The 57671-nt window shown below is 57.3% G+C and carries 59 protein-coding genes and 1 tRNA gene (2 of these 60 only partly in view); 13 read left to right on the top strand and 47 right to left on the bottom strand.

The genetic code is table 11. From position 1 onward, the window contains the following. On the bottom strand, nt 1-172 hold the 5' portion of the coding sequence (locus CBB62_07390; protein ID OUT42115.1) for a translation initiation factor IF-1. 47 nt of this gene lie to the left of the window's left edge; only the first 172 of its 219 coding nucleotides appear in the window; its start codon is at nt 170-172; its stop codon lies beyond the left edge, outside the window. 251 nt (nt 173-423) lie between these two features. On the opposite strand from CBB62_07390, the gene CBB62_07385 reads away from it, so the two are divergent. Both CBB62_07385 and CBB62_07380 read left to right on the top strand, forming a co-directional pair. After that, nucleotides 424-870, top strand: a complete 447-nt coding sequence (locus CBB62_07385; protein ID OUT42114.1) for a hypothetical protein — start codon at nt 424-426, stop codon at nt 868-870. Between the two features lie 94 nt (nt 871-964). Then, nucleotides 965-1825 carry a hypothetical protein gene (locus CBB62_07380; GenBank protein ID OUT42113.1) on the top strand — a complete coding sequence of 287 codons (861 nt, stop codon included), beginning with the start codon at nt 965-967 and terminating at the stop codon, nt 1823-1825. Between the two features lie 37 nt (nt 1826-1862). On the opposite strand, the gene CBB62_07375 is transcribed toward CBB62_07380, so the two are convergent. Next, nucleotides 1863-2498 (bottom strand): hypothetical protein, encoded by a 636-nt coding sequence (locus tag CBB62_07375; GenBank protein OUT42112.1) that lies wholly within the window; start codon nt 2496-2498, stop codon nt 1863-1865. A gap of 286 nt (nt 2499-2784) precedes the next feature. On the opposite strand from CBB62_07375, the gene CBB62_07370 reads away from it, so the two are divergent. Continuing rightward, nucleotides 2785-3126, top strand: coding sequence for a hypothetical protein (locus CBB62_07370; protein ID OUT42111.1), 342 nt, complete (start codon nt 2785-2787; stop codon nt 3124-3126). 88 nt (nt 3127-3214) lie between these two features. On the opposite strand, the gene CBB62_07365 is transcribed toward CBB62_07370, so the two are convergent. Beyond that, the gene (locus CBB62_07365; GenBank protein OUT42110.1) at nt 3215-4204 is read right to left on the bottom strand and encodes a thiol:disulfide interchange protein DsbG; all 990 of its coding nucleotides are present in this window, start codon (nt 4202-4204) and stop codon (nt 3215-3217) included. Nucleotides 4205-4569: 365 nt separating this feature from the next. On the opposite strand from CBB62_07365, the gene CBB62_07360 reads away from it, so the two are divergent. After that, nucleotides 4570-5145 carry a hypothetical protein gene (locus tag CBB62_07360; GenBank protein OUT42109.1) on the top strand — a complete coding sequence of 192 codons (576 nt, stop codon included), beginning with the start codon at nt 4570-4572 and terminating at the stop codon, nt 5143-5145. Between the two features lie 48 nt (nt 5146-5193). Here CBB62_07360 and CBB62_07355 read toward each other — a convergent pair whose 3' ends face one another. From CBB62_07355 to CBB62_07165, 39 genes are all read right to left on the bottom strand, one after another. Then, nucleotides 5194-6111, bottom strand: coding sequence for a hypothetical protein (locus tag CBB62_07355; GenBank protein OUT42108.1), 918 nt, complete (start codon nt 6109-6111; stop codon nt 5194-5196). A gap of 172 nt (nt 6112-6283) precedes the next feature. Then, the gene (locus CBB62_07350) at nt 6284-6859 is read right to left on the bottom strand and encodes a hypothetical protein (protein OUT42107.1); all 576 of its coding nucleotides are present in this window, start codon (nt 6857-6859) and stop codon (nt 6284-6286) included. A gap of 183 nt (nt 6860-7042) precedes the next feature. Then, nucleotides 7043-8116: a hypothetical protein gene (locus CBB62_07345; GenBank protein ID OUT42106.1), complete on the bottom strand. Its 1074-nt coding sequence runs from the start codon at nt 8114-8116 to the stop codon at nt 7043-7045. Nucleotides 8117-8146: 30 nt separating this feature from the next. Next, nucleotides 8147-10747 carry a hypothetical protein gene (locus CBB62_07340; GenBank protein OUT42105.1) on the bottom strand — a complete coding sequence of 867 codons (2601 nt, stop codon included), beginning with the start codon at nt 10745-10747 and terminating at the stop codon, nt 8147-8149. Next, entirely contained in the window at nt 10748-11830 is a 1083-nt protein-coding gene (locus CBB62_07335; protein ID OUT42104.1) for a hypothetical protein, read from the bottom strand. Continuing rightward, the gene (locus CBB62_07330) at nt 11827-13182 is read right to left on the bottom strand and encodes a hypothetical protein (GenBank protein ID OUT42103.1); all 1356 of its coding nucleotides are present in this window, start codon (nt 13180-13182) and stop codon (nt 11827-11829) included. Before CBB62_07330 ends, CBB62_07335 begins: the two co-directional genes overlap by 4 nt. 235 nt (nt 13183-13417) lie before the next feature. Beyond that, a complete protein-coding gene (locus tag CBB62_07325; GenBank protein ID OUT42102.1) occupies nt 13418-15109 on the bottom strand; it encodes a hypothetical protein in 1692 nt (563 codons plus the stop codon). A gap of 12 nt (nt 15110-15121) precedes the next feature. Next, complete coding sequence (locus CBB62_07320; protein ID OUT42101.1) at nt 15122-15823, bottom strand: hypothetical protein; 702 nt, start codon at nt 15821-15823, stop codon at nt 15122-15124. Then, nucleotides 15820-16062, bottom strand: a complete 243-nt coding sequence (locus CBB62_07315; protein OUT42100.1) for a hypothetical protein — start codon at nt 16060-16062, stop codon at nt 15820-15822. The genes CBB62_07320 and CBB62_07315 overlap by 4 nt, the downstream gene beginning before the upstream one ends. A gap of 76 nt (nt 16063-16138) precedes the next feature. Continuing rightward, a complete protein-coding gene (locus tag CBB62_07310) occupies nt 16139-16405 on the bottom strand; it encodes a hypothetical protein (protein OUT42099.1) in 267 nt (88 codons plus the stop codon). Next, complete coding sequence (locus CBB62_07305; GenBank protein ID OUT42692.1) at nt 16406-17515, bottom strand: Dot/Icm secretion system ATPase DotB; 1110 nt, start codon at nt 17513-17515, stop codon at nt 16406-16408. Nucleotides 17516-17550: 35 nt separating this feature from the next. Then, the gene (locus tag CBB62_07300; GenBank protein OUT42098.1) at nt 17551-18477 is read right to left on the bottom strand and encodes a hypothetical protein; all 927 of its coding nucleotides are present in this window, start codon (nt 18475-18477) and stop codon (nt 17551-17553) included. After that, nucleotides 18434-18940: a hypothetical protein gene (locus CBB62_07295; protein ID OUT42097.1), complete on the bottom strand. Its 507-nt coding sequence runs from the start codon at nt 18938-18940 to the stop codon at nt 18434-18436. The genes CBB62_07300 and CBB62_07295 overlap by 44 nt, the downstream gene beginning before the upstream one ends. Nucleotides 18941-19240: 300 nt before the next feature. Continuing rightward, nucleotides 19241-22384, bottom strand: coding sequence for a hypothetical protein (locus CBB62_07290; protein ID OUT42096.1), 3144 nt, complete (start codon nt 22382-22384; stop codon nt 19241-19243). A 229-nt stretch (nt 22385-22613) separates the two neighbouring features. Next, nucleotides 22614-23318, bottom strand: coding sequence for a hypothetical protein (locus CBB62_07285; GenBank protein ID OUT42095.1), 705 nt, complete (start codon nt 23316-23318; stop codon nt 22614-22616). A gap of 157 nt (nt 23319-23475) precedes the next feature. Then, nucleotides 23476-23850: a hypothetical protein gene (locus tag CBB62_07280; protein ID OUT42094.1), complete on the bottom strand. Its 375-nt coding sequence runs from the start codon at nt 23848-23850 to the stop codon at nt 23476-23478. 48 nt (nt 23851-23898) lie between these two features. Next, nucleotides 23899-24279, bottom strand: a complete 381-nt coding sequence (locus CBB62_07275) for a hypothetical protein (GenBank protein OUT42093.1) — start codon at nt 24277-24279, stop codon at nt 23899-23901. Nucleotides 24280-24312: 33 nt separating this feature from the next. Beyond that, complete coding sequence (locus tag CBB62_07270; GenBank protein OUT42092.1) at nt 24313-24693, bottom strand: hypothetical protein; 381 nt, start codon at nt 24691-24693, stop codon at nt 24313-24315. 190 nt (nt 24694-24883) lie between these two features. Continuing rightward, complete coding sequence (locus tag CBB62_07265; GenBank protein ID OUT42091.1) at nt 24884-25591, bottom strand: hypothetical protein; 708 nt, start codon at nt 25589-25591, stop codon at nt 24884-24886. A 177-nt stretch (nt 25592-25768) separates the two neighbouring features. Further along, nucleotides 25769-27730: a hypothetical protein gene (locus CBB62_07260; GenBank protein OUT42090.1), complete on the bottom strand. Its 1962-nt coding sequence runs from the start codon at nt 27728-27730 to the stop codon at nt 25769-25771. A gap of 9 nt (nt 27731-27739) precedes the next feature. After that, on the bottom strand, nt 27740-29029 hold the full coding sequence (locus CBB62_07255; GenBank protein ID OUT42089.1) for a hypothetical protein: 1290 nt from the start codon (nt 29027-29029) through the stop codon (nt 27740-27742). 102 nt (nt 29030-29131) lie between these two features. Continuing rightward, nucleotides 29132-30451 carry a hypothetical protein gene (locus CBB62_07250; GenBank protein ID OUT42088.1) on the bottom strand — a complete coding sequence of 440 codons (1320 nt, stop codon included), beginning with the start codon at nt 30449-30451 and terminating at the stop codon, nt 29132-29134. Nucleotides 30452-30549: 98 nt separating this feature from the next. Further along, a complete protein-coding gene (locus CBB62_07245; GenBank protein ID OUT42087.1) occupies nt 30550-31179 on the bottom strand; it encodes a hypothetical protein in 630 nt (209 codons plus the stop codon). After that, on the bottom strand, nt 31172-31366 hold the full coding sequence (locus CBB62_07240) for a hypothetical protein (protein ID OUT42086.1): 195 nt from the start codon (nt 31364-31366) through the stop codon (nt 31172-31174). The genes CBB62_07245 and CBB62_07240 overlap by 8 nt, the downstream gene beginning before the upstream one ends. Nucleotides 31367-31450: 84 nt before the next feature. Further along, nucleotides 31451-31972: a hypothetical protein gene (locus CBB62_07235; GenBank protein OUT42085.1), complete on the bottom strand. Its 522-nt coding sequence runs from the start codon at nt 31970-31972 to the stop codon at nt 31451-31453. A 562-nt stretch (nt 31973-32534) separates the two neighbouring features. Further along, a complete protein-coding gene (locus tag CBB62_07230; GenBank protein ID OUT42084.1) occupies nt 32535-32909 on the bottom strand; it encodes a hypothetical protein in 375 nt (124 codons plus the stop codon). 170 nt (nt 32910-33079) lie between these two features. Continuing rightward, the gene (locus CBB62_07225) at nt 33080-33910 is read right to left on the bottom strand and encodes a hypothetical protein (GenBank protein ID OUT42083.1); all 831 of its coding nucleotides are present in this window, start codon (nt 33908-33910) and stop codon (nt 33080-33082) included. A 39-nt stretch (nt 33911-33949) separates the two neighbouring features. Next, the gene (locus tag CBB62_07220) at nt 33950-34840 is read right to left on the bottom strand and encodes a hypothetical protein (protein OUT42082.1); all 891 of its coding nucleotides are present in this window, start codon (nt 34838-34840) and stop codon (nt 33950-33952) included. A gap of 3 nt (nt 34841-34843) precedes the next feature. Beyond that, on the bottom strand, nt 34844-36202 hold the full coding sequence (locus CBB62_07215) for a hypothetical protein (protein OUT42081.1): 1359 nt from the start codon (nt 36200-36202) through the stop codon (nt 34844-34846). A 9-nt stretch (nt 36203-36211) separates the two neighbouring features. Beyond that, nucleotides 36212-37993, bottom strand: a complete 1782-nt coding sequence (locus tag CBB62_07210) for a hypothetical protein (GenBank protein ID OUT42080.1) — start codon at nt 37991-37993, stop codon at nt 36212-36214. Nucleotides 37994-38142: 149 nt separating this feature from the next. Next, nucleotides 38143-39093: a hypothetical protein gene (locus CBB62_07205; GenBank protein ID OUT42079.1), complete on the bottom strand. Its 951-nt coding sequence runs from the start codon at nt 39091-39093 to the stop codon at nt 38143-38145. A gap of 177 nt (nt 39094-39270) precedes the next feature. After that, nucleotides 39271-39675 (bottom strand): low molecular weight phosphatase family protein, encoded by a 405-nt coding sequence (locus CBB62_07200; protein OUT42691.1) that lies wholly within the window; start codon nt 39673-39675, stop codon nt 39271-39273. Between the two features lie 49 nt (nt 39676-39724). Next, the gene (locus CBB62_07195) at nt 39725-40207 is read right to left on the bottom strand and encodes a hypothetical protein (GenBank protein ID OUT42078.1); all 483 of its coding nucleotides are present in this window, start codon (nt 40205-40207) and stop codon (nt 39725-39727) included. After that, the gene (locus tag CBB62_07190; GenBank protein ID OUT42077.1) at nt 40204-41526 is read right to left on the bottom strand and encodes a histidinol dehydrogenase; all 1323 of its coding nucleotides are present in this window, start codon (nt 41524-41526) and stop codon (nt 40204-40206) included. Before CBB62_07190 ends, CBB62_07195 begins: the two co-directional genes overlap by 4 nt. Further along, complete coding sequence (locus CBB62_07185) at nt 41516-42178, bottom strand: ATP phosphoribosyltransferase (GenBank protein ID OUT42076.1); 663 nt, start codon at nt 42176-42178, stop codon at nt 41516-41518. Before CBB62_07185 ends, CBB62_07190 begins: the two co-directional genes overlap by 11 nt. 142 nt (nt 42179-42320) lie before the next feature. Beyond that, complete coding sequence (locus CBB62_07180) at nt 42321-42893, bottom strand: hypothetical protein (protein ID OUT42075.1); 573 nt, start codon at nt 42891-42893, stop codon at nt 42321-42323. 60 nt (nt 42894-42953) lie between these two features. Then, nucleotides 42954-44222, bottom strand: coding sequence for a UDP-N-acetylglucosamine 1-carboxyvinyltransferase (locus tag CBB62_07175; protein OUT42074.1), 1269 nt, complete (start codon nt 44220-44222; stop codon nt 42954-42956). Nucleotides 44223-44241: 19 nt separating this feature from the next. Next, nucleotides 44242-44796, bottom strand: a complete 555-nt coding sequence (locus CBB62_07170) for a dCTP deaminase (GenBank protein ID OUT42073.1) — start codon at nt 44794-44796, stop codon at nt 44242-44244. Nucleotides 44797-44810: 14 nt separating this feature from the next. After that, nucleotides 44811-44996, bottom strand: coding sequence for a hypothetical protein (locus CBB62_07165; GenBank protein ID OUT42072.1), 186 nt, complete (start codon nt 44994-44996; stop codon nt 44811-44813). A gap of 256 nt (nt 44997-45252) precedes the next feature. Here CBB62_07165 and CBB62_07160 point away from each other — a divergent pair. Both CBB62_07160 and CBB62_07155 read left to right on the top strand, forming a co-directional pair. After that, nucleotides 45253-45327 (top strand) — tRNA-Thr (locus CBB62_07160). 203 nt (nt 45328-45530) lie between these two features. Continuing rightward, nucleotides 45531-45965, top strand: coding sequence for an acetyltransferase (locus CBB62_07155; protein OUT42071.1), 435 nt, complete (start codon nt 45531-45533; stop codon nt 45963-45965). Nucleotides 45966-45969: 4 nt separating this feature from the next. On the opposite strand, the gene CBB62_07150 is transcribed toward CBB62_07155, so the two are convergent. Then, nucleotides 45970-46725 (bottom strand): hypothetical protein, encoded by a 756-nt coding sequence (locus CBB62_07150; protein ID OUT42070.1) that lies wholly within the window; start codon nt 46723-46725, stop codon nt 45970-45972. A 199-nt stretch (nt 46726-46924) separates the two neighbouring features. Then, nucleotides 46925-47461 (bottom strand): hypothetical protein, encoded by a 537-nt coding sequence (locus tag CBB62_07145; protein OUT42069.1) that lies wholly within the window; start codon nt 47459-47461, stop codon nt 46925-46927. A gap of 324 nt (nt 47462-47785) precedes the next feature. Here CBB62_07145 and CBB62_07140 point away from each other — a divergent pair, with 324 nt between their 5' ends. Beyond that, nucleotides 47786-48361, top strand: coding sequence for a hypothetical protein (locus CBB62_07140; protein ID OUT42068.1), 576 nt, complete (start codon nt 47786-47788; stop codon nt 48359-48361). 100 nt (nt 48362-48461) lie between these two features. Next, a complete protein-coding gene (locus tag CBB62_07135; GenBank protein OUT42690.1) occupies nt 48462-49466 on the top strand; it encodes a protein CapI in 1005 nt (334 codons plus the stop codon). Between the two features lie 21 nt (nt 49467-49487). Here the strand turns inward: CBB62_07135 and CBB62_07130 are convergent, their stop codons facing one another. Then, nucleotides 49488-50444 (bottom strand): hypothetical protein, encoded by a 957-nt coding sequence (locus CBB62_07130; GenBank protein OUT42067.1) that lies wholly within the window; start codon nt 50442-50444, stop codon nt 49488-49490. 141 nt (nt 50445-50585) lie between these two features. Between CBB62_07130 and CBB62_07125 the strand changes: the two genes are divergently transcribed. From CBB62_07125 to CBB62_07110, 4 genes are read left to right on the top strand one after another with little or no spacing between them, the layout of a single operon-like run. Further along, entirely contained in the window at nt 50586-51179 is a 594-nt protein-coding gene (locus CBB62_07125) for a dTDP-4-dehydrorhamnose 3,5-epimerase (protein ID OUT42066.1), read from the top strand. Beyond that, on the top strand, nt 51176-52267 hold the full coding sequence (locus tag CBB62_07120) for a dTDP-glucose 4,6-dehydratase (protein OUT42065.1): 1092 nt from the start codon (nt 51176-51178) through the stop codon (nt 52265-52267). Before CBB62_07125 ends, CBB62_07120 begins: the two co-directional genes overlap by 4 nt. Before the next feature lie 10 nt (nt 52268-52277). After that, the gene (locus tag CBB62_07115; protein OUT42064.1) at nt 52278-53183 is read left to right on the top strand and encodes a dTDP-4-dehydrorhamnose reductase; all 906 of its coding nucleotides are present in this window, start codon (nt 52278-52280) and stop codon (nt 53181-53183) included. A gap of 36 nt (nt 53184-53219) precedes the next feature. Beyond that, a complete protein-coding gene (locus tag CBB62_07110; GenBank protein OUT42063.1) occupies nt 53220-54089 on the top strand; it encodes a glucose-1-phosphate thymidylyltransferase in 870 nt (289 codons plus the stop codon). Nucleotides 54090-54116: 27 nt separating this feature from the next. Here CBB62_07110 and CBB62_07105 read toward each other — a convergent pair whose 3' ends face one another. After that, nucleotides 54117-55436, bottom strand: a complete 1320-nt coding sequence (locus CBB62_07105; protein ID OUT42062.1) for a hypothetical protein — start codon at nt 55434-55436, stop codon at nt 54117-54119. Nucleotides 55437-55559: 123 nt separating this feature from the next. Between CBB62_07105 and CBB62_07100 the strand changes: the two genes are divergently transcribed. After that, nucleotides 55560-57353 (top strand): hypothetical protein, encoded by a 1794-nt coding sequence (locus CBB62_07100; GenBank protein OUT42061.1) that lies wholly within the window; start codon nt 55560-55562, stop codon nt 57351-57353. A gap of 140 nt (nt 57354-57493) precedes the next feature. Here CBB62_07100 and CBB62_07095 read toward each other — a convergent pair whose 3' ends face one another. Continuing rightward, nucleotides 57494-57671, bottom strand: partial view of a hypothetical protein gene (locus CBB62_07095; protein ID OUT42060.1) — the 3' end only. It continues 2174 nt past the right edge of the window; the window shows 178 of its 2352 coding nt (coding positions 2175-2352); its start codon lies beyond the right edge, outside the window; it ends in the stop codon at nt 57494-57496.

The following is a 57671-nucleotide window of genomic DNA, read 5'->3' as shown; positions in this document are numbered from 1 at the left end:
TCATCTCAACCGTCACGCGGTCACCGGCCAGTACGCGGATACGGTTCTTGCGCATTTTCCCGGAGGTATGCGCCAGTATCTCGTGGTCGTTATCAAGCTTTACGCGGAACATGGCATTGGGGAGCAGTTCTGCCACCGTACCATTGAATTCCATAAGGTCTTCTTTAGCCATCTAGTCCTTCGGTCCTAACAAATGGGTCAGTTGATATGTATGAACGCCAGCATATATTACCAGACCTGATGGTCGGCAGTATCCCGGCACGTTATCGTCGATTAAGCAGGCATCCTTGATCTGCCGCCATGATAACACATCATTGCTGGCATCATCTGCGACGGATGCTTTTGCATTTGTCGGGCATGTTTTAGACTGTCTGACGGAAACAGCCAGTATAAAGTCACAACAATCCCCAAAAGGCTTTGAAAATGTCACTCGCGAGACCATCAACCCGCCGCTTCTGCCTCAGCATTTCTGCCGCCACCGCTGCGGTTCTGCTCTTAAGCGTGGCACCGGCGGAAGCCCGGGATGATGCCGAAAGGCTGGCTAAGAGCCTTGGTCGGGAAATGGCTGCGGCCAAGTATTGCCAGCTTGACCCGTCACGGGTCGAGGTGCTGACTCGGGAATTCAACTCCCAAATTTCGGGGGCGAGCGAGAGCCGAACGGATTTCGTCAAATCCCAGCAGCTCTATTATGAGACATTGACCAAGTATCAGCGTCGTGAGCCGAGCGACGGCTGCGACGCAGTAATCAGCCGCCTGCAATCCCCCGAACAGCGCGGGATTGATACTCTGAACCAGCGCATGAAAACCCTTGAGGACCTGACCATTCGTCAGCTTGAGGCATTGAAAGCCGCGCAAGAGAACCAGAATTAAGCCGGGCCGCCCGAAAAAACCAATCGCATCGCCATTCGAGATCGGTTAGCGATAGTCGGGTTACCGTTGCATTCCAGCCTGCACCCGCTGTCCCATGACCGAATTTCTCGAAGCCCTGCACTTCGCCCTCGCACAGCCGACCATCCTGATTATCTTCTCTGCACTGGTCGGGTTGATTTTTGGTGGCTTTGCCACTGTTGCCGGTGACCGCCTCGGCCAGCTTGCCGCCGCAGAGGATGAGGGCCGCGAACTGGAAGAGGAAATGGGCCTCTGGTGGCCAGCCAGCCGGTGTGAGGGCTGCGGCCGTTCCCTGAATGCCATTGAACGCATGCCCGGCTTTGGCTGGTTTGCGGTACGTGGCCAGTGCAGCAGCTGCGGCTTCAAGGTGCCGATCAGCGCACCGGTAACCGAATGGCTGTGCGCGCTGCTGTTTGCCCTGATCGCGCTGCGCTATGGACCGAACTGGTCAACTCTCGCCTATATGTTTGCCGCCTGGTGCTATGTCACCATGAGCCTCTCAGACCTCAAGCACATGACCCTGCCGGATCGGCTGACCTATCCGCTGATCTGGGGTGGGCTGATTGCCGCCGCCAGTGGCTTGCTGCCGATCTCTGCCAGCTACAGCATCTTCGGCGCGGCAGCCGGGTTCGCCTTTCTCTGGATATTGCAGGAAGCCTATTGGCGTCTGCGTGGGATTATGGGTATCGGCGGCGGTGATGTGAAGCTGATGGCCGGTATCGGCGCATGGGTCGGGATCGAGTATGTGTTCCTGACCGCAGCGCTTGCCGCCATTATCGGCCTGCTGATCTTTGCGGTCATGGCCCTGCTGCGCGTCAAATCAGAAGAGCACAAGCCATTCGGACCGATGCTGGCGCTTGCCGGTTGCTGGGCAACCCTGCGCCCGGAAGACATCAGGGCGAGCCTTGACTGGCTCGCCCTGCTCATCACCAACTAGGTGAAATCTGTTTGTCGTTCGACTTGAACGCGAAACCTTAAGCGGTTTTGCGCACAATTTCCTCTGCGCCCTGAACACCGCGGGCTGGTACGGCCTGTGGCAGCAGGATGCGGGTCTGAACACCGCGCGCCTCGATGGAAACAATCGCGTCCTTGTTGAACAGTGAAGCGATCTGGCGAGGGCCGGTCAGTGGATCATCGATGCGGTAAACGATCACATCAAGGTGATTGAACTCCGGCTCCTGATGCAGCTTGCCGATGAAGTCGGGGCGCTCACACACAAAACCGGCATGGCGGAACGGGTCCATCGGCTCCAGACCCATCTCGGCAGCATAGCCGTCAAACTTCTGACGGCAGATATCTTCCAGCGGGCGGGTGATGCGATCAAGGTAGAGAAATCTGTAGCTGCTTAGCTTTTCAGGGCTGACCCTGCCATATGGCATCTTGCCGATTTCAGCCTGCAGCGTCACAGTGGCGAAACCGACGGTATCGCTCTCCCAGCGCTTACGCAGACGTGACAGCTCTTCCAGAGCATCGCGGAAGCCGTACAGCGCAGTCATGGCACCGGCTGGTGGCAGTGCACGTGGCGGCAGTGGAACGTCCGCGAGTGTAACTGACTCTGGCATGTTGCTGCGGTTGTATGTAAAGAAGGCGTTGAGCGCGACAGTCGACATCTAATGATTTCCTCAATTTAATCTTGTGGCCTCGTCGGAACCGCGGTGATTAAAAAACGGGAGCGCGGCGCAACAGGCGTTGTATTTGGTATAAGAAGCAAGCTTGAAAGGACCAAGCATGATCCCAAAGGATCGGCCAGTCACTGGCCACGATTTAGAAGACCTCAGAGAGAAACTAGCCCTCTCAGTCACTGATCTTTGCTGGCTTTTTGGCCTTTCCATGCCGAATTGGGGCAAGATTAAAAAAGCTGGTCCCGAACCTGTAAAAGATCCCGCCGTGGCATTATTGGCACGTTTTCTGGACAGCTATCCCGAGGCCTGCCCGATTCCACGCCCCCCCGAGCCGGGCGATGTTGCCGAGCGACTGCCGGAGTTGTCGCGTAAAACATTGGGCATTGCCCTTGGTCGTGAGGCGTCCGCCGGTTACCGCTGGGTGGTCCAGGGCGGGCGCACCTCGCCGATCCTCAACCGGCTGCTGCTGATCCTGTCGATCCATCTCGACGAACAGGGCACCAGCAAGGCTTGGCAGGAATGGCAGAGCCTTGTCTCCACCGAGGCGACCGCACGGGGCATCGAGAATATCTGGCGCAGCGGTTCATGGCGGCACAAGCCGGCCAATGACGGCTGATATCCAACCTGCAGACTGATCCCAAAAGCAAAAACGCGGTGCTGTCTGGCACCGCGTTTTTTCATGTCTGAAATCCGGTTGCGCTGCCTTACGCGCCGCCACGAACCAGACGGATCAGATCACCCGGCATATTGCGCGGCATACCGCGAATGATGCGTGGAATACCGTCAAAGCCGCGGAATACGAAATGCGGCGTTCCCTCGAGCTCATAGTCACGGGTGAATTGCTCGTTCTGCCGGATCAGCAGGATGGCGTCCTGCGATACGGTCTGGGCTGGTGGCGGTGACTTCGCCCGGCCTTCATAGCGTTGCAGCGCCTCACCCGGATTGGGCGCGGAAATGATCGCGGCGGCCTTGGCAAGGCTGGTATCGGCCAGCAGACCGACCGGGATCACACGCAGCTGGATCTGGCCCTGTGCGATCTGTGGCGCCAGATACTGCATGGCCCGCTCACACCATGGGCAGTTCGGATCATGCACCATATAGACGACAGGTGCATCCTCAACACCGAGACGGAACCAGTTGGTCCGGTCGACAACATTCAGGACGGCCTCGGCCTTGGCCTGCTGCTGCTGTGGCGTTAATGGTGCCTTGGCTGCATTGGCCTGTTCGGAAGTGTCCAGCAGTGTATTGGCGTCCGCAAGGGCGGCAGGATCACTCTGCAGCAAAGACGTCACCTGCCCCATGGTGATGTTCTGCCCCTGAATATTGAACATCAGACCAGCAATCGCAGCATTGCCATCGGGGCTGATATAGAATGTCTGGATACTGCCATTTGCCGCCTTGGCAAAATACGCATCGAGCCCATGCAGACGCCCCATGAAACGAAGCACGTTGCCGCGTGAGCGCAGATATTGCAGGGCTGGCGCATCAGGGCTCAACGGACCATCAACCAGTGCCTTCGGATCGACACCCGGAATGTCCTGTGTAGCGGAAGCCGGCGGCACCTGAACCTGTCCATTCGGACTGGTGCCAGCGTCCTGTGCCACAGCGGATATCGGCGTCAGGGAGACGAGTCCCATGGCAACGACGCTGAACAAGGCTCCACGGGCAACAGATTGCAATAACTCTTTCGACATCAATATCCCCTAAATCAAACCCCAAAAAATCAGCCCAGAAATCAACCCGGAAAATTGCCTAAAGTTTTATCATATAAATGACCGGATCGCATGGTCATTCAGGCAACGCGGCAAAGCTTCACGGAATTGTGTTTCTCCGGAAAAATTGCTGTCAGCGTTTCACAAGGCAAACAAACCAAGAGTTTTCTGGTCATTGTCGGAATTATTGGCGTATAATTTGAACTGGAAATATAGCTATTCCATATTTGCCGTAACAAATCTCATTCGTGTGGCCATACAGGCAGGCAGGTACCATCACATGAGTGAGGATGATTTGAACCGCCTCGGCAGTTCAATTCTGAAATCAATGCTTTGGGGGCACCTCTTTGGTTCAGGATATCCCGCCTTTTGGTGACAACAAAACCTTCGCCGGTCAGGATGGCCCTGATGGCGGACACAAGACCGCGTCCAATATCGGTGGCGCGATCCGTTTTGCCTCCAACAAACGCGACGATATTTCAACCGACTATCTGCGCCGGGCAACCATCCGTCGCGACGTGGTTATCGAACCGCTGATGCAACTCGGCTGCCATGCCGATGTGGTCAAGGAAAGCCGCACCATCGTCGACTTTGCCACCCTCGCCCTGCTGGTCAATGAACGGGTTGATATTCCCGGCAAGTGCATTGCCGAGGATGCACCACCGCGCGGTGGTGAGGACGCCTCCATGGCACCAATCATGCGGGTATTGCAGAAGGAACAGGACCTGTCCCTGCTCGCCGTCGGTACTGTGGTGCCCTCGGAATACTACACTGAGGCCGATGCCCGCTCGGCCGTCAAATATGCCGACCATATGCTGGCGATGATCACTGAACGGCTTAATCCAAGCCTTGGCATTGATGTGCAGAAAAAAGCCGATGCCCGGTTCGACATGTCGTTCAAGCCCGGCGCCCATCGGCGCTGATCTGGACCGGCGCTGCCCTATACCAATCAGAGCTATTTGAAGCCTAGCCTAACCGGCTTTCTTCTGACCGGTCGTGCGCACGTAATCAGCAATGTCGGAAAAGTCACCGGAGCGGATCATCGCACGGATAAGATCATCCGGCTTCTTGGTGGGGAGCAGTACCTCCATCCCCAGACGACGCGGATCACCGGCAATGCGCTGATAGATGCACATGGTCAGGCATTCGGACACCAGTTGACGGCCCGCCTCACCTTCCTTCTCTTCCACCAGCCTCAGGAACGCCTCGATACCGTCACGCAGGGTTGAGGCGTAGAGGGTGGTGACAACAGCCATCTGGCTTGAGGCGCAACGTGCTGCCTGAACCGCGATGTCAGCGGTGGTGATTTCCCCCAGATACATGAATTTCGGCCGCCAGCGACGTGACTGGGCAACCGCCTCGCCAATCCGGTTATCCTCGGCATCGATCTGGAAACACCAGCCGGCATCGCCATGAGGCCCCTCAAGCGGTGCCTCGGGCGGGTTCTCGATCGCAACCCCGACATCACCAAAGGTATTGAGCCAGCTGGCCATCATGGCCGCAGCCGTGGTGGATTTCCCCTGCCCGCTCGGCCCACAGATCAGGAACAGCCCGCGATCCTGGGCCAGCGATACCATCAGATCGGTAAGATTTGGGGCAACCCCCAGTTCGGCAACATTGGGCACGCGGGTCATGCCACGGCGACAAACCCACCAGCGGCCCTGCTGGGATGAAATATTGCTGACGCGATAAACCACGCCGTCATAACGAACGGAAAACTCCGCACGGTCACGGGCCGAAACCGACAGAACCGCATGAAGGCCGATCAGATCGGGCGCCACCATCTCCGGCGGCGCGACAATCCCGAGCTCACCGGGCACCCCCCGCAGGAATGCCTCACAATCAACGCTGATATAAAGGTCGGAAAAGGCTAAATCGCGCAGTTTCATAGAGTGGCTTCAGGGGGTGACTTCAGGCTGACGAAACAATCTGCCCCTATGCTACCTGCCCCGACCGGCGGATCAAGCGCAAAGCACATGCAGGTTCATTTCATCACCTGACGCGCGCCCAAAACAAAACACCCCGCCGAAGCGGGGTGTTTCAGAAAACAATCGATCTGGATTAGTTGAAGGTCCAGATGATGGTGTTCGAATCAGTAGCACCACTATTACAAGCAGTAACAGCAGATGCAGTTGAAACAGGAACGCTCAAAACGTTACCGCCTGCACTGATTTCAGCCAGACCTGAACCACCAGAACCGCCAGGGTTCAAAGTAGACAGCTTGACACAAGCATTGTTTGGCACTGCGTCAAAGGTGATGGTGAACTGATTGTCTGAACTGATTGAAGCAACGGTAACATCCCCGCCCCAAGCGTTACGGATATCGCCATCGCCCACGACCATGTCAGATGGCGCAGCATTGGAATCCGTCATCAGGTCATTGTCCAAGCCACCATAGGTAGACTGTCCCGCATAAAGCGAGCGGATACCGGACTGCAGTGTCACGAACTGGTTGATACCGGTGTTCAGCTTGTTGCCAGCGGTAGCCTGCAGATAAAGCAGCGTACCACCAACGATGGCAAGAGCACCGATAGCGAGAACGAGAAGCGTCTCGGCGAGAGTAAGACCAGCCTGACGAGCACGACGCTTGGCACCAAGGCTGACTGATTTGATTGAAGTCATTATCCCTACCTCCATCGATCATTATCAAATGATCGGGTTGTAAATGTAACAAACGCCCCCATCAGCGTTTATTTTGATCCGGGAAAGAACACACCCGTAATTGTTTTATAGCAAGTTCCAATGCAGATTGAAAGTGTTTCAGATCATAATTAAGACACATTTTTGCCACATTTGACAAAAGCGCCCAAACTATGCGGCCTACATCCCGCTTGCGGCGCTGGTAATCTGCCCCTGCAAATCGAACAATCCGCCGAGCAGGGTCATAATTGTTATACCGATCAACAGGATAGCAAGCGTATTCAGGACTTTTGCCTGTCCCTTGATCTGGTCAACACCGGTCTCAATCCACTCATTCGCAACCGCCTTCAGACTTTCGTCGAAAGAGGACAATGAGGCATAAATGCGGAGATCCTCGACGATAACCGGATCAGGGAAGCCATATTTCCCCCGGTGCAGGGCATCACCGAGGTTGGCGCCCGAGTTCACATATCTGAGTGCGCTATCAATACGCTCACGCAAATATGGCGTTGAGTTGCGACGCAGTTTCCGGAGCACCTCTGGAACAGAAACACCGATCGTGACGAGTGCCGCGATAGCCATAAGAAAACCGCCCCCCTGTACCAGTCGATAAATCGACCATGGTGGAATTTTGTCAAAAAACACCCTGACCCGACCGGTCCAGCGCGGTGCCGTAATCGAGAATACAATAACAAAGACAACCAGCCCGATCGCAATAGGCACCAGATAACCATTGGCGATAATTGCCATGATCCGCATCCCGGCAGCCATTCCGGTCCACTGTTCAGGCGGCAGCAGCTGGCCAAATGACGGGATCACCTGCACACCGAACAGATACAACATACCACCAAGCATAAGCAGCAGAACGCCCGGATAGGCAAGACCACCAACGATGGCACCTTTAATTGCCTGCGAACTCTCAGCCAGCTTGATCACGTTCAACAGCGCTTCATCAAGACGGCTACCGGTCTCTCCTGCTTCAACCAGCATCCGTTCGCCCAGAGGGGCCCAGCCATCAAGCGCTTGGCCGAACGGCTTACCGTTACGGTACGCGCTTCGCCACTGGTCGATCGCAATTGCCAATGGTGCGCCCTTGGCCTTGCCGCCCTTGGCTGCCTGATCCCAGAGAACATCAAGCGCTGCCTGCAAGGAGACACCGTTGGACAGCAGTCCGGCAATCTTCTTGTACAGCCGGAGACGATCTTTCGCCCCGACCATGAATTTTGCGAAACCGACTTCAAGTGAGGATGCCATCGATCAATCTTCCATTTTGCCGTGCTGAACCTATTCAGCAGCAACCTTGCTTACCCGTGCCTGATCAAGCTCCAGTGGACCAAGCATACGCTCGATCTCGTATGGGCTACAGACCCCGGCTTTGATCTTCAGAATACCGTGGCCCATCATGGTGATACCATTGAGATTCTGCACCCAGTGCTGTCGCGCCGCAACCTTCTTCTCCTGCTTCATAAGCTCCATCAACCCGTCATCGGGCAACAGAACCTCGGCAACAACGGAACGACCGGTAACACCGGTACCACTGCATTTCGGACAGCCGGGACCTTCGGTATAAATGCCTTCCAGGTCACGATTGTAGACCTCAAGCGTGCGCTCCCACAGCTCGTCATCCACCTCGCCCTTCTCACGGGCAGTCATGAATGGAACCTTGCAATCATCACACAGCGCCCGTGTCAGACGCTGGCCGACCAGTCCGGTGAATACCGCAGGGTCATAGAGCTTGAACTCATCAACGCCGATATCACGCAGACGGCTGATAATGGTCAGACAGTCAACCGCGTGCAGGGTCGCCCAGACCTGGTGACCGGTCATTGCCGCTTCGAAGGCGAGCTTGGCGCTCTCCTCATCCCGAATCTCACCGATCATGATGACGTCAGGGTCGGAGCGGAGCGAGGCCCGAATGGCCGCGTTGAACTTTTCCTTCCGTTCCTCCGCCGTATTGGCGTTGGTCACCGGCATCTGCTGTGCGCCCTCAATGACGTACTCGGGCGGATCCTCAACCGTAAAGGTCGCAATCTCGTTCTTGCGCTCAATCATCAGGGTGCTGAGAATACGCTGCAGGGTTGTTGATTTACCGGAACCGGTCGGGCCCGCAACAATGTTGATCCCCATAGGCACCGCGCGCATACGCTTGATCGATGTCACCTGCTTTTCAGCATAACCCAGCGTATCCACATCACCGACAATGCCCTGTGTGCGATACAGGAAACGGGCAACCATGTGTCGACCGCCATAGGACAGCGGATTGAACTGCAATCGCAGCGCCTGCACACCGCCGGGCAGGCGCACACTGGTATCGGAAATACGGGCTGCCTGATATTCATAGGGCTGGTAACTGGCATCCGAGGCGTCGGCCATGGCAAAGGCAGCAGCACAGAAATCGGACCCATAGGCCGCCCGCCATTCAACAAAGTCCTTCAGGACACCATCAATACGCAGCCGGACAATAGCTGAACCGTGTGACACAACCACATGGGCATCACTGGCCTTCAGGCGCGCGCATTCGGCAATAAAGCGCACAATCTCCCGCTGCATCGATGTGGCTTCGTCATCGGCCTTCATGACCTGATTTTCGTTATCACCACCGCTTTCGTAGCACTTTGTCAGCAGGGCGATATCGCACGGGATCAGATTGATGGTCATCCCCTTGCGCCGGAGCAAACCGGCAAAAGAGACGACATGCGGATCATCCATGTGGGATTTCGAGACCAGGAACAGGCCGTTCTCGAACAGCGCCATCAATTCGCGCTGTTCCGGGCGTCGTTCATATGCCCCACCCGGTCCGGTCAGCAGTGAACCTGCTTCCTCGACCATTGCCAGAATCTCTTCCGGCGTCAGTTCGCTAACCTTCTTGGCAGGCTTTTCCGGTTTGGGTGATTGTACTGTCTCGGTCGGCTTACGGGCAGCATTCGGCGAGCCCCCGACTTTCGCCATTTCAGCTTTTTTGGCCGCAATCAATTCCGCAGCCTTGGATGGCTTGCGCGCAGGCATGGATTTAGGCTTGTCCTTGGCCGCCGTTTGCCCAGCGCCTGTAGCCTCACCTCCTGCCGTTGTGGGGTCGTCTGCTTTTTTCAATTTAGAAACAGTAGCTTCCTTCGCAGCCTTTACGTCAGTTTTTTGCCCGTCCGATTGCCTTTCATTATGCTTGTCTGCATTGGATGAAACCATCTTTTTCTCTGACGGCGGCATTGCAGCAGGTTTGGTTGTCGTTTTTTCGTGATCTCCGCCCCTGTTTTCCTGCTCAACCGCATGGAGCCGAACCTGTTGTTTGTCGTCCTGCCCTTTTACCTGCTCCTTACCTGACTTGCCCTCAGCCGGCTCAGCCTTTTCAGCGCCCTTCGGCATATTGGTGTCAGTAACTTTTTCCGCCTTCGTCGATGTTACTTTCGGCGCTTTGCCCTTGTCCGATGCAGATATCTTGTCCGATGCAGCAGCCACAACCGTTTCTGCTGTCTTTAATGCATCGGCACTTACCGCTTTTGATTTCGCTGGTTTATCAGCAGCTGTGACCTTTGATTGATCTGCTGCATTCTGGATACTTGGCGGCGCCATGGCGTCAGCATCACTGGTCAGCCCCAGCTCAAACTCAATTTCATCGATGCCAAAATCTATCGGCTCATTCAATGGTGCTGCTGCCGATACCGCTGATGACGTATCTGTCTGGCTGGCATGGGCAGAAGCATTGATTGCGTCGGACAGGACAGTGCCTGTCGTTGTTTTTTCCGGCTCTCTGCCTGGCACCTTTGTTGAGGCTGCTTGGTCAGCATTGGGCGCAAGCGTTTTCTCTGCCGGTTTTTTAACAGCAGATTTGCTTGATTTCAGCCCTTTGGCTTTAGGGCCTAGCAGCCTTTCAACAAAGGGATTCGACATTTAAAACCCTGAAAAAGTCGGAACCGGTAATGGACTTGTTCCAATAGGGTTGAAGCCACCAGACAATGATGGGCCGGTGGGCACCACTTCCTGTGGCTGCATAGACATCATGGGAGCAGCACCTGCTGCCATGGCCACGCGGGTACCAAAGGCGAGCCGGGTATCCTCATCAGCATCCTTGTGGCGCGCCATAACCGTACCAGGAACGATTGAGACAATCTTCCAGTCACCGGGAATGCGGTCACCTTCTGTCACGTCAACCACACCACCGCCATCAATAACCAGCGTTGCGGTCAACAGGCCATTCACGCCCTTCAACTTGCGTACAACCGGTGCAATCGGCTCCGGCTCCGGCTCTGGTTCAGCTTCAACCTCGATCTCTGCCGGTGCCTGGATTGGCTGCGGCGTCGGGACACCGAGCATATCCGCCAGAGCACCAAGATCAGTCTCAAAATTGCTACCCGGCTGGGCGGCTGGGATGGTTGAGGACGCCGCCTGTGCCGAAGGCGTCACAATCAGGTTTTGCTGCTGTGATGACTCAAGTCGAGACACACGTTGTACCTGATTGCTCGGCACAACCCGGACACCATCCTCATCATCCTCAGACTCCGGCTCAGGGTCAGGCTCCATGGCAGCCCGTGCCGCCGCCTCTTCCTCTTCCGAGGCAATTTCAATAGACCTCAGGATTGCTTCACGCTCCGCACGAAGCTCGGAAATACGCAAATCTTCCTCCGCCCGGCGGATTGCTTCCTGCCGCTCGATCTCGAGACGTTCTTTCTCGCTTTCCTCACGCTCCACACGCTGCAGCCGTTCGCGCTCAAGTTCACGATCGGTGGCTTCACGTTCCAGAGCCTGCATCTGGATATCCAGCTCGCGGCGGCGCAGCTTGAGATCCTCAAGCAAAACCTCACGCTCAAGCAGCGAAATCTGGCGTTGCATATCCGTCAGTTGCTCAAAAACCGATGGATCGGGCGCAAACTGCGAACCCGCCTGCTGGGCGCGGACCTCGAAAGGCGCGACCAAGGCAACCGAGGCGACCCCCAATACAATCCCGTTCAGGACAAAATTTGGCTTATTCTTCATGACTGACCTTCCAATAATGCATTCTGCTGCTGGACTTCCTCATCCGTCAAATCCTCATAGACCCGGCCGGAATATTGCCAATTCCTACCGCCAATCGAGAAACCGATATTATCGACAATCATCCCCGGAAAACGCTCAAAAACACTGGCCCAGGCAAGAGGCGGCACCTCGCTCGCAAACCTGAAGGTAAAATGAGCTGGCGGACGTGGCCGCGGCGCCTCCAGATCCTCATCCGGCGGCTTGGGCGGCCGAGCTACCTGCTCAAGCGTCACCCCTGCATCAATCCCCTGAAACAGCTCAAGAAAATTTTCACGGATCAACGGCATTTTCCAAGCCGTTTCAGCTCCGCGCGCATCAAGGCCCTGCAAGGGAACCGACGCGTTCATAACCTCGCCACTGGCACCGATGGCCGGACGGGCAATTCCGTTGAGACTATATTGCGCCGAGGCAATCGACCCACCTATCCCGCGGCTCCAGCGTGCGGAAGCACCACCACCCGAGCAACCGATTGACTGCAAATCCCAACCGGCCACTTGAACCGACAGCTTATCTAGTGCCGTAGCACAGGCGACAACCCAGTCCGAGGGCAGCGGTGCATTTTCCCATACACGATCAACCCGCTCGAGACGCCTTGCCGCCGCCAGCCGTTCTTTTTCAAGTCGCTCAGCCTCAAGCCTTGCCATCATAGCTGCTCGTTGCTGGGCCGCTAGGCGCTCTTCCTCGGCACGCTGCTCAGCAACAATGCCCTCATATACCTGAACGCCCACATAACCCATGATGCAGACACCAACCACAGCAGCCACACCGGCCACCTTGACCGTTTTCGGCAATCGGGTGAAAAAGTCGTTGAGATAGGAAAGCTTGGGCTCATCATGCCCTTCCAGCAATTCCTCGAGCGGCGTGGCATCCGCCCCCATACCCCACTCTTCCGGGGTGAACACCCGATCCCAGCCACCACGGACGAACTCGGTTTCAAAACGGGTGCGCGGCTCATCCTCATCCTCATAGAGCATGTCGCCGTCAGGCAGGATAGCGTCACGACGGGAAGCAACGAACCACCAGCCGCCATTGACCTCAAAAACACCAAGCCAGTTACCGGTAAGCGCCTCAGCCAGACAGGCGGCGGCAGCGGGCATATCTTTCTTGTGGCCGGAACTGGTCCAGCCAATTGCCCATTGGGCGACGAAGCCTTCGCGCATAACAAACAGGTCAGCAGGATTAACCTCCTGCTTCGCCGCAAGCTTCGCCTCGCGCTTTGCTGACTTGGGATCTTCGGCGGTCTGCCAGAACATGCCAACGGCATATTCCATATCGCCAACCTGAATGACCCCGGACTTTTCGCTGTCCTGCATAGCTTTCCCCGTTAGCTCAGGCCTTTTAGCCCACCTGAGTAATTCACAATATAGCAGGTCAGGACGCCACACTGGACGTAAAAATGTGAAAAGCCCCTTGCGGCACACGTCAACAGAGTCGTTTTGACAACACCTTCATACGCAAGTGGTACGTGAGGACACCGCTTGTGCCACAAAGAAAAAGGAGGGGTTGCCCCCTCCTTCTCATACTTCAGATGACTGTTACAGGTGCTGCCTAGAGCAGGTTACCTCTCAGCAAATCCTTGGAATTGACGATTTTCGGCGTGATCAATACCAGAGTGATAGAGCGTGTAACCTCACCCTGTTTCGAACCACCGAGCGCAACGTTTTCTGGTACGCCCTGACCAACCTCGACCGTATTGTTCCCAGCCTGCTCAAATCCAGCCAAAGCCAAAGTCTGACCGCTTCTGAGAATGGCCTGCTGCAGGAATGAGGTTACATCAACACTGGGGATTTGAACGAAAGACCCTGACTCTCCAAGGTTTTGCTGAACTAAGGAGACCAGATCACTGATGTTGATCGAGTAATTCAACAGCACGCCGCCATCGGCAATAATGCGAGGCGTCATGGCAATCGAGAACCCGGTAACCAGATCTTCCACTTCGGTTGTGGTCGTGACATTGACCCCGACGTCCGTTGTCTCACGTTCCTCGGTCACTTCCGCAATGAAGCGCGTCTGGTTGACCTGCTGGAACGGCACAGGAATACCGTTAATTGTTACCAGATTGGTTGAGTTGACCACCGTTGCCTTCTCTTCCCGTGCCAGGGCTCTCGCCTGCAGCGTTGACCCGGCAATATTGTCGAGGTTCTCGCTACCACCGGCTATCGGGTCCAGGACAATCGCCGAGATCGTCCCCTCTTCACCGGTCAGACCCTCAGCCAATGGGCTGGCAATCGAAAAATCGAGTGCATTGGTCAGGAAGAAAGTGGGATCAAACTCAAAACCGTCATTCTGGTCAAGCTCTACAGCGAGCACCTGAACATGCAGGGCAATCTGACGGGACAGACGTTCATTCTGCTCGTCAATAAAGCGCTGGACCTTCTCCAGAACATGCGGACGCGCATTCACTGAGATTGTGCCTGAAGATGGCGACACCGCAAGAGATCCGCCACCACCGACAATATCAGCGACCTGCTGGGCCACTTCGTTGAACATATCAACTGCGATACTGAATGAGGCGTCAACACCGGAACTCAGTGAGAAACCACCGGTATCACCATCACCCTCGGCTTCCGTGCCAACCGTTGATGAGGTATCCATCAGGGCAGAGAGCGCATAAAGGGTAAAGACCCGGCTTTCCATCTCATAGAACCGGATCGCACTGTTCCTGTATTCCCAGGAAACATTGAACCGCGTGCTGAGCAGGTCAAGCAATCCGCCCAGCGGACCGGAATAGGACAGCTGGATCGTATCGGATGAGGGCGCAACAAAGTTGCCACCGCCGGCAAATGGGTCAGCAGCCGGGGCAAAACCACCTGCAGCGGTTTCAAGTGATGGCGGCGCATCGGGCGCAACCGTTGGCAAAGGTGCCAATCCGCCGCCGAGACCGGCATCGAAATCCACAATCACCGGAATGCCGGTCAGGGTGGTAATCTCGGTTGCGATATCCTGCATACCGAGCGGCTCAGCTGAAATCAGCGTCACCATTTCTGTCGATCTAGGCAATGGATCGCCCTTGGCCACCCGGACACTGCTGCCACCGAGCCAGATACCATCAACGGTCTGCACGGTATCCGGTGCGCGCAACGGCCCCGGGCGCTCGACGAAGCGATCCATGGTGACACGGGCTTCCGCCGCATCGACCTGCATGGATACCTCGGCTGCGTTGAATGCCTGGCAACCGGTCAGAACAACGGTGGCGGCCAGTGCGCCCAGTGCTGTTCTCAGGAAATTATGCGAAATCATGTTATTCGTTCCTTAGTCTTGCCGATCTTCGCCACTGGTGACGACGATGACGCGGTTACCCTTGAATACTGTTGCCCGAACCGGTGGCTGTGCCCGGGAGAATGCCCGGATCAGATTGCCCGCAGCGGTTTCGAAATCGCCATAGAACTCGGCTGATGCCTTCATTGGATAATCGAGCTCGGTTTCCCAGGCGATTACCCAACCTGACTGACCGCTCCATTCATCCAGCGTCTGGCGCAAGGTCGAGCCACCGAGTGCGGTCCATGCCGGCACTTCCTCAGGCCCGGCCATGGTGCCCTCACCGAAGGCTGCCAGCGCCTGCTCTTCCGGCGTTGCCACCCGTGGTGCTGCCCGGACGACCATCAGGCTGCCCTGCCCGTCCTCGACAAAAGACAGCCCAAGCGGCGCAATGGCTTCCGTCAGCACATCCCGCCATGGACGGCCACCGGCCCATGAGGTTGTCGCTGTACGATCCACATCAAACTCGAAGACAACCTGAAACCGTGGTGGCACAACCTGTGCGACCACAAGATCAAGCGGCAGGTCCTTGCCGAAGCCCTCGACCAGCGCCTCATCCTCACCGGTACCGCCGATCGGCTCCGGTGGACGATCAACGATCTCGAACCCGGCCATGGCCACATCCGTAGCAAATGACATTGCGAGAATGACGGCAAGAGCTGTCGCCCCTGAGCGTAGATTTGTTGTGCGCATCATTGTCCGTCCTCTTCATTCAATTCGGCACTCATGTTCAGGCCGCTTAATACCGTGCCGAGCATGGCGGCACCTTCATAGGGATCATCATCACTGGTTCTGCGTCTCTGCTCCTCAACGAAGCCACGCAACAATGTGCGTCTGACCCATTCAGCCCGGCGCGGCATGGCCGCATAGGCATCCAGAAAATCACATTCGACCGGCACATCGGGCCGAAGATGAATGACTACTCGTTTGCTCATAGCGCTACCTTGCTATCTCTCCGGTTTCGCCTGTTATTCATTGTCTGAAACACGGACCTTTCGGCCCCTGCCCTCGTTACTTCCGATAATCAACCAATCGCCGCTTTTCCCACCATGGCACCGCCGGTCTCACCTCCCCGGCAATCCAGGCCCGGCCAGCCCTGATAGCCGCCGGTACGGTCAATCCCTTGCGCTCCAGAAACGTGAACAGAATTGCGGTTCCGACCGCCAGAATGAATGTCCACACCTCGATATTCATGACAAAGAACAGCAGCGGTGCACTGGCCCGGGCATCAATCCCGAAGAACCGCATGGGTCGCATGGTGTCACGCCAATGCGCCATCTAGTGCCCCCCTGCCTCTGCGCGCGCGGAAACCAGATTGAAGGTCCGCTCGTCGATAATGCCTTGCTCGAAAACCTTGCGCGCCGCCATCTCCATGGTCTGGCCGCGTTCACGCAGCAGCGTCCGGGTCGCCTCAGGCCAGTCATCCACATCATGCTGGAGCATGCGGTCACGGACTTCCTCATCGAAAACAAGGTATTCGCGGGTCGCCACCCGGTTGCCATCGACCGTCCGCAACAACGCCTGGGTGATGACCATCCGCAGGGATTCCATCAGATCGATGGCGCGGCCCTGACGCTCCTCGGCGGGGAAAACCGCGCTCATACGACGAATGGTTTCCGCCACACCATTGGCGTGAACGGTCGAGAAAACAAGGTGACCAGTCAGGCTTGCCTCACCACAGGCAGCAATGGTCTCGGCATCCCGCGCCTCACCAACCAGAATGATGGTCGGCTTACGGCGCAGGGCGTTTCGGACACCGGCAGCGAATGATGGCAGGTGGCGCGGAATCTCGGTCTGCGAAATGATGGTCGAGGGACCAGCCACATTGTCATAAACGAATTCGATCGGTGCCTCATAGGTCACGATCTTGTGGTTGGCGTCCTTGTTTTCGGCCAGACCACGGATCATGCCCGCCAGCAGCGTACTTTTACCCGAGCCGGTTGGTCCGGTGACCAGCACCATGCCCTGACGCGGGGCATAGTTCTCGACGATCTCCTGCTCCACATTCATGGAAGACAGTTTCGGCGGGTCTTCCGGCAGGGTACGGGCCGTCACCTGAATGCCATCGGTACCGTCAACCAGCACGCCGGTGGCGTTGATCCGGAAGCGGTAGCGGCTGTTTCGGCTGACCTTCACCTCATAGGCGATATCAATGTCGCGGCCACTGGCAATCTGGGCCGCACCGTTCGGACCGTAAATCCGGTTCAGAACATCAACCACCTCAGCCGGGCTGAGATAGCGTTTGGTCACGTGCTGGATACGGCCATAGACATCCGCCCAGACCGGCTGACCGGTCTGGAAGGTAATGTCCGAGGCATTGATCTCGAAGCACCACTTGAACACTTCGTCGATGGCATCATCGGTGAGCCGCCCCGGCTCATTATGCATCATCGCCGACTTTTTCTTGAGTTTGACACCACCGCTCATTGCTTGCTCCTCACAACAACGGGGGTCCAGGTATCATGATGCTCGTTCAGGCGGGCCGGTACGGTAATACGGACAACGCGATCGCCGATTTTCAGCTCATCACCGCCACCGGTGACACCGCGATCAGCCGCGCCGAAATACATTTCGGAAATGATGCCCTGGGCCACCAGTGAACGATAGCGCACCATACCCTCAACATCACGCTCGAGACGGGCAAGATCGGCATCGAAGATGGCTTCCGCCTGGGCAATACCCTGTTTCCAGCCCTCGGCAACGAAACGGCGCCAGACGGTCCGCTCTTCCGCAGTCTTGGGCAGAATTTCAGGTGCCGGCAGTTCGGTTTCATTCCAGTTGCGCACCAGATAATCACGCCAGTTCGGCATGGTGGTCACAATTCGACCGGGTGCCACGATGCGGTACAGGGTGTCGGCCGAGGAGGCCACCTGACCATCGCCGGAAACCCGATAATGGTCGACGGATTCCGTCACGATCGGCGGCATGACAATCGACCCGTTTGGTGCGGTAATCGCCAGTCGACGCAACTGGTAAATCCGATCGAGCTCAATCTTGTGGCGATCCAGCATGGCATTGATCTGGAATGCCTTGCGCGCCAGTCCGGCCTGCGCCCCGAGGGCAAGCGCGGTATCCCGCAGACCTTCATAAAGAACGGTGCCGATATCCTCGTCATCAATCTCGGCCGCCAGTTCCTGAAGCGTCGTCAACTCATAGGGTTCCGACAGGTCAGGAGCGAGCACATCCGGCAAATCCACCCGCAGTTTCGGTGGATCATCCGCAGGACCACAGGCAGCAACCAGCATTGCCACCAGAATCATCATTCCGGTGGTCAAAAGCGATCTGGCTGCCATGGTCAGGCTGCGGTCAGTTCGGGCCATAGCGAACCTCAATACGGCGCTGGGCCACATCTACGGAAACCAGTGCCCGGCCAGTGGCCTGATAGCCGACATTGCGCAGCACCTCGACCAGTGTCTCGTTATCACGGGTAATATCGACAACAACCGGTACGGCTGGTACATCACCAACCGTGCGGAATTCATAACCACCCTCGGCGGCAATACGGGCAACCAGCGGCGCCAGCGGGCCGTTCCAGTCAATATTGGCTTTGCGGTCAAGACCCGGCGGTGCCTGGGAAACCCGGCCCGGATCAGGTACCGGCGTACGGGTCTGTTCAACCAGCGACAAGCGATCGAGCGCCGTGGATGTGCGCTCGGCCGCTGCCAGCAATGACTGGGAGACCGGGTCCAGTGTGGTAACAACCGATGGCGGGGTAATGGCCGCTGCGGTTTCAAAGGGTGCGGGCATGCCTGTACAACCGGCGAGAACGACGGTTGCCATGACACTCAATATCGCCTGACGGGGCATGTTCATCTTTATCGACACTGCTTGGGCCTCGCCCTTCGGATTCCTTACTAATGGTGTGATGGGATAGAATTCGCCACATGCTGTCAATTAAGTCGCCGAGTCGTGCACTAAAGATGCTGTGAATGCACTGTGCAGTGCAGTTATTGACCTTAAAATATCCGATTCGCACGGATGCTTGCCGGATTCGCTGGCGCAAAAACACGAATCAGAATCCCGGCGCGACGGCCGGGATTAAAATTCCTGTAAAACGATTCGTGACGATAAGCGGGTCAAAATCCGGTCCTGTCCGGATATCAGGCCTCGGGATCAGACCGAGACTTTCTTCTTCTTGCGCTTGCGTGGCGGGCTATTACCCGGCTTGCCACCCGGGCGCGGCCCCTTGGTTTTGCCACTGGCATTACCGGAACCACCCTTGCCGGATGATTTGCCATAGCCAGGCACGTCATTCTGCTCTGCTGCCAGTTCTTCGCTGGAACGCATGGAGACCAGTTCCTCGACGATGACATCGAGAATGCTGTTGGCCACCTCGTCGCTCATATTGTCTTCGCTCTCAGACATCACGGCGACACGTCTTTCGATCTCGCCCTTGGCGGAACCCGACGGGAACCGTTCCGCAAGACGCGCCCGGGCGGTCCGTGGCCCGATACGATTATAGAGGCGCTTGCGAATTTCCGCGTCCTCGGCGGTTGTCGACATGGCCCACAACTCAACCGGACCAAGCGTATTCACGAGGAATTGCTCATACCGCCCGTCTTTCAGCGACAGGATCGCCATCAGCGGTGCCCCGGCAGAAGTCGGGCCGCTCAACCGGTGGCGCAGAACGAATTTGGTTGTCGCACCGAGGGCAAATCGCTCGGTACATTCCTTGACCGCGCCCTCACTACCAGCACCGAGAATCCAGATGCCGGTCGCCTGATCCACCATCTGGTCATCAAAGTCATCCAGCAGCTGGGAAGCGAGGCAGATTTGCACGCCCCATTTCCGCCCCTCACGAATGTCGATCTTGACCTGTGAACGGACGGCATCGGCAGCACCGGTACGGTGGAATTCGTCATAGATCAGCCGCTTGGGCGATTCCCGCAGTTCGCGAATACGCAGCATATGGTGCGGTCGATATTCAGGCCGGAAACTTTTGAGGACTTCCTCGTTCAGAAAGTAGTCCCGCGCAAGAACGTAGCGGGCCAACATATACATGACCGCCGTCTGACGATCGGCGGAGGCACCACCGCGGGGCGCCACCTCGTCAAGATCAAGTGCGCAGACACGGGCACCGCCAATATCGAACTTGGTCGGCGCGGCCAGAATTGGATATTCCCGGATCGAGCCGGAAATCATCCGGGTAAAGGCGACGATCACGCTCTCGCCGGTTGGAATTCTGGTATCGGAGAACAGATCCTCAACCGCCCGGGACCGGGCCGCGACCACCACATCCTGCAGCACCGGTACGGCGTAGCGCTGGGCCAGCATGGCACCGTGCTCACAACCCGCCTTATGTAGGGCATCCACAACTTCCCACCAGGTCGGTTTTTCCTGCAGGCTGATATTGTACTGCTTCACATAGGCATCGACATTCGGATCATCCCCCTTGGAATAAGGGCGCGGCATACCGGATTCCGAATACATCTTGTACATCTCGTCGACGACGATACCGACGAGATCGCTCATGCCATCATAAGGGTTCGGCTGTCCAAGCGGTGTCGCCAGCAGGGTCAGCAGGTTGACGATGAATGCCCGTTCCGATGGCAGAGGATGGCGACTGCCAAGCTGGGTATCGAACGGGTTGATCGCATTATCCGGGCGCATCTGCAGGCGTTTGTACATCGCCTCGTATTTCCGCCCCTCGGGCAAGGCCTCCTGCAACAGGGAGACAAGCCCCGAGGAGGATGGACCAATATCGATGATGGCAATACGCGGCAGCTTGGCCTGACCGGTGCTGGTACTCGGCGCTAGACAGCAGGCAAGGTTGATGGTGTTCATCAGAACCGATTTACCGTAACCCGGTGGCGCAAAGACCAGATCAATCCATGAGGTCTGCTGGCTGCTGCCCGGCTGATAGGGCCATGCCTTGCCATCAGGCGTACGGTACAGAACCGGACCCGCCTTCCACGGGTTTGCCGCCCTGCCCCATGGCAGCCAGTAAACCGCATCCCGGATCGGCGCTACGCCCGGCGGGGCGGTTGAACGAACAGCAAGTCCGAGCGCCGAGGACATGACGCCTTCAAGCGGGTCACCGGCCATATCGGATGCCTGACAGTGGCCCCAGCCCTCGATCGCCCGCAGCAGAATGGCACTGCGCTCACGCAGCAGGCGTTCATCATCCTGCGGTGCCCAGGTACAGAAGGAGACCCGGAACTTGACGATGGTCTCGCCCTCAATGGTCGCTGCCTTCAGTTGCTTGATCGCGTTGTTGATACGTTTGTTGTCATCGGATGCCCAGGTCAGTAGCGAGGAGAATATCCCCTTCATTGACAGGCTGTCGGCACCACCGCCCTCAAACAGGAAGGAAATGCGCCACGGCATCCGGTTTTCCGCCAGACGCGACAGCAGGGCCGAGAATGCCTGCACCTCTTCCGGGGCAAGGGTCAGATCGACACCGGTGAAAATCAGGTCCCCAATCCGTACAGCGTTTGGCGAAACCTGCTCTGCATCCCGGTTGAACAGCTGCTGTGACAATGTTGGCCAGAGCAGACCGCTGACATCATTCTTCTCGCCACCTTCCATCGGGCGCGCCGGTGTCGGATCGCCGGGCAGCGAAGGCTTCCATTTGTTCTCGATGGTATCCGGATAGACCGATATCCGGATGGCGCGCAAAGCCTCATGCACATCAACCAGTTCACAACGGATGCCCAGAGCCGACAGGTCCTGCTGCATGGAGGTGGAGAAACCGAGGTGCCGGGAGCGAATATTCTCCGGCGTGAAGGTCAGTTTCATACCACGGGTATTCTTCGGCTGGCCCTTGAGAAATTCGCCGGCTTCCTGCTTGGCCTGATTGGCCTGGGATTTGGTCAGGCTGACCGGGCGCGTCCAGAGCGCCACATAGAATGATTCCGCGGCCAGATAGGCAGGCAGGCGACGCTTGCGCTCGGCAAACAGATCATCAAGCTCAAGCCGGATGGCAGAGGCTGCCCGTTCGGCCGGCTGCAGAGCACGCGCCACAGTGAGCGGTGCACCATCGGGGTCACGCACATACCAGACCTGAAGCGCATGGCCGGCACGATCAAGATACGGTGCTAGGGCAATGCGCGCGCCCTCGTTCAGCTCTTCCAACTCGACGCCGCCGACAATCTTGCGGGCACCGTCAACACGCAGCAGGGTCATCAACGACCCGTCAGAGGCAACGAAGGTTCGCTTGTCATCAATGGTCTCAAGTGTCGTCATCGATCCCAAAGGCTGCCGGGCGGCAATCGCCAGGGTCGCCAGAATCTGATCAACACTATCAAGTATACCCACGCCTAAACTTCCCCCGAAGCCTGCGAAGTGAAAACCCGGGTGGCCCCAACAGCCACCGGAACCGCAATCCAAATGCCGCTCACTGCCATATTATGACGTCAGAACAGCATGTCACAAGGGACAGTTTGGCAGACATGTCATTTGACAGGCCCTAAGCGGCATAAATGCGATGATTCGGTATTGTATAGATGAAACACCACAGCCACTATAGCCAGTCAAAACCGGTTTGTCACTGTGTCGGCAGCCGTTTTACCAGCTTTGCTGCCGCGGCCCGCCATTGTTTCGGGCGTGACTTGGCATATGGCCCATGACGGGACACCCAGAAGTCGACCATTTTGGGAAACAGATCACGCTCACCGACATATTTCCGGCCAAGCGGCAGCAAGCGAACACCGTCGAGAATCTCATCCCGCTTGTCATAGGATTCCTCGTCAATCGCGAGCAAGGCTTCACCTAGGTCGGCCGGATCGCTGGTCCCCAGACGTCGCCGCGCTTCCTCGGCCCGAATGCGCAAACCCGAGAACACGGTCTCTCCCGCCTCATTGGTGTGCCCCTTAGTGCGCATGGCGACAAAACAGTTGCGCGCCAGATGGTTCAACTGCGGCTGGGACAGTTCGGGCATCCAGATCAGCTCCGCCTCCCCGGCCAGCCCGGCCCGTCCGATATGGAATGTCATGTGGCAGAAATTACAGATGGTCGCCAGATTGCGCGGATCGTGATTGTGGTGATCGCTGTCGATATGGTGGATTTCCTGCCATTTCCGGGACTGGAAACCACAGAACTTGCACTTGTAGTGATCGCGCTTGAATACCTTCGGCTTCACTGCACGGAACCGCTCGTCAGCCTGTGCGCTGGCTTCATCCTCGCCGCGCCATGTTGCCCGCTTCGCCCCGAGAATGAGCGTGCCTGTACCAAGTGCTTTTTTCTGCGCCATAGTTTTCTACCCGGCCTGATATCCGCGATTTGCAAGAAGCTGATCATAGCAAATCGGTTTCCGAATGAAACCAACAAAGGTCAGCATCGCGTTTCACACACAAAAAGGCCGCCCGGTCAAACCGGACGGCCTTGATGTTCAGGCAATCTGAAGGTGATTACTGGCTGGTGATAGAGGTCAGAGCGCCACCGTTAGAGTCAGTTTGGGCACCGGTATTGAACAGGGTACCGACAGAGGTACCGAGAACGGCTGGCAGCGCGATGAGCGCGCCGGCAACCAACAGGCGAACCATGGCATGTGACAGCGGTGTACCTTGTGGGTTTTCAGAATGTTGCTTGAACTTCATCAGGCCGCTGGCACCGAAGACCAGACCGACGATGAAGGAAGCAGCGCCGATCAGGTCGGTCAGGGAACCGATCTGAGTCCGAAGCTGGTCACCCATCCCGGCGATACCATTGCTTGCGTGTGCAAGTGAAGGAAGCGCAACCATTGAAACGGCAAGTGCAATACCAAACAGGTTAGTCTTTTTCATTGTAATACTCCTAGTTATCAGATCTTGAGTAATAAAAGGGGCGAGGCATTATCGCCTGGAGATCGTCTCCAGCCCCAAACCTTGGTTGTCTGTCATATTCGTCGAACCGGCGAACAGTGTACCGACAGAAGTACCGAGAACAGATGGCAGCGCAATCAGTGCACCAGCCACCAGCAAGCGAACCATCGCATGGGATATCGGCGTTCCTTGCGGGTTCTCGGAATGCTGCTTGAACTTCATCAGACCGCTGGCACCGAACACCAGACCGACGATGAAAGCAGCTGCACCGATCAGGTCGGTCAGGGACCCGATCTGGTCACGGAGACGGTCGCCCATATCGGCAATACCGCCGCCGCCTGCCTGCGCCTCAGGCGCAAAGGCCAACGCAGAAAATGATGCGACAAGAATGACAAGAAGCAACTTGTTCATAGTTGGCCAATCCCCTTCCACGTTTACCCCAACTTACTGACTGGTGATGGAGCCCAGGTTGCTACCGCCAGACGATGTCGTGGATGATGGCGCAGTGCCAAACAATGTACCGACAGAGGTACCGAGAACGGCTGGCAGCGCGATCAGCGCACCGGCAACCAGCAAGCGAACCATGGCATGTGACAGCGGTGTACCTTGTGGGTTTTCAGAATGTTGCTTGAACTTCATCAGGCCGCTGGCACCAAACACTAGACCGACGATGAAGGAAGCGGCACCGATCAGGTCGGTCAAGGAGCCGATCTGCTCCCGAAGCTGATCGCCCATGCCGGCAATACCATTCGTTGCATGAGCAACGTCTGGAACAATAACGGCGATTGCGGCGGTGGCTGCAACCAGACCAAGAATCTTACGCATGATATTACCCCTTATTTGGTAACTTTGATATTTGTGAACCCCGGCGATTAGAGGATGTATTCACCCTAAACCGTCAACCTACATGTCTTGATATCAACAATTTTGCCTAAATTATAACAAAACTTTTGTTACAGTTTTTCCGACAGGCTACCGCCCCAAAAATCACGAAAAATCGATACCTGACACGGACTTACACATTCACAATACAAGCAGAGTTACACATGGTCTGTTGCAAAACATCTACCGTTGCAATCAGATTCGCCGACAGGATGCCACCAAGAATATGTGTAATAGCCGTGCCGTAGGAGGCCTGGCCTGACCCCTCTGCAGCTCGCTTGATCATCAGCAAACCACGTACAAAGGCTATCCAGCCAATGAACTGGATCAACAGGACCAGCACCGCCATAAAGGCGTCAAACGTGGCCCCTGCCGTGATGGAGAAACCGATATTGCCGACATTGCCGGATATGGTCGAGAAAGCGACGCCATCATATGACAGGATATTGGTCGACGCCGTGCCTTCAAAAATTGTCGTATTAAACGCCCGCCAGGTGTCGGGTAGACCGATCAGGGCACCGGCAATGACGAAACCTACCATCGGACCGGCATAAAGCGACTGCGTTGGCGAGAAACCACCAGAAAACTGCGATGCCCGGGACAAGCGAACCAGTGACTGGAACATGATCATCAGTCCGAGAATGTAACAAATGACCGACAGAACAAAGAATGCCGGACCACCGAGATCAGCATTACTACCCAGAGAAACCGCATTGGCGCCAAACAGCTCGATACCGAGATTGGTAACTGCCTGTTCAAGACCACTCGCATAGGCATGCCCAGGCGCACTCATGATAATGAATGTCAAAGCAATCAATGCAATGGCGCTTGAAACCCGCATAAACCCGCTCCCTGATACCCCATGCTGAACCAGTGTCAGCCCTGAATTTTCAGTATCTCACAGTCTGTAATCAGGGCCAGTTAAAATTTTAAGACAATTTGGTTGTCGTTCCAAACGAGGAAATCCGGGATTTTGTCCCGGATTTCCTCGAATAGACTGTTTTATCGAAAGGCCGCTTTACTGGCGCACAATACCGCGCTCGGTGACCACTTCCCAGCCATTGAAACTGCGGCGGATTTCGGTAACCCGTCCCAACCCCGGCAGGAAATCACCGCGATTAACCGTCAGCACCGTGCCGGTATCCTGAGAAGAAACCCAGGCTGTTCCGGATGAGACACCGCGGAGCTGGTACAGACCATTTGGTTGCCCGCGCATATCGGCCATCTGTACCGGCAGTCTTGCGCCGAATGGTCCAGGCTGTGGCGCCAGTCCCTCGGCCATGAAATAGCCTGGCTTTTGCATAGGTACAGGCGGTGCGGATGTTGGAGCGGCAGATCGGCGAATGGCCGGTGGGCGGCTTGTTGCCGTTGAACGGGTAGCCCCTTGTTCAGGCGACACCACTTTGGACATGGCGGTCTGAGTATTACCTGACTCCGCATTACCTGCAGCGGTGGCTTTCTCCGAACCGGAGACACCGACAGAGGCCAGAGCTGCATTCATCTGGTCCTCGAGAGAAGGCTCAGCAGGCGCCGGAGCCTGATTGTCAACCATCTCATCGGGTTCGGCAACTGGCTCAACCGGTTGTGCAGCAGCAGGTTGCTGTGGCCGCACATTGGCCGGTTGTTGCGGGCGAGCGGCGGCTACAGTTGCCATGTCCTGCTGTGCTTCGGCCAACTGTGCGATACGTCGTTCAAGGCCGTTGATCTGTCCCTGAATCAGCACCATCTCCTCTTCGAAGACACTTTGCATGCTGTCCCGCAGATCCTCTTTCAGAGAATCCATGCCGTTCTTGATCTCGGCAGTCAGATTGCCGCGGAGATCATTGGCGACCGATGCCAGATCATCCTCAGTGACAAATCCTTCGACCGCTGCCATTCCAGCCGGCATCTGTGATCCCATACCGGTATTCGACGTTCCCGTCCCCGCAGGCATCTGCCCCATGGGCTGTCCTGTAGGCTCTGGCTGATTTACATTATTCGTAGACAGTCCTAGCGAACCGGACAGACCAATGCCGTTAGGCTGCGGCAGCTGACCGGCAGATGGCAGTCCCCCGGAAGCGCCTGTGCCAAGCGGATCTGCGGTACCGATGCTGCCCAATTCGCCGAGCATACTCGATTGCGCATTGTTCGCTGCCTGAACCGGTGTAGCGGTGCCAATGCCACCCAGCCCGCCATTCGGCTGAACCTGCCCTGTAGGCATTGGCGTATTGATCGGGTTGGCCGAGGCCAGATCACTGATCGGGCGTGGTGTAACATTGGTCGGGTTGGATGGCGACATGCCACCGAGGCCTGCAGGCGGCGGGTTATTTCCCCCTGCCATATTGGCCAGATCGGCAACAGACACATTACCCGGATCCGTTGATTGCGGCTGGCCCGGCATTGGCAGTGGCTGCTGCGTATTATTAGCCTGACCGGGAAGACCGGGAGCAGGATTGTTCGGAGCAGGTGTATTGTTCTGCGCCGTTTGCTGGGGCGGCGTCAGCGGCAAGCGCTGTGCCGGCGGTGGCGGTGCACCGCCGCCGCCAAGGACAATGGTATACCCCATATAAAGGACAAACAGGCCGAAACCGCCCATGAGACCATAGGGCAGATACTTCTGAACAGCACTGCGTTGAGCCGCACCATCGGCCGCCAACTCACCGTCCTCATCCTCATACTCGTCGCCTTCGTCGTCGTACTCGCCGCCTTCAAAGCCTTCATCATCATCGTCATAGCCGCCGAAATCCTCATCGAAGCCTTCGTCGTCATCATCGAAATCATCCGATGCCTCAGCCGTGCCATCGTCGCTGAACTCGCTCTCATATTCATCATCGAAAGGAGCGTCATCATCAGCGGAAGCCTCAAATTCATCACCGTCATCGGCGAAGTCGGCATCATCGTCAAAACCGTCATCCCAGTCGTCTTCGGCATCATCCGGTGAAGCCCATACGGGCTCCAGGTCGTCATCTTCGAATTCATCGTGATTGTTTGGATCAGACATTTTGTCTTCCTATTTCTTATATACCGAAGAACCCGGCGCAGGGCCGACCAGCTCTTCCAGGAACATCAGACCAAAGAGAGTACCCTGTGCGATGGTCACCTCGGGACGTGAATACTGGCCTCTGTTGCGTTCGGTTTCATCGACCACAACCTCGGCAGCATCGCCAAGACCGGCAACAAGGCTTTCCTCAAGCGAGGCTTCCGCACTGGTTTCCTGAGTTGTGGTGCCACCACCGCCCACATTGATGATAATGCTCGATTCCGTGTCCGAGAACTGATCGGCAAACTCATCCAGAAACGCTGCAGCACCGGCGACAACAAACCGCTCGAAGAAGAAGTTATCAACACTGGTTGCCAGTCCCGTGGTGCCATCGGCCGGATCAACAGCAGCAGCATTGATCGTCGTGGTGTCACCATTGGGATAAACCAGAGTCTTGAACTCAAGGAACATAACGTCCTTGTTCTGCGTGAAAGTACCGATCAGGCGTGAGCCGTTCAGCTTACCCCCAACGATCTCGCCAAGTACCGGCCCAGGCTTGGTGGAAACCGCACGGGTAACCAGACGGGCAAAAATCGTCTCACCCGGCTTGACCAGACGCACCTGCTCGTCACCTGCAGGAGCGGGATTCGGATTGGCAACAGCCGGCCCCATTTGCGGAGAAGAATCAAGCTGCTGGGTCTGCCCGGTCGGGCGATTGCCCGGCACATAGAATACGACTGAATTGCTCGGCTGCGGACGCCAACCACCAACAATACCACCGATCTGTGACTGCATTCGTGAAGCCAGCCCCTGATCCGCCTGAACCCAGAGCGGTTGCGGCAGTACCTGTGGTGGTGGCGCGGCGACAACAGGAACAGGCAGCGGCTTTGGTGTTGCCGGCGGCTGCAGGTTGGTACGGCGCGGCAAGGATGGCGCATCCGGCTCTTCCGGTGCGGATTCAACGACCTGAGGCATCGGGGCCGGCGGCAGTGGCAAGGTCAGATCGGTATCGATCTGCAACTGCCCCTGAAGCACTGGCACAAAACCGCGCCCCTCCCTGAGGGCACGCTCGGATTCCCGCTGGTTGAAATCGGACAGGATGGATTCATAGAACGGCGAGCCCAATTCACCCGGGACCGACTGTACATCAGGCGTACCGGAGATATTGGCACTGGTCTGAACCTGCACATCTTCCTTGAAGGTATAATAGGAGATGGCAATACCGATAACCGCCATGGCAATCGCCACAATGGCAAGGAAACGGCTTTTGGGATCGCGTGCCTGCGCAGCCATTGCCGATGCAAACTTTGATTGTGCCATTCCATTTTCCTCACTGGTTGGTCCGGCCCTAATAATTATGGCCCTGAATCCCAACCTTTAAACCTTGGACGTCGCTAAACGGTATTTCCTTGGCAGTTTATACTAACTTTCCTGATCCATCACGCGCACCGATATCAGACGCCCGTCATCAGACGCCAGTATCACCGGCACATCCGGTATTACATATACCCGTAATCCACCGGCTCCTGCAGCACTGTTCGACCATGCGGGCGATAACAATGTCATACGTGTGCGCAGATACAACGCATCGCCATAGCGCCAGGCACTCAGTCCGGGCTGGTCAACCGACACGGGCTCGGCCCCTTCAGGCGGTAAACCATCGAGAAAGCTGGTAATTACCGGGCCACCGACCTGTGGCGAGGAATCAACAAACTGGATCGGGGCTGCCGCCATGGGACCACGGGCACCAACCCGCATATCAAGGCGATAATCAATGACCTCGGAACCGGCGATCAACTTGACCAATATCGGCACCGGCTGATCCAGCAGGGTAATTACCATATTGCCCTCGGCATAAGGGGCCAGTGGCGTAATGGTAACCAGATTGCCTTCCGGGATCGGGGCATCGACCTGAAATCGATCAGGGTTGCCAACCACAACTGCTGACACCGGATAGGGTGACCCGGTTACATCATAGAATGACAGCGCCGTAACCCGACCGGCACCGGTGCGGATTTGCGGCGGCGCGCCACCGGGTGCCAGCGAAACTTCCATCGAACTGACACTTGGCTGCTCCGGCCGCACTGGATCGGCTGCGGCACGATCGGTAATATCGATCTGTCGCCGCAACTCGCGGATCTGGTCAGGCTTCAAGGGCAGCAGATTACCAAGGACCTGCTCGAATGCCAGTTCCTCAGAAGACGGTATCTCATCAATCCGTACAATCCGGCCATCGGGCAGAACCGCCAACTCACTCATATCAACCGTGGCAACGCCCGGCGCCGCCCCGGTCGCAACCGAAGCCTGCCCCAATGGCACAATCTGCCCGGACGCCATGGGATCAACCCGTGGCGGCGTTTGCTGCCCCTCGACCGGCGGAGAATTCGGCAAGGCTACCCGTGACGGCACACCCGGCGGCAATGATCTGGGCGCAAACTGCACCGGCGCATTATTGGCAAGCCCCTGTGTCTGTGGCTGGGCAGATGGCGGCCTGACAACATTTGACTGCTGTTGCTGTTGCCCCTGAACCAGTGCCGGATTGCCCTGCAGGGGTGGTAATCCGCCGGTTCCGGTATTGGTATTTGCCGTCGGATTGGTATTGGACGGCATGCCGCCCAATCCGCTCGGCACCTGTGGCGGGCTTGATGGCAGAGCCGGTGCTGATGATGGCAAAGGTGGCGGCGCCTGTGCCTGTGCCTCATGCATGACCAGTGATGCACCGCAAACGGCAAGGGCTGCCATCCCGACCCCGACGGTGGATTTCAGCCAGACGAACCGGGCATCAATACCCCGCGCGCCACCGTCAAAGATATGTTGCCGGAGCGCAGCAATGCTTGCGCCTAGTTTGGCCTCGCCACGAATTGCGTAATCCCGACGCCTTCCGGAAATTCCAGAGTTGGAACGCGAGACACGGTCATGTTCACGAGCAGGTTCTGTCGCTGAACCTCGTTCGCAGACCGGTAGGCCACCACGATGGGCATTTCTATCCGCCATGAATATACGCCGTTAACGACGCCCTCAGTCAGCATTACCGGCGCCCCCTGGAGCGCCGCATTCACAATCAGCTTTTTCTGCCTTACGGCTTCGAGGTTGCGAGAGTCTTCCAATGCCTTGAGGAAGGATCGCCACCCGTCAGGTGTAAAGGCTTGTGCAGCATTCTGAAGTTGCTGGCGGAAGTTCACGAAGTCAAAAGTAAAGGCGTCGGTTGCCGCCTTGCCGGCCCAGGTCAAAATGGCCGACTGGGTCAGCATCGGCTCGTGCAATGGGGTCAGGCGGATCAGGCCACCATCGGAGCGGGTCGCAAAATAGCGTGGCTCGGGACGGTCATTCAGGAGGTAATACACTGAATAACCAGCGATAATCAGCGCAACCGACTGGGCCACAAGCGCATAGAGCATCCACCGGAACCGGTCCCGGTAAAACTCGTGCCGCATCATGACGGTTTGTATTGCGTCGTGCCGTCTAGACATAATTTATACCCGCCTGCCCACACTCGATTGATTCAGAATCGTAACCCGACTCGCTGCCCCGACAAAACCCGGATAACGAGTCGAGCCCCGCTATTGGGTTTGCAGTATAGAACAACATTGCAGTTTTGTCGGCATTGTTGATGCCGGGGTGGCATATTTTTACGATGATTTTGGCAAGCTGCGGCATCCGTGACGCGTTACCGGTAGGCGACAGGGTTATGAATGTCGGCTCTATAGGAGATAATTACCGATGTAACCGGTCAGATGCCTGTTACCAGTCATCCCCATCACCGCCACCATGACCGAAGGCATAGGCACCGTTGCGCCAGAATTCGGTGGATTTGCAGCTTGAGCAAATACGCTCGCCCGAATGGCTCGACCAGAACTCGACACCACACATCAGGCAATTACGCACCTTACCGACTGATTTCGGTTTTTTCGGCTTGGGCTCATCGCCCCAGTCCTCTTCCGGGTAATCGAGTGCATCGCCACGCTTCGGCGCTTCCGGCGGAAGTTCATCAACCGCATTGGTGGCAACCGCTTCAGCCCGTGGCGGCAATCCCAACCGATGCGCCTTGATTGCAATAGCATTGGCCGAACGTCCGAACTCATTGATCAGTTCGGCATCGGTACTGCCGCTCAGCCACATCCGGCGGAGCTTCTTGATCTGCTCGTCATTCCAGGAGGAACGGCCCTTGCGTCCAGCCGAGGCACCACCAGCGCCGTCCGAATGCGCCACCGCATCGAAAAGCGTCAAATACCGGTTGGTTACATTAAGCCCAAAGAAAGCCATAGGTTACTCTGCTAGCGAAAACCGTGCCTATCATACAAAGCCTAGGCTGGCTGAAAAGCCAATACCCACTCTTATCTGCCGCAAAGTTTTGCACTCGTGTCCGTATCGGCACTACTTGTGGTAACAACCACAATCCCCGCTTGGCATCTCACCGACATCCCGCCGGCATCCCCTTGGCGACTATGGCGTGACATTTCACATCAGCACCCCCGTTTCTGATACCCCCATCAGACCGGAATGACCAGTGAAAAACTCAATTTCAGGAGCCGGTTTTTTCAACCGGAAGAACACAGAAAAGCGCTTAGCATCAACAGCTAAGCGCTTTAACTTAATTCAGATAAAGAAATGACGAATGGTGCCGCACTATCTCCAGTCAATCAGCCAAGGCTGACAGACGAGATATTACATGCCCATGCCGCGTGATGGACCAGTAGACTTGCGCTCAGCACTTGCCTTGGCGTCTACAGTCAGCTTCGGAGTAACACCGGTTGCATAGCTTGCAGGGCCACCCTTCAGCAGCTGCCGTTCGCCATCTTCAGTCACAATGATAGCACCTGGGGTATTACGCATCTTCTTCCACCACTTCTACGAATTGTTCAATCGTTGCTCTTCTACCATCGGCCATTATCAAGACATCGCCAACTTCTAGGGACCGGTCGATGCTTGTATCAACCATTCCGTATTCTCGGATCGGCGACCAGCCATCGTGGAACTCGATATTCGGATCGACCTTGATGACGATACCGGCAGACCGAGCCCGCTCCTTGAATTCCGGGAAATCATCCTCAGAGATGTAAACCATCTTGAAGTCCTGCCGACTGGTCGGAGAGAATTTCATATCCCTCGCCACTTCGGCGACCACTTCTGGTTTCACCTTGACCCACCACTGACCGTAGTCAGCTGCAGACGTTACCGTGATGATCTTCCGTGTAGCCATGCTCAACAAAAACCCATCTGAATGCGCCGCACTTGCTAAACGCTTTCATCCATAGAATGTGCTGTCCTTATGAAAGCACCAATGCTTTTTGTAAACCGGTGACGGACAGAAACGCCAGTTTTGATCCTGATGATGAAAAATAGCGATATAATGACACAGATGAAAAAGCGCTATTTTTCCGGCTTTTGCCAGCACCAGACGTCCTGATACGGCCCGTCTGCGGTCAATCCGGACCATCTTCCACGCACCGGTCCACCATACGGTACCAGCCCGGCTTGAGCAAACCAGCCATGCACCTGGCTCGGGGCAAAGCCGACAGCGCCCAGCGGCGCTTCCAGGTCTGCCGTATACCCATCCCCAGTTTCCCAAGGCTCAAAGGCGAATGCTGTTGAGGTACTGAGTGATGCTGAATCGATCAGGAAGAAGGTAACAAAGGCAATACCACCCGGTTTCAGGGCTCGTGCCATTTGCCGGGCGTAATGAGCACAGGTCGGTGCCGCCAGATGGGTCAGCACCGATGTGCAGGTAATGCGGTCAAAGCTGTCGGCCTCAACCGGCCATTCAAGCTCATCGGCATTACCCTTGCCGATCGGATTATAAAGGTCATGGGCAACCGGCAGCAGCCTGAAGTCAAAATTCGGATAGCGCCCACCAATCATGTACCGGCACCAATGCACGGCCTTCTGCACCGGCTCAATGCCAACATAGGGCGTATCGGACCGCAGGTAATGGGCAAGCGGCATGGCCACGCGTCCGCATCCGGCACCGACATCCAGTATGCTGTGCCGGGGCATCATATCCGTATAGGCAATCAGCTGTCCTGCCAGCTCCCGTCCAACAATATGAAAATCACCGGCACCGACAAACTGCAGGTGATCCGGTGGCACAGGCAGATACTGACATTTCTCCAGCACATGTTTCAGCCAGAAGACACGATGCAGCGCTTGTGCATCAGGTACCAATGGCTCTGGCAAGCCGGTGGTTGAGCCGTCGAAAGACATGAGAAGATGAAACCGGATAAAATAAACTGGGTGGATCGACTAGCCGAAGAACACCGCGTAGCCACTGAATACGATAGCAAGTGAGGACAACACAATCGCAATCAGGGCCATGCCCTTGCTCATCGTGAGCTTTTGCGTCACGGATTCAATCTCGTTACGCGGCGCGGTATCATTAAGGCGCTCATCAAAGCGCATGGCAAAGACTTCAACAGACTCAAGATCGGCACGCAAACGCTTAACATCGCGCCAGCATACCTTGAGGTATTTCTCGAGCTTGCCGAGATTTTGCCGGTCAGCGTTGGTGGTTCCCGAAGATGCGGCCTTGTTGTTAGCTACCTTGTTGTCAGATGCGGCCTTGCCGGCACCACCGGCACCATGTGCGATCTGTTTGCGCATGGTTTCGGTCTCGCTGATCAGGCGCTTGTCCATCAGGCTCAGGATACGGGCCAGCTTCAGGTAGTTTTCATCAATCTTGTCGAGACGGAAATTGAGCGCTTTCAGCTTGACCGAAAGGTCGTGGGCAACCTCGCCCGGATCGCTCAACGCCTCATCGGCTTTTTTCTCATGATCGACGCTGCCATCCTGATTGATCGTGAACACCCGTGGCCCACGTTTGACGGCCATACCGGTCTGGTCGAAGAACACACTGAACTCCGAAGCCGGGCGGTTGCGCAATTCCGGAGGCAGGTCGAAAACAAAGGCATGACGGCCATCACCAGCCCCGCGATTGGCCAGATCCTCACGATACCGGTCGGCCTGTGCGGTGCCGAGCTTCTTCTCGCCGTGAAAAATGCTGACCGTCGCGATCTCATCCGGTCGCTCCTGATCATAGGCCCAGCCATAGATGCGCCCGCCCTCGACCGCATCAATGAAGCCATCCATAAGATAGCCTTCGGTTTCTGTCGCCACCTGATCCGCCTCGCTGGCCATGTACTATTGCTCCCGCATGGCGAAAGTCGCCGCGTCCATGATTGGTGATAAAATATAGTCGATTGCCTGCCGTTCACCTAATGCGATCAAGACATTGGCCGGCATACCGGGAACCAGTTCAACATAATCGGGCAAACTGTCCATTGCATGATCGGTCAGGGCAACCTTGACTGCAAAATATGGAACCCCGGCCGGATCAACCAGTTGGTCAGCAGAGACCTGCAATACCTCGCCATGGAGCATCGGCACCCGGCGGCGGCTGAAGGATGGCAGCTGTACCTGTGCCTGTAATCCCGGATGCACGGCATTGATGCGCTCAGGCGGAATCCGGGCCTCGATAATCAGCCGGTCCTCCTGAGGCACCAGATCCATGAGCGGCTCACCGGGCCTAATAACACCGCCCGTTGTTGAGACCTGCATATCAACCACGACACCATCTTCCGGTGCAACAATCTCACGCCGCTGCAAGACATCGCGTGCTGCCGTTGCCCGATCACTCAGATCGGCGATTTCAGTCTGGGTGCGATCAAGCTGATCAACAATTTCGGTACGGCGCTGGTTTTCGAGATCAACCAATTCCAGTTGAGTCGTGCCGATGGTCTGGCGGATCTCTGCGATATTGCCTTCGAGTTCGCCGCGACGACCGCGCAATTCAGATGCTCTCCTCTGAAGCGCCAACAACCGTGGTCGTGTTTCAAGTCCCTTGGCCAGCAGGGTTTCGACCGCATTGATCTCCTCGGCAATCAGCCCAAGCTGTTCAGTGGCAGCGCGGGACTGTGACTGCAGGGCAGAAATCTGTTCATTCAACTCGGCAATCCGGTTCTGCAACAGAGATATCTGGTTCTCATAGGCATCGCGCCGGGCGGTAAACAGGTCGGTCTGGTTGATCAGCGCCTCTTCGACATCCGGGTCACTCCGGGCCAGCAACAGCGCTGGCGGGAATTCGATTTCGTCGGCACCGTCAATTTCCGCCAGCAGCCGTGCACGGCGGGCCTGCAGGGCGTGAAGTTGCCCCTCGACCACCCCGAGGCTGGCCCTGGCCTGGGTATCATCGAGGATGATCAGCGGTTGACCGGCATGCACCAACTGCCCGTCACGAACCAGCAGCTTGCTGATGATACCGCCCTCAAGATGCTGGATCGTCTTGCGCTGGCTCTCGACCACGATACTGCCGGAACCATAGGCGGCGCTGTCCAGCCGCGCGGCAAAGCCCCAGGTCAGGAAACCGCCAAAGCTCAACAGAATCACCAGTCCGAGATACAGGAATACCCCGCCCAACCGTGGTCCGCGAGCGAGATTGTCCGATACCGACAATGTCAGTTCCGAGGCTCCCTTACGGTCTGTTTCCGGAAGATACGACATCGGTAATCCCTATTTCCCTTTGGCATTGTCGGTGCCAGTGGCCGGCAGAGCCCGGATGGCGGGTTTGGCAGCGATTGCCGCCTTGGGCTTGTCGCCATCGATCAATGGCAACACCTCTTCGCGGGTCCCGAACCGGCGGATCGAGCCTGTTTCCAGCAGCAGCAGCGCGTCCATTTCATCCAGCACCGAACGGCGATGCGAGACACAGATAACCGTCGTGCCCTCATGTTTCAGCTTGCGGATGGTGCGTTTGAGCGCGGCCTCACCCTCGCGGTCGAGATTGGCATCCGGTTCATCCAGCAACATGATGCTGGGCCGTCCGAACAGGGCACGCGCCAAGGCAATGCGCTGTTTCTGACCACCGGTTAGTACGACCCCGCCCTGCCCGATAAAGCTGTCATAGCCACCCGGCAGACGACCAATGATATCATGCACATCAGCCCGTTTGGCAGCATCAATCACCGCCATGGGATCGGCATCGGTCATGCGCCCGATATTGTCGCGGATAGTGCCCTCAAACAGCGACGGCTCCTGCGGTACATAACCGAGATAGCGTCCCAGATCCTCACGTTCCCACTGATTGACATCCTGCCCGTCAAAACGGACGGCACCGACATTGGGGCGAACAATCCCGAGCAGCAGTCGCAGCAATGTGGATTTTCCGGCGGCTGACGGCCCCAGAATACCGAGCGCCTGACCGGGCTGGACAGTGAAGCTGATACCGCGCAGGACGGCACTGTCCACACCCGGCGGGATATAGACCAGACGTTCAACCTCAATCAGTCCGGACGGGCGTGGATAAATCATTTCCGGCATGACGGCATGCGGCGCATTCAAGGCCTTCTCCAGCCGTTTGTAGGCCCGGCTGGCCGAAACCCATTGTCCCCAGCCATCAATCAGTTGCTCAAACGGCTGCAGTGCACGGGCCATGATCACCATGATCGCAAGAAACACACCGGGGGAAACCTCACCCGCCAGAATCAGACTGGCCGCGGCACCGAGGGTCAGAATCTGGATCACCATCCGGAAACTTCTGGATGCCGAGGTCACCTTGGCGGCGCGGTTGATGCCACGCTCGCCGACCTTGAGATTGTGTTCCTCTGCCTCATGCCAGCGTCTGGCGATGGTCTTGACCATCCCGAGCCCCTGAATGACCTCGGCATTGCGCAGGGCCGCATTCAGATGGGCATTGGACATGGCCGATGCCTCAATGCTGTCTGCAACCGGTTTTGAGGCCAGCATCTGGTTGACGATGGCCAGCGCTGCCAGACCGACGATCCCGAACAGGGTGATCAGCCCGAACACCGGATGCAGCATGAAGGCGACGATAATGAACAGGACAGACCAGACCGCCTCAAAGGCCGCGATCAGGTAACGCCCTGAAACAAACCGCTTCAACTCATTGATATCGCGCAAAACTTCCGTTGGTCTGGCAGTGCCGTTCAGGCTGCCGGTAACCATCGCCTGTAATGAATCCAGTTGCAGGCGCTGATAGGTCCAGTTCGACAGGATGGTATGAATGCGTGACCGGCCATATTCGAGAAAGCCGAGTACGATCATGAAGCCGAGCGCCATGGTCGTCAGGGCGATCAGGGTGCCCTGATTGCCGCTGCCCAATACCCGGTCAAAGGTCTGAAACATGTAAAGCGGCAGGGCCAGCATGCAGAGCGTGGTGAAAAAGCTGGCAAAGAACGACGCCGCCAATCCGGGCGCGCAGCGCTGCGCCAGTTCGGTCAGCAGACTGACTTCGGCACGATTATGGGTTGGTTGTTTTGGCGGCGCTTTTTTCAACGAAACTTATCCAGCAATTCAGCGATACAACATTATATATGAGCAACCGGCCATGACAGAGTCGTAACGTGACGGGATTTCATGAAAAAAGAGCACATTGCCAAGCCCGTTCAATGTGCTCTTCCCTTCAAAACCACCATTCAAACCTATCAGATCAGGTCGATGATATCTTCCAACTGCAGGCGCACCTGCTCTTCGGTCAGGCCGGTAAGGGTAACGCTCACATCACTGGACAGATGAATGATCACGTTCCCGCCAATGGTTTCGATGGTGAAATCGGAGATTTGAACCTCATTCGGATCACCGGGCAGGAAGACGTCACGTTCAATACTGATCTTGTCCACACCCAATGTGAAATCAATGATTGTATCGGAGCCGTCAGTCGAACGCAGATAGACGAAGTTGTCCGCCCCGGCGCCACCGCTCAACGTATCATTACCGGCATTACCGTGAATTTCATCCGAACCGTCACCACCGACAACGCTGTCTGCTCCTTTACCGCCGAACAGTGAATCATCACCATTGCCCCCATCAACCAGGTCATTGTCCTGATTGCCATAGGCAATATTGTCATTCACATCGCCGGAAACGGTATCCGCACCGACACCGCCATAACCGGTATCATCATCGCCAAGGATAACAATGTCATCGCCCTGACCGCCCCACATCTGGTCATCGCCAAGGCCGCCCACAAGCGTATCACTGCCCTCATTGCCGAACAGGACATCATCACCAGCGCCGCCCACAACCGAGTCACCATCGGAGCCGCCATAGACCACATCATTTTCGGCACCGCCATCAATCGTGTCGGAACCCGCCGCCGCAAACAGCGTATCGGCACCTGATGCACCATCCACCATGTTGTTATTGGAATTGCCGATCACGAAATTGGCATCGGCAGAACCGGTGACGGAATCCACGCCGGCAGTCAGGATGGCAAAATCCGATCCGCTGGGCAGCGTTGAAGAAGCACTGATCACATCAAAGGTATCAGTGGAATCTGTTACACCGAGCTTGTTCAATGCATCGTCCACAGCCGTGGATGTCGTACCATCCACATCGCCATGCACGTTTACCGCCCCGCCTGGAATTGTCGGCATTTTCGCCCCTTGCCTGCTGATCTGTTACTCAAAGTTTTCGGCAGAAAACTGTGCCTCAAGATACGCATTTTCCGTGCCAAGCACAAATTTTCGAAAAATTTTCCCCGGCATATGCAAGGCAAAAGTCAGGCGGACTTGTCCTGTGTCCTTCTCGGCTCCCCTGCAAGACAGTCTGTTTTAGATGCTGAACCGCTTGTAAAGCTTGCGATTCAGGCTGTCGCGCACCTGTCTGAAGGCATCCATGCGCTGATCGGCATTGCCCTCCTGCAGCAGGGGATCAAAGGTCGGCCAATACTCCACATCACAGGCTTGGAGTCGGGTTACCTCAAGCGCCCGGTGGTGGGCTTCCGGAGACAGGGTAATGATCAGATCAAAGGACATATCGCCCAGATCGTCGAATGTCTTGGAGCGATGCTTGGTGAGGTCGTAATCCAGCTCCGCCATCACCCTGACCGCCATTGGGTTTATCGGTGCACTGCGCAGCCCGGCGCTGTCGACATAATATTTGGTGCCGGTCAGGCGCTTCATCAGCGCTTCCGCAATCGGTGAGCGGATTGAATTGAGGGTGCAGGAGAAGAGGATACTGGAGCCACCGCCCGGTATCGCCTTGCCTTCCGCATTATTCAATTTCTCAGCCACGGATATGCAGTACACAAAGCAGGGTAAACAAACGGCGGGCGGTCTGCCCGTCCACCGCGACCTCAGCCGCAAGGGTTTCTTTCAGCAGGTCTGCCCCTTCGTTATGCAGGCCGCGACGGCCCATATCGATGGCCTCAATCTGCGACAGGGAGGAGTCCTTAATCGCGGTGTAATAGCTCTCGCAGATCAGGAAATAATCCCGGATGATCCGGCGAAAGGCGCGCAGCTGGATCACCAGTTTGCCCAGTTCCGCTGATTTGTCCTGATTGCGCACAACAAGATTGAGGCGGTTCTCCTCAACCGACAGATCAATCGCATAGGGGCCTTCCGGCAGAGAGACCGGCTTGAAGTAGTTGTTCTCCAGCAGATCAAAGATCGCAACGGCGCGCTCATGCTCGATCTCGGCATTGCGGCGCACCACCGTCCGTTCGTCGAGATCGACCGAGACGATCTTGTATTTGGGATCGTCGGTCATGCCTTGGCCCGCACCTGCGCACCAGCATCACGGCGCAGCCGGACCGCCTCGGCATGGGCGCCGAGCCCTTCCGCCTCGGCCAGTGCAATGGTCGCCTCGGCCAGCGGGCCGAAGGCTTCGGCGGAACAGCGGATCAGGCTGGTGCGCTTCATGAAATTCATCACCCCGAGCCCGGAGGCAAAACGCGCACTACCCGCCGTTGGCAGGACGTGATTGGTCCCGGCGACATAGTCCCCGATCGGCTCGCTGCTATAGGGACCGATAAAGATCGCCCCGGCATGGCGGATGGCGGCGACAATGGTATTGGCCTCGTGGCACACAACCTCGACATGCTCAGCGGCAATCCGGTCAGCAATCACCGGGGCTTCAGCCACCAGATCGACAACGGTAATGATCGCCCCGTGGGTATTCCAGCTCTCGCGCGCAATTCCGGCACGTGGCAGGGCGGCAAGCTGGCGCTCCACAGCGGCACCAACGGCAGCGGCAAGATCAGCGCTGTCGGTCACGAGGATCGATTGCGCCTGCTCATCATGCTCGGCCTGCGACAACAGATCGGCCGCAATCCAGTCGGGATCGGCACTGTCATCGGCAATGACCAGAATTTCAGAAGGCCCGGCAAGGCTGTCGATGCCGACAATGCCGTAAACCTCACGCTTGGCCGCCGCGACATAGGCATTGCCCGGCCCGACGACCAGATCGACCGGCTTGATGCTCTCGGTCCCATAGGCAAAGGCGGCAACCGCCTGCGCCCCGCCAACGCGGTACACCTCGGTCAGTCCCAGCAGCTCAATCGCCGCCGCCAGCGCCGGTGACAGAACATCATCCGGGGTTGGCACCATCACCACGATACGCTCTACACCCGCAACCTGAGCCGGAATGGTGTTCATCAGGAGCGAGCTTGGATACGCCGCCGTACCACCGGGGACATAGAGGCCAACCGCACTGATCGGCGTAAAGCGATAGCCGAGCATCATGCCGCCCGGCTGTTCCAGCTCCAGTCCCGCCGGTGTCTGATATTCGTGGAAAACCCGGATACGTTCGGCGGCAAATTTCAGCGCATCGCGTACATGCTCGGGACATTTGGCAGCGGCAGCCTTGATCCGTCCGGCATCTAGCCACAGGCCATCAGCATCGGCGATCGACAGGCGATCAAACCGGTTGGTCAGTTCGATAACCGCCGCATCACCGCGGGCACGCACATCGGCAATGATGGTGCGGGCAGCCTCGGCAGCACTACTGTCACTGCCCTGACGCGCGCCAAGCAGCCCTGCCAGACGGGCATCGAAATCGGCATCGGCACTGTTCAGATCAAGCGGCATCACGCACCTCCTCAAAGCGCTGGATCAGTGCATTCAGCCCTTCCGGCCGGGTTTTGAGCGCCGTGCGATTGACGATCAGGCGTGAGGTCACCTCAGTGATGACATCCAATTCGACCAACCCGTTGGCCCGCAGTGTGCCGCCGGTGGAGACCAGATCGACGATGCGACGACAGAGTCCAAGCTTGGGCGCCAGTTCCATGGCACCATTCAGCTTGATGCACTCGGCCTGAATGCCCTTGGCAGCAAAGTGCTTGCGGGTGACGTTCGGATATTTGGTGGCAACCCGGACATGGCTCCAGCTCGACGGGTCTTCTTCATCGATCAGCGCCTTCGGGGCGGCAACCGAGAGGCGGCAGCCACCGATCCGCAAATCCAGCGGCGAGAGCAGTTCGGGATAGTCGAATTCGAGCAGAACATCACGCCCGGCAACCCCGATCTGCGCGGCACCGAAGGCCACAAAGGTCGCCACATCAAAGCTGCGCACCCGTACCAGCTCGATATCCGCATGATTGGTTTTGAACTGCAGCTGGCGGGCATCGGGATCGAAAAACGCCTCCTCCGGTTCAATCCTGGCACGATGCAGTACCGGCTGTAATTCCTTGAGAATACGGCCTTTTGGTACGGCGATAACGGTTTTGTCCGGTTCAGTCATCGGAATGCCAGCCTTCAGCTATGCGCAATAAAATTCATCAGTAAGGGTGTTTTGGCGCGAGAATGCGGGTTTTGCAAGACATGGCAACGATCAGCAGCCATGAGAGTATCGGGTGAAAGAGGAAACGGGCCGTAATCCGGGATCAGTCGGCGCGGAGCGGCTCGCCGTGTTTCGCCACCTCGGCGGCCTCCTGCTCACAATCGACCGAGAGATTGCCCTCAAGATCATGGGCTGGACGGCACAAGGTCGGCCAGGCTTCACCCAGATCCTCGAAATGGCAGTCCACTTCGACCATGGTCAGGCGGATGCTGGCATCACCGGCGAAATGGATGAGGACCGTATGCTCGTCGAGTTGCTCGATCGCGAGCAGGCCAAGCATATGGCATTCCTTGGTCTGGTCGATGCCGTGCTGTTCAACCCGGCTGACCTGCTCGAACCGGATCGCGCTCAGGGTGCGGAAAAAGCTGTTGGGCTGTTCGCTGTCTGGATCAACCGGCCCGTCCAGTTGCTCGGGATCGCACCGCTCCCACATGAAGCGGTTGATCACCATGGCAAAGCGCAGTTCCTCGCTGTCATAGCCGATGTCGCGGACAGGCAGAATGGCATCCTGCACCATGGCGGAGATGATGCAGAGATCTTCATCATCCTCGGCCTTCAGGCGGATGGTCGCCGGTACGGATCGGGTCTGGGTCATATCGCTTACCATACAGCCCATTAAACGCGGATATGGCGCATCGTCAACCGCCCATTGTCGGGGTGCCCGGATGCGTCCTGCCTATGCGGCCTCTTTCAGACGGTCGATTTCCGCACCACAGGCGGCCAGCTTGGCCTCAAGCCGCTCATAGCCGCGATCAAGGTGATAGATGCGGTTGACGATGGTCTCGCCTTCCGCCGCCAGCCCGGCCATGACCAGCGAGACCGAGGCCCGCAGATCGGTTGCCATGACCGGCGCGCCAATCAGCTTCGGCACACCGCGGATCAGGGCAGATGCGCCGTGGACGGTGATATTGGCCCCCATGCGGGCCAGTTCCGGCACATGCATGAAGCGGTTCTCAAAGATCGTCTCGGTCAGCATGGCTGCACCCTCACACTTGGTCATGAGCGCCATCATCTGGGCCTGCAGATCGGTTGGGAAGCCAGGGAACGGCTCGGTCATCACATCGACACCGATGATGTTGTCGCCGGTACGACGGACCCGCAGGCCATCCTCAACCGTCTCGACACTGATCCCGGCCTTGGCCAGTGCCGCGATAACGGAACCAAGGTGGCGGTCATTGGCACCTTTCAGCACCACATCACCATCGGTCAGAGCAGCGGCCATGGCATAGGTACCGGTCTCAACCCGGTCGGCGATCACCTGATGCATGCCCTGCCCCAGATTATCACGACCCTGGATCGAGATAATATCGGTGCCCGCCCCCTCAATGGTGACGCCCATCGCCATCAGGCACTCGGCCAGATCGGTGATCTCCGGCTCCCGCGCGGCATTGACCAGACGGGTTTCACCCTTGGCAAGGCTGGCCGCCATCATCAGGTTTTCAGTCGCGCCAACCGATACTTTCGGGAAGACAATTTCGTTACCGTGCAATCCTTTAGGGGCTTTTGCTTCCACATAGCCGCCAGTCAGCTCGATATCGGCACCGAGCTTCTCCAGCCCGCTCAGATGCAGATCAACCGGACGATTGCCGATGGCGCAACCACCGGGCAGCGACACCCGTGCTGAACCGTGCCGTGCGACCATGGGACCGAGCACCAGAATGCTCGCCCGCATCTTGCGCACGAGATCATAGGGCGCTTCGAGCACTTCCGGGCCGTTACTGGTAAGCTCAAGCTGACCATTGGCCGGTTCCTTGATCTGCACGCCGAGATGCTCAAGCAAAGCCCGCGAGGTACGGATATCGGCAAGGTTCGGCACATTGTTCAGGGTCAGGGTCTTGTCGGTCAGAAGGCAGGCCGTCATCAGCGGCAGGGCAGCATTCTTCGCCCCGCTGATCTCAATCGTGCCCTTGAGCGGCTTGCCGCCGCGAATTCTGATCTGGTCCATCTGACGTGCCTGCTGGTGATTAGAGGCGTGGCAGGGTGACACCCTGCTGGCCCATATATTTGCCTGCCCGGTCGGCATAGGAGACTTCCGGTTCGCTCTCGCCGCGCAGGAACAGGAACTGGCAGATGCCCTCATTGGCATAAACCTTGGCCGGCAGTGGCGTAGTGTTGGAAATCTCAAGCGTCACATGCCCTTCCCAGGCTGGCTCCAGCGGCGTCACATTGACGATCAGACCGCAGCGGGCATAGGTGCTCTTGCCGAGGCAGATCACCAGCACATCGCGCGGGATACGGAAATACTCAACGGTCGATGCGAGAGCAAAGCTGTTCGGCGGGATGATGCAGGAATCGCCCTTGCGGGTCACGAACCCGGTCTCGGAGAAATCCTTCGGATCGATCAGTGCATTATCGACATTGGTAAAAATCTTGAACTCGGGCGCCAGCCGCGCGTCATAGCCATAGGAAGACAGGCCATAGGAGATGCAGCCATCGCGATTCTGCTTCTCGACGAAGGGCTCGATCATACCTTGTTCAGTTGCCGCCTTGCGGATCCAGTGGTCGGGCAGAATGGACATGGGCTTGAACTCTCTTATTCTTCCTTGGGACGTGGACTTTCCGGCGTGTCCGATTGTGCATCGGCCTCACCGGCGGGTTCGGATGACGGGCTGGCGGGTTTTTCCGCATCCGCATTCCGGTTCTGACGCTGCCAGCTCTTGCGCCGCCGCAGATTATTGCGCAATGCCTTGGCAAGGCGCTCATTACGATCAGACGTCATGACAGCACTTCAAAAATCAAAATTTGCGGACAGGATTGGCCAGCCAGTTCTATTGCCCGTTAAATAGCGCAAAATCAAGGGAGGCGGTACGGCGGAAGGCTGCTTGTTTGGGGGTAATTTCGTGGCGAAATTGCGGTCGGGCCAAAAGATTGCCTGCCTTGCGCAAATTTGTTGCGATCACGGCTTGCCATTATCGCAACCCGCTTGTATGTTCCGCGCCCATCCGGTCAGGCAACCGCCCTGCACCACCCGGCACGCTGCCGTAGCTCAGGGGTAGAGCACTCCCTTGGTAAGGGAGAGGTCGAGAGTTCAATTCTCTCCGGCAGCACCATTATTTTCCGACAATTCAAAAGGTTATAACAACGGCAGCTTGTCGTTGTGTGTCGTTACGTGCGGAACTACACGCGTACATGCCTTACAAATCCGTACAAAATCCGGACAGCGGGGGCTCAATGATCCGCATCAACCAAAGCTACGGCATCAATCATTACGATGCCATCACCGGCGCCAATATCGAACAACTGGAACAGATACATGCAGATCAGCACGCCGGATAAGTCCGATTATGAGGAGATCGTGGCGGTCTGGGAGAAATCCGTCCGGGCCACGCATGATTTTCTGGCCGAAACCGATATCGCATTTTTCCGCCCGCTGATCCTGAATGAGTTTCTTCCGGCAGTTGATCTCCGTTGCAGCAGAGATGCGGCTGGACGGATGACCGGCTTCATCGGCGTGGCCGAGGGCAATATTGAAATGCTATTCCTTGATCCCGCCCATATGGGCAAGGGCATCGGTCGCCAGTTACTGGACTATGCGATCGCCGAGATGGGTGCCCGCACAGTGGATGTGAATGAGCAGAACCCGAATGCCCTGGCGTTCTACAAACATTGCGGCTTTACCGTAACCGGCCGTTCACCCGTCGACGGCATGGGCAAACCCTACCCGCTGATACACATGGAACGCACCTGACGGCCTAGCGGCCGAGGCCGAGGACTTGGCGCCAGAGGGGGCGGTTTTCGTTGTCGGCTTTTGGTGCTTTCGGGGTGCCCGCCTGTTTGCCGAAATTGGTGTGCAGGGTCATCTGCGGCGGCGCCGGGCGTTTGACGAAGCTGGTATCCGGGCCTTGCGGCTTCACGCCCTCAGGACCATAGAGATCGCCATAGATGTCGCGGATATCCGCCAGCCACTCATCGGCATCGCCGAGCTTTGCCCGCTTGCCCGGCATGGTTTCGGTTGCCCCGTGATCGAGCACCACCAGCTTGCCACCCGGCAACCGGCCGAGATTGTCCGGGCGGTCATCACCATTGGCAAAGCGATAGCCGACTGCCGCCAGCTGGTCACGCATGATCTCCACATCGGTTTGGGTCAGGCTGCCGGTAGCGACGAACGGGTACATCTGAACGTGATACTCCACATAGTCGGATTCCACGGTCTTGCCCTTGATGGCGGGCAGTACCAATGGCTTCGGCTGGCGATCCTCGAACCGGGCCGGGGTAATCTTGGCCACCAGACCATTGCCCACATAGAGCGGCAGGGAAATCTGGGCCGAGGCATGGACGCCGATCAGCGGGATGAAGCGGGTCTGCCCCCACTCCTTCAGCACATCGCCAACCACTTTCTGGGCCCGGAAGTCATAGGCAAGATCACAGACGGCCTGATTGTGCGGCATCTCCATCGACAGCAACCCGACCACATCACCCAGTACCCTTGGCTCCTTCAAACCCGCCATGTTCCCTCTCCCATATCGCTTGTTCTGATAGTGTTATAACAACACAATACGAAAGCAATAAGCGGAATTATTGCTCTATTGCAAACGAGAGAGAAACAATGCTTGGCGCTCTGACGTGCCCAAATCGGACAGAAATGCCCAAAGCAAAAGGGCCCGGCAAAAGCCGAGCCCTTTCGGGAAATTCTGATGTCTGCGCTGATCAGTTGGTCAGGGCAATTTCGCCATCATCGTCTGGTGCTGAATCACTGCTGCCACCGGCCTGATCATTACTTGGAGACAAAGCCGCCGTGGTCAGGATACCGGCATCGGAACCACTGTTACCGGTTGCCGGGGCTGGCGTCTCGCTGACAGCTTCCTCAGCTGGAGATTCCGGTGTGGCCGCAACTTCAGGCGTTGAAATCTCGATATTCGCGGACAGCGTCTCGGTGGTCGCCGCAGCGGAAGTCGCGGGCGCGGACAGGCGCTCGTTGTTTTCCTGTTGGGTCTGGTAAACCGAAGAAGCCTGCTCAGGCGGAAAGCTGCGAAGAACCTCGCCACTTTCCGAATCGCGGAACAGCAACTGCACACCACCGTCATCAACGACGCGGCGCGGGCTTACGAAAACGGCCTGCACGTCGAGAAGTGAGCTCTCGGAAATATCCGGAACTTCAGGCGCTGGCGCTGGTGGACCCGACTGTGCGGGGGTTGCAAGATCAGCAATAGACTGCTGATTGCGTGGAAATTGGATGTCTGACATGTTCGGTATTCTCCCCCTGATGTCATAAAAGCGTTCGGCTAATGTGTTTCAATATACCTAATACGGACAAAAAATAAAAGCTTTCAACGCATCAGCGGATTTTTAACCATTTTCGATGGTGACAGGCGGGCAAGATACCGGCAATCTATTGGTGTTTTATCACGGTTTTTCAGTATCCTAGGTGACAGCGAACGGGCAGGTGAAAATTATTACCTTCAGGCACTCCATATGATGTCCCCTGTACGCTCCGCCTTTCGCTCTCTTCTGGGCGGGCTGAACAACCTCAATCAAAAAGCAAGAACAGACAGCCGAGATCCTAAAACAATGTTTCATTCAATTCGCAAGACCCGCCCCTTCCTGACCGCACTCGCCGGAATTGCCGCTATTGCCATGATCACCGCACCGGACAGCGCCCGGGCACAGAACTTTGCCGAAGGCCTCGAGGACCTCAAGGAAATGGTTCTGGTTGTCGAGCGCATGAGCGAGCAATCGGAGGCCTGCGGCCTTGATCGGGCGAAGCTGGCAGAACTGATGCGCTCGGAGGTGAGCAATACCGGGTTGGTGCTCGCGGAATCCGGTCCCACTCTGTATCTGAACATCAATACAGCCGCCGTTGGCGAAGTCTGCTTCTCTTCCGTCAACCTGCGGGTCCAGTATTACACGCAGGTGCCGCACCCGACCAAAACAGATGGCGCCATCGCACAGGTAACGCTCTGGGATGACGGCTTTGTCGCCTCATCGGAGTTGAGCAATCACGGTGAATATATCAGCGGCCTGATCGCCGATATGGCGCAGGATTTCGTTGTTGACTGGCGTGAAGCCAATCCACGCACCCTGCTGATGGCACCAAACAGCAATAATGCCAATGCACCGATCATGAACGCGCCGCCTTCCCAGTAAGGCGCAAAACGGAACATTACGAGCATGCCTGCACGCTGTCGCAGGCATGCTTTCTTTTACCCAGAACTCTGCCAGTCACCCCGACACCGGACCAGATGCCATGACCGTTCTTGTAACCGGCGCCGCAGGCTTTATCGGCTTCAGCGTCGCACAGCAGTTATTGCGTGAGGGCCGGTCGGTTGTGGGCGTCGACAGCATCAACAGCTATTACCCGCCTGCCCTGAAACAGGCACGCCTCACCGAACTGAACAAACAGACCGGCTTTACCTTCTGGCATGGGGATATCACCGAGCTGCCGCAGCAGCTTGAGACCGGCACGGTGGGCGACAGCAATATCAGCTGGCAGGAGATTGACACCATCGTCCACCTCGCCGCCCAGCCGGGGGTGCGTTATTCGCTGGAAAATCCCTATGCTTATGTGGATGCCAATGTCACCGGACAGGTCGCCATCCTCGAACTGGCCCGGTCCCTGCCCCAACAGCCCCATGTGGTTTATGCCAGTTCATCCTCGGTCTATGGCCGCAACACAAAAATGCCGTGGTCCGAGGAGGACCGCACCGATCATCCGGCCTCGGTCTATGCCGCGACCAAGCAGGCGGCAGAGCGGCTCGCCGATACCTATGGCCACCTCTATGGACTCAAGCTGACCGGCCTGCGCTTCTTCACGGTCTATGGCCCGTGGGGTCGCCCGGATATGGCACCCTACCTGTTCACCAAAGCGCTGTTTGACGGCAGCACGATCCGGCTGTTCAACCACGGCAAGCAACAGCGCGACTTCACCTTCATTGACGACATTGTTGCCGGTGTCATTGCCGCCATCGACCGCTCGATCAACGGCATGGATGGCATGACGCATCAGCACCGTGTCTATAATCTCGGCAACAATCAGGCCGAGGAGCTGGAGCATTTCGTGGCGGTTCTGGAAGAGGTGACCGGGCGCAAGGCGATACTCGACCGGCAACCGGCACAGCCGGGCGATGTGGTGGCAACCTATGCCGACATTACCCGCAGTCAGGCCGAACTGGGTTTCTCACCCAAAACAGGAATTGCCGAGGGGCTGGGCGAGTTTGTCGCCTGGTATCGCCAATATCATGGCATTACCTGACACGGCATAGCCTAAGACACGCTATCTGAGCGTGCCAAAGGCCAGCATCAGCCGCAGAACCAGGTTATCGATCAACCGCTGGCGACGCACCACCGGCGCAACCAGTGCCGTCAGCCGGTTGCCGGTGGTTTTCTGGACATTGATGAAGCGATCAAGCTGTTGCCGGGCTTCGGGCGTCAGATCATCGCCATAGGCATCAGCCAAGGCCCGTGCCTGTGCCAGCAAGGGCGGCATCTGCCCGGTGGCGATACGCCTAATGCGCCCGACCAGTTGCCCCAGCGCCGAATGTGCCATGCCGATGGCATTGCGATTGTGTTGGCGATAATTGAGCGATGGCTCCGGATCGAAATATACCTGCCCACCGGCACCGGAAACCACGAGATAGGCCCACCAATCATGGGCAATCACCCCGCGCGGCCACTCACGGTTGAGCAACTCGAGCGCGGCACGGTTCAGCACGATGGTACAGCCGAGTGCGATATTCTCGACCAGCGCATTGCGGAACGCCGGTTCGCGCCGCCATTTCGGCGACTGCCCGACCGGCACCATGCGCTGATCGGTCAGGACGGCAGCGGAGCAGTAAAGCGCGGGCACAGCGGCATCCTGTTGCCGGTGCCATGCGACAGCGCGCTCCAGCTTGTCCTCGAACCACTCATCATCCTGATCGCAAAAGGCCAACAGGTCCGGCAGATCACCGCGTCCGGCCACCGTGGTCAGCAGATGATGAAACCGGCGGGTCGCCCCCTGCTGCGGCTCATCGGCTTCCACAAGGTCAACTGCTGACCAGCTCTTATGCCACCGGCGCAGGATCAGGCCGGTACTGTCGCTCGACCCGTCATCGCAGATCATAACCCGGCGCGGCATATGCGTCTGATGCTGCAGACTGCTCAGCTGTGCGCCCAGATAGGCAGCGCCGTTATAGGTTGGCATCACCACATCAATAGACACCGTATCGATAGGCACCGCAGCGGTGGTCATAAACAGGATTTCCCGGAAAAAACTGAGGTAAATGCACTCATTGCTGTGTTAGGTACTCGACCTCGTAACCATAAATCGCTAACACAGGCGCAACCGAGAGCCAAGCCGCGCTCAAGTCATCAGGATTGCTTTGGTACCATCATGGAAATTCAATCACTCGCGATACCAGAGGTTAAGCTGATTACGCCAAAAAAATTTGGCGATCATCGCGGATTTTTTTCCGAGGTCTATAATCGCAAGGCGTTTGAAGAGGCTGGTCTGCACCTCGATTTCGCACAGGACAACCACTCCCTGTCTGCGACCACCGGCACCCTGCGCGGTCTGCATTTCCAAATCCCGCCACACGGTCAGGACAAGCTGGTCAGGGTCATTCGTGGCTCGATATTTGACGTTGCGGTCGATATCCGGCATGGCTCTCCGACCTTTGGCCAATGGGTCGGCGCGACCTTGAGTGCCGAAAACTGGCAGCAGCTGCTGATCCCGCAAGGCTTCGCGCATGGGTTCTGTACGCTGGAGCCGGATACCGAGGTTGCCTACAAGGTCACCGGCTTCTATGCGCCGGAAGCGGATCGCGGCATTGCCTGGAATGATCCCGATATCGCCATCGACTGGCCGATCGACACCGACACTGTCATCCTCTCGGACAAGGACGGAAAGCACCCGACACTGGCTGACAGCCCGGCTGTTTTCCCCTACGAAGAATTCTCCCAGAACCAGCAAGGCGAACTAGCATGAGCGCGCTGTCAAACCGCACAATCATGGTGACCGGCGGTGCCGGTTTTATCGGCTCGGCCGTCATCCGGCACCTGATCCAGAAGACCGAAGCAAAGGTCATCAATGTTGACAAGCTGACCTATGCCGCGACCCCGACCGCGCTCAAGGATGTGGATCAGGACCCGCGATATGTGTTCGAGAAGGTGGATATCACCGACCGGGCCGAGGTTGAGCGCTGCTTCACCACCTACAAACCCGATGCGGTCATGCACCTCGCGGCGGAAAGCCATGTGGATCGGTCGATCGACGGTCCTGCGGCCTTCATCCAGACCAATGTGGTTGGCACCTATACCCTGCTCGATGCCGCGCTCGCCTATTGGCGTACGCTCGACGATGCAGCACAGGCGGCATTCCGTTTTCACCACATCTCCACCGATGAGGTTTATGGCTCGCTCGGTGAAACCGGTCTGTTTACCGAAGAAACCCAGTATCAGCCGAACTCACCCTACTCCGCCAGCAAGGCCAGCTCCGACCATCTGGTGCGGGCGTGGCACCACACCTTCCACCTGCCGGTCGTAACCTCGAACTGCTCGAACAATTACGGCCCGTACCAGTTCCCGGAAAAGCTGATCCCGCTGATGATCCTCAACGGTCTCGAGGGCAAGAAGCTGCCGGTCTATGGTCAGGGCACCAATATCCGCGACTGGCTGCATGTTGAGGATCATGCCGATGCACTGGTCACCATCATGACCCGCGGCACCCCCGGCGAGGTCTATAATGTCGGCGGGCATAACGAGAAAAAGAACCTCGATGTGGTCACCGGCATCTGTGATCTGCTCGACGAACTGGCACCGGCCCTAAGCGGTATCACCGCCCGCCGCGACCTGATCGAATATGTGACCGACCGCCCCGGCCATGACCAGCGCTATGCCATCGACGCCTCGAAGATCGACCGCGAGCTGGGCTGGCGTCCACGCTGGACCTTTGAAGAGGGTCTGCGCGACACCGTCAACTGGTATCTGAACAACCAGTCATGGTGGCAGGACATCCGTGCCGGTAATTATGATGGCAGCCGTCTGGGCCTGAAAACCGCCGCCAAAGCGAGCTGATCCCCGTATCATGGCCAAAAAACTTCTCGTTTTCGGCGCTACCGGCCAGCTCGCCCATGAGATTGGTGAACTCGGCAAAGCCACTGACAGCTTTGATATTACCTGTCTGTCACGCCAGCAGGCGGATTTGAGCGCCCCTGACACCCTGCCTGCCGTGATTGATGCCCATCGCCCGGAAGCGGTGATCATTGCCGCCGCCTATACCGCCGTGGACAAGGCAGAGTCAGAGGAAACACTGGCCACTACCATCAATGGCGAGGCACCCGGCGTCATCGCCCGGCATTGCACCAGCCTCGGGCTGCCGCTGCTGCATGTCTCCACCGATTACGTGTTTGATGGCAGCAAGGACGGCGCCTATGTCGAGACCGATCCGGTCAACCCGATCGGTGCCTATGGCCGCTCCAAACACGCAGGCGAGCAGGCGATACAGGCCGCCTGTGCCGAGCACATCATCCTGCGCACCGCATGGGTCTACAGCGCCCACGGGGCCAATTTCGTCAAGACCATGCTGCGCCTCGGTGCCGAGCGCGACCAGCTCAAGATCGTTGCCGACCAGCATGGCATCCCGACCGCTGCCGCCGATCTCGCCGCTGCCTGTCTCGATGCCACACGTCAGGTTCTGACCTATAACCGCACCGATGCCTGGGGCATCTATCACTATTCCGGTGCCGGGCCGACCACATGGTTCGGTTTTGCCGACGAAATTTTCTCTCAGGCTGCTGAGTATTGGGGACGCCGCCCTGAGATCGGCCCGCAGGCAACCGAGGATTACCCGACCCCGGCAGCCAGACCCAAGAACTCCGTCCTCGACTGCAGCAAGATCGCCGATACCTTCGGCATTGTTGCCAAACCATGGGCGCAATCCCTGCAGCCCGTCATCGCCCGACTGTTAAGCGAACAGCATCAGGCCAGCTAATCACTCAGAAGAACCAGAACTCAAAGGCAGAAGATCATGAAGGGCATCATCCTCGCCGGCGGCAGTGGCACCCGTCTTTATCCGATCACCCGTGGGGTGAGCAAGCAACTGCTCCCGGTCTATAACAAGCCGATGATCTACTACCCGCTGTCGGTGCTGATGCTGGCCGGGATCAGTGAAGTGCTGATTATCACCACCCCCCATGACAATGAGGCTTTCCGCACCCTGCTCGGTGATGGCAGCCAATGGGGCATCGAGATTTCCTACGCGGTGCAGCCAAGTCCCGATGGCCTCGCCCAGGCCTTTATCATTGGCCGCGACTTCGTCGATGGCGAGCCATGCTGCCTGATCCTTGGCGACAACCTGTTCTTCGGTCATGACCTCGAGAACATGGTCCGCGATGCCGCCACGACCACCGATGGCGCAATTGTCTTCGGCTATCACGTCAGCGATCCCGAGCGTTATGGCGTGGTGGATTTCGATGAGAACGGCAAGGCGCTGACCATTGAGGAAAAGCCCGCGAAACCGAAATCCCATTACGCCGTTACCGGGCTGTATTTCTATGACAGCGATGTTTGCGACATTGCCGCCAATCTGGAACCGTCACCACGCGGCGAGCTGGAAATCACCGACCTCAACCGCATCTATCTGGAGCGCGGCAAGCTGAGTGTACAGGTGATGAAGCGCGGCTTTGCCTGGCTCGACACCGGCACCTTCGACAGCCTGATCGAGGCCGGACAATTCGTGCAGACGATCGAGAACCGTCAGGGCCAGCAGATTGCCTGTCTGGAAGAGATCGCCTTCCGCCGTGGCCTGATTGATGCTGACAAGCTGAAGAAACTGGCCGAACCGCTGCGCAAGAACGCCTATGGCCAATATCTGCTCGGCCTGCTCGAAGAAGACTGATTTAAAAGCCGCGGGAAACGAGCCAGCTCAGGCCATGATGCGGTCGACATCTTCCGCATCTTCGCCTATATCCTTCTCGGCCTCGCGGCGGGCTTTTTCCAGCCCTTGCTCGAGCATTTCCAGACACCCCTGAACCACCATGCCGACACTATCCTCTACCGGCCGTTCGGCAACCTTGAGCGCCGCCTCATGGGCACGGCGCCAGAGCGTGCGATCGGTCAGCATTTTGGTATAGGTCTGCTCGACTTCCTCGATTTTCGGGCTATCGGCAGCGCCCATAACCGATGCCCCGGCGAGATGGGCCGCCCCGCGTGAGGTAATCGAATGTTCGAGATTGACTGGCAGCATCAGTTGTGGCGTCCCGGCCTTGATCGCGGCATAGGCCGTAGCCAGCCCGGCATGATGAATGATCATCCGGAACTTCCACAGGTCATTGGCAAAGTTGATTGGATTGCGGTGGATCGAGACATTGCGCCCGCACAGCCCGGCAATCTGCTCGGGCGGGACATTGCTGACATAGACATGGGCCGGCACGCCTGATTTCGACACCATATTGAGCACGCCGCGCAGCAGCGGGTGATTGGCTGGCAGGTAGATGAAAATTGGTGCCTTGTCCCCGCCCCGCTCCTCAATCGTCGGATGACGGGAGACATCGGGCACGTTGAATGGCATCAAGGTCGGCTCGGTGCGATGCGGGCGATAGGGATCGAACTCCCGGATCGTGCAGACAAAGCTGCGGTCACCATTGAGCATGTCACCGACATAATCCACCGCTGGCCCCTTCAGCACGTCACGCACATGGTTCATGGCCATCAGCACAGATGCCTCATGACGGCGGCTGAATGGCAGCAGGCCGGTCTGCCACGGCTTGATCGGCGGCAGCAGGCGACCACGCGGCGGCGTGGTATAGCCATTGCCCATCATGGCGAAGGGTGCCCGGCCCCAATAAGCAAGCCGCAGGGTCGGGGCGAAATCCGCCACGATCAGATCGGGATCGACCTCGTCACAAATCTGCTGCCAGACGCGGGTTTGCCGCTCGAGCAATACCGCATCCTGATAGTGGAACAGGGTCAGGACGTCGGCCAGCACATGGGTAGGCTTGCGGCGCAGATTGGGATCCTGCTTTTCCGTCGGGATCTGCCAGAGCGTGCCCTTGATCACCTTGAGGCGGAATGGTCCCTCACGCTCCGGGAAGTTCTTGTCCAGCACCGGTTTGGCGGCGGGCGGGTTCGGCACGGCCAGCACGATCTCGTGTCCGGCATCATGCAGTTTGCGTGCAATCGGCAGCAATCGTGTCAGGTGCCCCAGCCCCGAGCCAAATTCCCATGCACACAGAATACGCGCCATAACCTGATATCACTTCACTACAAATAAACCGGTCCAGCCGGGGCTTTCCCATCCGCTTTGCTGGCATCATCGCGTGGTTCATGGCATAGAGCGTGCAACCACGCAATCAGACAGTAATGCCCCATGCCTGACACAGCAACCAATACCCAGACCGAAACCGGGCTGTCATCATCGGACCAGCCGATCCGGGCGTATTATGACCGGGCCAATCCCGATCTGCTGAACCGCCTCCCGCTGACCGCTGGCAAGGTGCTGGAACTGGGTTGTGGTGCCGGGGCGCTGGCCGAGGCATTCAGGATGCGAGTGCCGAACGTATTCTATGCCGGGCTGGAGCTTGACCCCGCCGCCGCAAAGATCGCTGCCGAGCGGATTGATCTGGTCGAGCTGTTCAACGCCGATACCGACGACATCCCGGCAAGCATTCTGGCTCAGGCACCGTTCGATGCCGTGGTTTTCGGCGATGTACTGGAGCATCTGCGTGATCCATGGGCAACCGTGCGCCGTTTTGCCGAGTTACTCGCCCCCAATGGCACCATGCTCACCTGTATCCCGAATGTGCAGAACTGGAAGGTGCTGCAGACCCTGATGACCGAAGGGTTCAAATTCGAGGATGAGGGGCTGTTCGACCGCACCCATATCCGCTGGTTCGGCCTCGGCAATATGGTCGATCTGTTGCGTCAGGCCGGTATCCAGCCCTGCGAAATCTGGCCACGCAATGTCATGACCGAAGGACACGAAGCCTTCGTCAGGGCAATAACCCCGTCCCTGCCCGCCCTCGGGATCAAGCCTGATGAGTTCGCCCAGCGCACCCGTGCCCTGCAATATGTCCTGCGCGGCATCAAAGGCACCCCACCGAAACGGATGCTACTGCAATCCATGATGCTGCGCCCGGTCGGCGGGGTGAATGATGTGCGCATCGGTCGCCCCATGGCCGCCATGGGCAGCATCCCCGGCATTGATGTCGTCACTGAAGTGCGCACCATGAAGCTGCTGAAAAAGCCGGAAGGCCAGCCGAAAATCTTCATCTGGCAGCGCCCGGTACACCGCTATATCGATGCCCGCAATATTCTGCGCGCGGTCGAGAACGGCTATATCGTGGTCACCGAATTCGACGACCACACCATGCGCTGGCCGGATGTGGCAAAGCATGAGTACCTGACCCTCACCGGCTGTCACGGGGTGCAGACCTCGACCCGCTATCTCGCTGACATCTTCACCGAGCAGCAGCAGGCGCAGCCGAATGACGTCCGGGTCTTTCCCAACAGCATTTTCAACCTGCCGCCGCGCCTGAACTTCCAGTCACCCCAGCGCATGAGTGTCTTTTTCGGTGCCCTGAACCGTGAGAAAGACTGGGCAGCGATCATGCCCGGCCTCAATCAGGCAATCCGGGAACTGGATGGCGAGATCGAGCTGCACTTCTCCGTCGTGCATGATCAGGCTTTCTTCGATGCGCTGGAAACATCGAACAAGACATTCACCCCGACTTGCGCCTATCCGCAATATCTCGAATTGATGGGCCAATGCGAGATTGCCCTGCTGCCGCTTGAGGACAATCTGTTCAACCGCTGCAAGTCGGATTTGAAGTTCATCGAGGCCGGAGCCGCCGGGCTTGCGGTCATAGCCAGCCCGACCGTTTACCAGCACACGCTGAAACATAACGAAACCGGCCTGCTCGCCGAACAAGCGGCTGATTTTGGCACCGCGCTCGTGGAACTGGCCCGCAACCGGGACAAGGCAAAGGCATTGGGCAATCAGGCCCGCGCCTATGTCCGTGACAACCGCATGATGGCATCTCAAGTTCAAGAACGCCTCGACTGGTACCGCAAGCTCTGGGACGAACGCCACGAAACCACCCCGCGGCTGATTGACTATCTCAAGGGCATGATCGGCAAGATCGAGGATCCCGACCGGTTATAGGCGGCCCGACCAGGCAAACAGATCACCCAACAAAAAAGGCGATGCCCAACCAGCATCGCCTTTTTGATTCTCCAAATCAGCACAAAGAAAAAGGGCGGCGCCGAAGCACCGCCCTAATTTCTAACTTATGACTGTCTGACTTAGACGATGTCAGCAACATCAACAGCTGCGACACCTGACAGAACGATACCAATATCAGCAGTCCCATCACCATCAATATCGGCGAATACAAATGCAGTTGGCGTACCTGCACCGTCATCAGATGTATAGTAGAGAACAGAGCCATCGAATGCAGCATTTGCATTAACCAACGCGGTG

Source organism: Micavibrio sp. TMED2 (assembly GCA_002168225.1).
Classification (GTDB): Bacteria; Pseudomonadota; Alphaproteobacteria; order TMED2; family TMED2; genus TMED2.
Note: the sequence above shows the minus strand (reverse complement) of the source record. Positions and strands in the feature narration are given on the sequence as shown.

What these genes read in the sequence shown, in the direction of transcription:
- CBB62_07385 (OUT42114.1), top strand. Translation starts at nt 424, where the DNA reads ATGTCACTCGCGAGACCATCAACCCGCCGCTTCTGCCTCAGCATTTCT.
- CBB62_07380 (OUT42113.1), top strand. Translation starts at nt 965, where the DNA reads ATGACCGAATTTCTCGAAGCCCTGCACTTCGCCCTCGCACAGCCGACC.
- CBB62_07375 (OUT42112.1), bottom strand. Translation starts at nt 2,498, where the DNA reads ATGTCGACTGTCGCGCTCAACGCCTTCTTTACATACAACCGCAGCAAC.
- CBB62_07365 (OUT42110.1), bottom strand. Translation starts at nt 4,204, where the DNA reads ATGTCGAAAGAGTTATTGCAATCTGTTGCCCGTGGAGCCTTGTTCAGC.
- CBB62_07355 (OUT42108.1), bottom strand. Translation starts at nt 6,111, where the DNA reads ATGAAACTGCGCGATTTAGCCTTTTCCGACCTTTATATCAGCGTTGAT.
- CBB62_07350 (OUT42107.1), bottom strand. Translation starts at nt 6,859, where the DNA reads ATGGAGGTAGGGATAATGACTTCAATCAAATCAGTCAGCCTTGGTGCC.
- CBB62_07345 (OUT42106.1), bottom strand. Translation starts at nt 8,116, where the DNA reads ATGGCATCCTCACTTGAAGTCGGTTTCGCAAAATTCATGGTCGGGGCG.
- CBB62_07340 (OUT42105.1), bottom strand. Translation starts at nt 10,747, where the DNA reads ATGTCGAATCCCTTTGTTGAAAGGCTGCTAGGCCCTAAAGCCAAAGGG.
- CBB62_07335 (OUT42104.1), bottom strand. Translation starts at nt 11,830, where the DNA reads ATGAAGAATAAGCCAAATTTTGTCCTGAACGGGATTGTATTGGGGGTC.
- CBB62_07330 (OUT42103.1), bottom strand. Translation starts at nt 13,182, where the DNA reads ATGCAGGACAGCGAAAAGTCCGGGGTCATTCAGGTTGGCGATATGGAA.
- CBB62_07325 (OUT42102.1), bottom strand. Translation starts at nt 15,109, where the DNA reads ATGATTTCGCATAATTTCCTGAGAACAGCACTGGGCGCACTGGCCGCC.
- CBB62_07320 (OUT42101.1), bottom strand. Translation starts at nt 15,823, where the DNA reads ATGATGCGCACAACAAATCTACGCTCAGGGGCGACAGCTCTTGCCGTC.
- CBB62_07315 (OUT42100.1), bottom strand. Translation starts at nt 16,062, where the DNA reads ATGAGCAAACGAGTAGTCATTCATCTTCGGCCCGATGTGCCGGTCGAA.
- CBB62_07310 (OUT42099.1), bottom strand. Translation starts at nt 16,405, where the DNA reads ATGGCGCATTGGCGTGACACCATGCGACCCATGCGGTTCTTCGGGATT.
- CBB62_07305 (OUT42692.1), bottom strand. Translation starts at nt 17,515, where the DNA reads ATGCATAATGAGCCGGGGCGGCTCACCGATGATGCCATCGACGAAGTG.
- CBB62_07300 (OUT42098.1), bottom strand. Translation starts at nt 18,477, where the DNA reads ATGTGGCCCAGCGCCGTATTGAGGTTCGCTATGGCCCGAACTGACCGC.
- CBB62_07295 (OUT42097.1), bottom strand. Translation starts at nt 18,940, where the DNA reads ATGAACATGCCCCGTCAGGCGATATTGAGTGTCATGGCAACCGTCGTT.
- CBB62_07285 (OUT42095.1), bottom strand. Translation starts at nt 23,318, where the DNA reads ATGGCGCAGAAAAAAGCACTTGGTACAGGCACGCTCATTCTCGGGGCG.
- CBB62_07280 (OUT42094.1), bottom strand. Translation starts at nt 23,850, where the DNA reads ATGAAAAAGACTAACCTGTTTGGTATTGCACTTGCCGTTTCAATGGTT.
- CBB62_07275 (OUT42093.1), bottom strand. Translation starts at nt 24,279, where the DNA reads ATGAACAAGTTGCTTCTTGTCATTCTTGTCGCATCATTTTCTGCGTTG.
- CBB62_07270 (OUT42092.1), bottom strand. Translation starts at nt 24,693, where the DNA reads ATGCGTAAGATTCTTGGTCTGGTTGCAGCCACCGCCGCAATCGCCGTT.
- CBB62_07265 (OUT42091.1), bottom strand. Translation starts at nt 25,591, where the DNA reads ATGCGGGTTTCAAGCGCCATTGCATTGATTGCTTTGACATTCATTATC.
- CBB62_07260 (OUT42090.1), bottom strand. Translation starts at nt 27,730, where the DNA reads ATGTCTGATCCAAACAATCACGATGAATTCGAAGATGACGACCTGGAG.
- CBB62_07255 (OUT42089.1), bottom strand. Translation starts at nt 29,029, where the DNA reads ATGGCACAATCAAAGTTTGCATCGGCAATGGCTGCGCAGGCACGCGAT.
- CBB62_07250 (OUT42088.1), bottom strand. Translation starts at nt 30,451, where the DNA reads ATGGCAGCCCTTGCCGTTTGCGGTGCATCACTGGTCATGCATGAGGCA.
- CBB62_07245 (OUT42087.1), bottom strand. Translation starts at nt 31,179, where the DNA reads ATGTCTAGACGGCACGACGCAATACAAACCGTCATGATGCGGCACGAG.
- CBB62_07240 (OUT42086.1), bottom strand. Translation starts at nt 31,366, where the DNA reads ATGCCGCAGCTTGCCAAAATCATCGTAAAAATATGCCACCCCGGCATC.
- CBB62_07235 (OUT42085.1), bottom strand. Translation starts at nt 31,972, where the DNA reads ATGGCTTTCTTTGGGCTTAATGTAACCAACCGGTATTTGACGCTTTTC.
- CBB62_07230 (OUT42084.1), bottom strand. Translation starts at nt 32,909, where the DNA reads ATGGCTACACGGAAGATCATCACGGTAACGTCTGCAGCTGACTACGGT.
- CBB62_07225 (OUT42083.1), bottom strand. Translation starts at nt 33,910, where the DNA reads ATGTCTTTCGACGGCTCAACCACCGGCTTGCCAGAGCCATTGGTACCT.
- CBB62_07220 (OUT42082.1), bottom strand. Translation starts at nt 34,840, where the DNA reads ATGGCCAGCGAGGCGGATCAGGTGGCGACAGAAACCGAAGGCTATCTT.
- CBB62_07215 (OUT42081.1), bottom strand. Translation starts at nt 36,202, where the DNA reads ATGTCGTATCTTCCGGAAACAGACCGTAAGGGAGCCTCGGAACTGACA.
- CBB62_07205 (OUT42079.1), bottom strand. Translation starts at nt 39,093, where the DNA reads ATGCCGACAATTCCAGGCGGGGCGGTAAACGTGCATGGCGATGTGGAT.
- CBB62_07195 (OUT42078.1), bottom strand. Translation starts at nt 40,207, where the DNA reads ATGACCGACGATCCCAAATACAAGATCGTCTCGGTCGATCTCGACGAA.
- CBB62_07190 (OUT42077.1), bottom strand. Translation starts at nt 41,526, where the DNA reads ATGCCGCTTGATCTGAACAGTGCCGATGCCGATTTCGATGCCCGTCTG.
- CBB62_07185 (OUT42076.1), bottom strand. Translation starts at nt 42,178, where the DNA reads ATGACTGAACCGGACAAAACCGTTATCGCCGTACCAAAAGGCCGTATT.
- CBB62_07180 (OUT42075.1), bottom strand. Translation starts at nt 42,893, where the DNA reads ATGGGCTGTATGGTAAGCGATATGACCCAGACCCGATCCGTACCGGCG.
- CBB62_07175 (OUT42074.1), bottom strand. Translation starts at nt 44,222, where the DNA reads ATGGACCAGATCAGAATTCGCGGCGGCAAGCCGCTCAAGGGCACGATT.
- CBB62_07170 (OUT42073.1), bottom strand. Translation starts at nt 44,796, where the DNA reads ATGTCCATTCTGCCCGACCACTGGATCCGCAAGGCGGCAACTGAACAA.
- CBB62_07165 (OUT42072.1), bottom strand. Translation starts at nt 44,996, where the DNA reads ATGACGTCTGATCGTAATGAGCGCCTTGCCAAGGCATTGCGCAATAAT.
- CBB62_07155 (OUT42071.1), top strand. Translation starts at nt 45,531, where the DNA reads ATGCAGATCAGCACGCCGGATAAGTCCGATTATGAGGAGATCGTGGCG.
- CBB62_07150 (OUT42070.1), bottom strand. Translation starts at nt 46,725, where the DNA reads ATGGCGGGTTTGAAGGAGCCAAGGGTACTGGGTGATGTGGTCGGGTTG.
- CBB62_07145 (OUT42069.1), bottom strand. Translation starts at nt 47,461, where the DNA reads ATGTCAGACATCCAATTTCCACGCAATCAGCAGTCTATTGCTGATCTT.
- CBB62_07140 (OUT42068.1), top strand. Translation starts at nt 47,786, where the DNA reads ATGTTTCATTCAATTCGCAAGACCCGCCCCTTCCTGACCGCACTCGCC.
- CBB62_07135 (OUT42690.1), top strand. Translation starts at nt 48,462, where the DNA reads ATGACCGTTCTTGTAACCGGCGCCGCAGGCTTTATCGGCTTCAGCGTC.
- CBB62_07130 (OUT42067.1), bottom strand. Translation starts at nt 50,444, where the DNA reads ATGACCACCGCTGCGGTGCCTATCGATACGGTGTCTATTGATGTGGTG.
- CBB62_07125 (OUT42066.1), top strand. Translation starts at nt 50,586, where the DNA reads ATGGAAATTCAATCACTCGCGATACCAGAGGTTAAGCTGATTACGCCA.
- CBB62_07120 (OUT42065.1), top strand. Translation starts at nt 51,176, where the DNA reads ATGAGCGCGCTGTCAAACCGCACAATCATGGTGACCGGCGGTGCCGGT.
- CBB62_07115 (OUT42064.1), top strand. Translation starts at nt 52,278, where the DNA reads ATGGCCAAAAAACTTCTCGTTTTCGGCGCTACCGGCCAGCTCGCCCAT.
- CBB62_07110 (OUT42063.1), top strand. Translation starts at nt 53,220, where the DNA reads ATGAAGGGCATCATCCTCGCCGGCGGCAGTGGCACCCGTCTTTATCCG.
- CBB62_07105 (OUT42062.1), bottom strand. Translation starts at nt 55,436, where the DNA reads ATGGCGCGTATTCTGTGTGCATGGGAATTTGGCTCGGGGCTGGGGCAC.
- CBB62_07100 (OUT42061.1), top strand. Translation starts at nt 55,560, where the DNA reads ATGCCTGACACAGCAACCAATACCCAGACCGAAACCGGGCTGTCATCA.